The organism is Moraxella oblonga NBRC 102422, from assembly GCF_001598275.1.
GTDB lineage: Bacteria > Pseudomonadota > Gammaproteobacteria > Pseudomonadales > Moraxellaceae > Moraxella > Moraxella oblonga.
The window spans coordinates 1-56837 of record NZ_BCYQ01000014.1; the positions used below are offsets into that span (position 1 = coordinate 1).

63 protein-coding genes and 1 tRNA gene (1 of these 64 running past the window's edge) are annotated in these 56837 nt (G+C 40.9%); 40 read left to right on the forward strand and 24 right to left on the reverse strand.

Annotated elements, in window-relative coordinates; translation table 11 throughout:
• Nucleotides 1-296 precede the first annotated feature (296 nt).
• From MOB01S_RS05240 to MOB01S_RS12305, 17 genes are all read right to left on the reverse strand, one after another.
• Nucleotides 297-1055 (reverse strand): Slam-dependent surface lipoprotein, encoded by a 759-nt coding sequence (locus tag MOB01S_RS05240; protein ID WP_066802381.1) that lies wholly within the window; start codon nucleotides 1053-1055, stop codon nucleotides 297-299.
• Nucleotides 1056-1164: 109 nt separating this feature from the next.
• Entirely contained in the window at nucleotides 1165-2352 is a 1188-nt protein-coding gene (locus MOB01S_RS05245) for an Mrp/NBP35 family ATP-binding protein (protein WP_066802383.1), read from the reverse strand.
• 10 nt (nucleotides 2353-2362) lie between these two features.
• The gene (locus MOB01S_RS05250; protein ID WP_084349623.1) at nucleotides 2363-3262 is read right to left on the reverse strand and encodes a segregation and condensation protein A; all 900 of its coding nucleotides are present in this window, start codon (nucleotides 3260-3262) and stop codon (nucleotides 2363-2365) included.
• A gap of 15 nt (nucleotides 3263-3277) precedes the next feature.
• Nucleotides 3278-3691, reverse strand: a complete 414-nt coding sequence (locus tag MOB01S_RS05255; protein ID WP_066802385.1) for a hypothetical protein — start codon at nucleotides 3689-3691, stop codon at nucleotides 3278-3280.
• 66 nt (nucleotides 3692-3757) lie between these two features.
• Nucleotides 3758-4114, reverse strand: coding sequence for a hypothetical protein (locus tag MOB01S_RS05260; protein WP_066802387.1), 357 nt, complete (start codon nucleotides 4112-4114; stop codon nucleotides 3758-3760).
• Between the two features lie 85 nt (nucleotides 4115-4199).
• Nucleotides 4200-5249, reverse strand: coding sequence for a tryptophan--tRNA ligase (gene trpS, locus MOB01S_RS05265; protein ID WP_066802388.1), 1050 nt, complete (start codon nucleotides 5247-5249; stop codon nucleotides 4200-4202).
• 227 nt (nucleotides 5250-5476) lie between these two features.
• Entirely contained in the window at nucleotides 5477-5872 is a 396-nt protein-coding gene (locus MOB01S_RS05270; RefSeq protein WP_066802389.1) for an ASCH domain-containing protein, read from the reverse strand.
• Nucleotides 5853-6197, reverse strand: a complete 345-nt coding sequence (locus MOB01S_RS05275) for a hypothetical protein (protein WP_157073903.1) — start codon at nucleotides 6195-6197, stop codon at nucleotides 5853-5855. The genes MOB01S_RS05270 and MOB01S_RS05275 overlap by 20 nt, the downstream gene beginning before the upstream one ends.
• A 294-nt stretch (nucleotides 6198-6491) precedes the next feature.
• Nucleotides 6492-7016, reverse strand: a complete 525-nt coding sequence (locus tag MOB01S_RS05280) for a GNAT family N-acetyltransferase (protein ID WP_066802391.1) — start codon at nucleotides 7014-7016, stop codon at nucleotides 6492-6494.
• Between the two features lie 20 nt (nucleotides 7017-7036).
• Nucleotides 7037-7285 carry a hypothetical protein gene (locus MOB01S_RS05285; protein WP_066802393.1) on the reverse strand — a complete coding sequence of 83 codons (249 nt, stop codon included), beginning with the start codon at nucleotides 7283-7285 and terminating at the stop codon, nucleotides 7037-7039.
• Nucleotides 7263-7544: a BrnT family toxin gene (locus MOB01S_RS05290; RefSeq protein ID WP_066802395.1), complete on the reverse strand. Its 282-nt coding sequence runs from the start codon at nucleotides 7542-7544 to the stop codon at nucleotides 7263-7265. Before MOB01S_RS05290 ends, MOB01S_RS05285 begins: the two co-directional genes overlap by 23 nt.
• Before the next feature lie 12 nt (nucleotides 7545-7556).
• Nucleotides 7557-9098 (reverse strand): threonine ammonia-lyase, biosynthetic, encoded by a 1542-nt coding sequence (ilvA, locus tag MOB01S_RS05295; protein WP_066802397.1) that lies wholly within the window; start codon nucleotides 9096-9098, stop codon nucleotides 7557-7559.
• An 8-nt stretch (nucleotides 9099-9106) separates the two neighbouring features.
• Nucleotides 9107-10492 carry a DUF389 domain-containing protein gene (locus MOB01S_RS05300; protein ID WP_066802399.1) on the reverse strand — a complete coding sequence of 462 codons (1386 nt, stop codon included), beginning with the start codon at nucleotides 10490-10492 and terminating at the stop codon, nucleotides 9107-9109.
• A gap of 33 nt (nucleotides 10493-10525) precedes the next feature.
• Nucleotides 10526-10903: a PIN domain-containing protein gene (locus MOB01S_RS05305; protein ID WP_066802402.1), complete on the reverse strand. Its 378-nt coding sequence runs from the start codon at nucleotides 10901-10903 to the stop codon at nucleotides 10526-10528.
• Nucleotides 10890-11126, reverse strand: a complete 237-nt coding sequence (locus tag MOB01S_RS05310) for a hypothetical protein (protein WP_066802404.1) — start codon at nucleotides 11124-11126, stop codon at nucleotides 10890-10892. Before MOB01S_RS05310 ends, MOB01S_RS05305 begins: the two co-directional genes overlap by 14 nt.
• 70 nt (nucleotides 11127-11196) lie before the next feature.
• Nucleotides 11197-11946 carry a YebC/PmpR family DNA-binding transcriptional regulator gene (locus tag MOB01S_RS05315; protein ID WP_066802406.1) on the reverse strand — a complete coding sequence of 250 codons (750 nt, stop codon included), beginning with the start codon at nucleotides 11944-11946 and terminating at the stop codon, nucleotides 11197-11199.
• Nucleotides 11947-12027: 81 nt separating this feature from the next.
• Entirely contained in the window at nucleotides 12028-12252 is a 225-nt protein-coding gene (locus MOB01S_RS12305) for a hypothetical protein (RefSeq protein WP_157073905.1), read from the reverse strand.
• A gap of 115 nt (nucleotides 12253-12367) precedes the next feature.
• Between MOB01S_RS12305 and MOB01S_RS05320 the strand changes: the two genes are divergently transcribed.
• The 4 genes from MOB01S_RS05320 to MOB01S_RS05335 all read left to right on the forward strand — a co-directional run bounded on the left by MOB01S_RS05320 (nucleotide 12368) and on the right by MOB01S_RS05335 (nucleotide 15661).
• Nucleotides 12368-13195: an ion transporter gene (locus MOB01S_RS05320; RefSeq protein ID WP_066802408.1), complete on the forward strand. Its 828-nt coding sequence runs from the start codon at nucleotides 12368-12370 to the stop codon at nucleotides 13193-13195.
• A gap of 119 nt (nucleotides 13196-13314) precedes the next feature.
• Nucleotides 13315-13884 carry a dCTP deaminase gene (gene dcd / locus MOB01S_RS05325; RefSeq protein ID WP_066802409.1) on the forward strand — a complete coding sequence of 190 codons (570 nt, stop codon included), beginning with the start codon at nucleotides 13315-13317 and terminating at the stop codon, nucleotides 13882-13884.
• A gap of 28 nt (nucleotides 13885-13912) precedes the next feature.
• Nucleotides 13913-14200 carry a polyhydroxyalkanoic acid system family protein gene (locus MOB01S_RS05330; protein ID WP_066802410.1) on the forward strand — a complete coding sequence of 96 codons (288 nt, stop codon included), beginning with the start codon at nucleotides 13913-13915 and terminating at the stop codon, nucleotides 14198-14200.
• A 3-nt stretch (nucleotides 14201-14203) separates the two neighbouring features.
• Nucleotides 14204-15661, forward strand: coding sequence for a D-alanyl-D-alanine carboxypeptidase/D-alanyl-D-alanine-endopeptidase (locus MOB01S_RS05335; protein ID WP_066802411.1), 1458 nt, complete (start codon nucleotides 14204-14206; stop codon nucleotides 15659-15661).
• 77 nt (nucleotides 15662-15738) lie between these two features.
• Here the strand turns inward: MOB01S_RS05335 and MOB01S_RS05340 are convergent, their stop codons facing one another.
• Nucleotides 15739-16035: a CopG family transcriptional regulator gene (locus tag MOB01S_RS05340; protein WP_066802413.1), complete on the reverse strand. Its 297-nt coding sequence runs from the start codon at nucleotides 16033-16035 to the stop codon at nucleotides 15739-15741.
• Nucleotides 16036-16191: 156 nt separating this feature from the next.
• On the opposite strand from MOB01S_RS05340, the gene lolA reads away from it, so the two are divergent.
• The 29 genes from lolA to MOB01S_RS05480 all read left to right on the forward strand — a co-directional run bounded on the left by lolA (nucleotide 16192) and on the right by MOB01S_RS05480 (nucleotide 41877).
• Nucleotides 16192-16806 (forward strand): outer membrane lipoprotein periplasmic chaperone LolA, encoded by a 615-nt coding sequence (gene lolA / locus MOB01S_RS05345; protein ID WP_066802415.1) that lies wholly within the window; start codon nucleotides 16192-16194, stop codon nucleotides 16804-16806.
• 160 nt (nucleotides 16807-16966) lie between these two features.
• Nucleotides 16967-17572 (forward strand): NADH-quinone oxidoreductase subunit A, encoded by a 606-nt coding sequence (gene ndhC, locus MOB01S_RS05350; protein WP_066802417.1) that lies wholly within the window; start codon nucleotides 16967-16969, stop codon nucleotides 17570-17572.
• Nucleotides 17573-17597: 25 nt separating this feature from the next.
• Nucleotides 17598-18311, forward strand: a complete 714-nt coding sequence (locus tag MOB01S_RS05355; RefSeq protein WP_066802419.1) for a hypothetical protein — start codon at nucleotides 17598-17600, stop codon at nucleotides 18309-18311.
• Between the two features lie 123 nt (nucleotides 18312-18434).
• Nucleotides 18435-19103, forward strand: a complete 669-nt coding sequence (locus MOB01S_RS05360) for an NADH-quinone oxidoreductase subunit B (protein WP_066802421.1) — start codon at nucleotides 18435-18437, stop codon at nucleotides 19101-19103.
• A 24-nt stretch (nucleotides 19104-19127) separates the two neighbouring features.
• Entirely contained in the window at nucleotides 19128-19922 is a 795-nt protein-coding gene (locus MOB01S_RS05365; RefSeq protein ID WP_218016070.1) for a PhzF family phenazine biosynthesis protein, read from the forward strand.
• Between the two features lie 6 nt (nucleotides 19923-19928).
• Nucleotides 19929-20099 (forward strand): acetyltransferase, encoded by a 171-nt coding sequence (locus tag MOB01S_RS05370; protein WP_066802423.1) that lies wholly within the window; start codon nucleotides 19929-19931, stop codon nucleotides 20097-20099.
• Entirely contained in the window at nucleotides 20099-20491 is a 393-nt protein-coding gene (locus MOB01S_RS05375; RefSeq protein ID WP_066802425.1) for a type II toxin-antitoxin system death-on-curing family toxin, read from the forward strand. The genes MOB01S_RS05370 and MOB01S_RS05375 overlap by 1 nt, the downstream gene beginning before the upstream one ends.
• Before the next feature lie 87 nt (nucleotides 20492-20578).
• The gene (locus MOB01S_RS05380; RefSeq protein WP_066802427.1) at nucleotides 20579-20965 is read left to right on the forward strand and encodes a hypothetical protein; all 387 of its coding nucleotides are present in this window, start codon (nucleotides 20579-20581) and stop codon (nucleotides 20963-20965) included.
• A gap of 196 nt (nucleotides 20966-21161) precedes the next feature.
• The gene (nuoC, locus tag MOB01S_RS05385) at nucleotides 21162-22958 is read left to right on the forward strand and encodes an NADH-quinone oxidoreductase subunit C/D (protein WP_084349624.1); all 1797 of its coding nucleotides are present in this window, start codon (nucleotides 21162-21164) and stop codon (nucleotides 22956-22958) included.
• 41 nt (nucleotides 22959-22999) lie between these two features.
• Entirely contained in the window at nucleotides 23000-23725 is a 726-nt protein-coding gene (locus tag MOB01S_RS05390) for a hypothetical protein (RefSeq protein ID WP_066802431.1), read from the forward strand.
• Entirely contained in the window at nucleotides 23722-24093 is a 372-nt protein-coding gene (locus MOB01S_RS05395) for a hypothetical protein (RefSeq protein ID WP_066802433.1), read from the forward strand. The genes MOB01S_RS05390 and MOB01S_RS05395 overlap by 4 nt, the downstream gene beginning before the upstream one ends.
• A 5-nt stretch (nucleotides 24094-24098) precedes the next feature.
• Nucleotides 24099-24248 carry a hypothetical protein gene (locus MOB01S_RS12310; protein WP_157073906.1) on the forward strand — a complete coding sequence of 50 codons (150 nt, stop codon included), beginning with the start codon at nucleotides 24099-24101 and terminating at the stop codon, nucleotides 24246-24248.
• 157 nt (nucleotides 24249-24405) lie between these two features.
• Nucleotides 24406-24735 (forward strand): hypothetical protein, encoded by a 330-nt coding sequence (locus tag MOB01S_RS05400; RefSeq protein WP_066802435.1) that lies wholly within the window; start codon nucleotides 24406-24408, stop codon nucleotides 24733-24735.
• Nucleotides 24735-25946: a PilT/PilU family type 4a pilus ATPase gene (locus tag MOB01S_RS05405; protein WP_066802437.1), complete on the forward strand. Its 1212-nt coding sequence runs from the start codon at nucleotides 24735-24737 to the stop codon at nucleotides 25944-25946. Before MOB01S_RS05400 ends, MOB01S_RS05405 begins: the two co-directional genes overlap by 1 nt.
• A 3-nt stretch (nucleotides 25947-25949) precedes the next feature.
• On the forward strand, nucleotides 25950-26330 hold the full coding sequence (locus MOB01S_RS05410) for a VOC family protein (protein WP_066802439.1): 381 nt from the start codon (nucleotides 25950-25952) through the stop codon (nucleotides 26328-26330).
• Between the two features lie 26 nt (nucleotides 26331-26356).
• The gene (locus tag MOB01S_RS05415) at nucleotides 26357-26803 is read left to right on the forward strand and encodes a GNAT family N-acetyltransferase (RefSeq protein ID WP_066802441.1); all 447 of its coding nucleotides are present in this window, start codon (nucleotides 26357-26359) and stop codon (nucleotides 26801-26803) included.
• A 5-nt stretch (nucleotides 26804-26808) separates the two neighbouring features.
• Entirely contained in the window at nucleotides 26809-27822 is a 1014-nt protein-coding gene (locus MOB01S_RS05420) for a PDDEXK nuclease domain-containing protein (RefSeq protein ID WP_066802443.1), read from the forward strand.
• 2 nt (nucleotides 27823-27824) lie between these two features.
• Entirely contained in the window at nucleotides 27825-28007 is a 183-nt protein-coding gene (locus MOB01S_RS05425) for a hypothetical protein (RefSeq protein WP_066802445.1), read from the forward strand.
• A 23-nt stretch (nucleotides 28008-28030) separates the two neighbouring features.
• On the forward strand, nucleotides 28031-29041 hold the full coding sequence (locus MOB01S_RS05430; RefSeq protein WP_066802446.1) for a PDDEXK family nuclease: 1011 nt from the start codon (nucleotides 28031-28033) through the stop codon (nucleotides 29039-29041).
• Between the two features lie 277 nt (nucleotides 29042-29318).
• Nucleotides 29319-29828 (forward strand): NADH-quinone oxidoreductase subunit NuoE, encoded by a 510-nt coding sequence (gene nuoE, locus MOB01S_RS05435; protein WP_066802447.1) that lies wholly within the window; start codon nucleotides 29319-29321, stop codon nucleotides 29826-29828.
• On the forward strand, nucleotides 29825-31261 hold the full coding sequence (gene nuoF / locus MOB01S_RS05440) for an NADH-quinone oxidoreductase subunit NuoF (RefSeq protein WP_066802448.1): 1437 nt from the start codon (nucleotides 29825-29827) through the stop codon (nucleotides 31259-31261). Before nuoE ends, nuoF begins: the two co-directional genes overlap by 4 nt.
• Nucleotides 31261-34308: an NADH-quinone oxidoreductase subunit NuoG gene (nuoG, locus tag MOB01S_RS05445; RefSeq protein ID WP_066802449.1), complete on the forward strand. Its 3048-nt coding sequence runs from the start codon at nucleotides 31261-31263 to the stop codon at nucleotides 34306-34308. Before nuoF ends, nuoG begins: the two co-directional genes overlap by 1 nt.
• Nucleotides 34305-35330, forward strand: a complete 1026-nt coding sequence (nuoH, locus tag MOB01S_RS05450) for an NADH-quinone oxidoreductase subunit NuoH (protein ID WP_084349625.1) — start codon at nucleotides 34305-34307, stop codon at nucleotides 35328-35330. Before nuoG ends, nuoH begins: the two co-directional genes overlap by 4 nt.
• A 1-nt stretch (nucleotide 35331) precedes the next feature.
• Nucleotides 35332-35886: an NADH-quinone oxidoreductase subunit NuoI gene (nuoI, locus tag MOB01S_RS05455; RefSeq protein ID WP_066802452.1), complete on the forward strand. Its 555-nt coding sequence runs from the start codon at nucleotides 35332-35334 to the stop codon at nucleotides 35884-35886.
• Nucleotides 35883-36470: an NADH-quinone oxidoreductase subunit J gene (gene nuoJ / locus MOB01S_RS05460; RefSeq protein WP_066802454.1), complete on the forward strand. Its 588-nt coding sequence runs from the start codon at nucleotides 35883-35885 to the stop codon at nucleotides 36468-36470. Before nuoI ends, nuoJ begins: the two co-directional genes overlap by 4 nt.
• Nucleotides 36470-36832, forward strand: coding sequence for an NADH-quinone oxidoreductase subunit NuoK (nuoK, locus tag MOB01S_RS05465; RefSeq protein ID WP_157073907.1), 363 nt, complete (start codon nucleotides 36470-36472; stop codon nucleotides 36830-36832). Before nuoJ ends, nuoK begins: the two co-directional genes overlap by 1 nt.
• The gene (gene nuoL / locus MOB01S_RS05470; protein ID WP_066802456.1) at nucleotides 36829-38682 is read left to right on the forward strand and encodes an NADH-quinone oxidoreductase subunit L; all 1854 of its coding nucleotides are present in this window, start codon (nucleotides 36829-36831) and stop codon (nucleotides 38680-38682) included. The genes nuoK and nuoL overlap by 4 nt, the downstream gene beginning before the upstream one ends.
• A gap of 1 nt (nucleotide 38683) precedes the next feature.
• Nucleotides 38684-40402: an NADH-quinone oxidoreductase subunit M gene (gene nuoM, locus MOB01S_RS05475; RefSeq protein WP_066802459.1), complete on the forward strand. Its 1719-nt coding sequence runs from the start codon at nucleotides 38684-38686 to the stop codon at nucleotides 40400-40402.
• Complete coding sequence (locus MOB01S_RS05480; protein ID WP_066802462.1) at nucleotides 40402-41877, forward strand: NADH-quinone oxidoreductase subunit N; 1476 nt, start codon at nucleotides 40402-40404, stop codon at nucleotides 41875-41877. Before nuoM ends, MOB01S_RS05480 begins: the two co-directional genes overlap by 1 nt.
• A 73-nt stretch (nucleotides 41878-41950) precedes the next feature.
• Here MOB01S_RS05480 and MOB01S_RS05485 read toward each other — a convergent pair whose 3' ends face one another.
• Genes MOB01S_RS05485 through MOB01S_RS05505 form a run of 5 tightly spaced genes read right to left on the reverse strand, consistent with a single transcriptional unit; the run spans nucleotide 41951 to nucleotide 48882 of the window.
• The gene (locus tag MOB01S_RS05485; RefSeq protein WP_066802464.1) at nucleotides 41951-42322 is read right to left on the reverse strand and encodes a DUF6985 domain-containing protein; all 372 of its coding nucleotides are present in this window, start codon (nucleotides 42320-42322) and stop codon (nucleotides 41951-41953) included.
• Between the two features lie 24 nt (nucleotides 42323-42346).
• Nucleotides 42347-42895, reverse strand: coding sequence for an HNH endonuclease signature motif containing protein (locus MOB01S_RS05490; protein WP_066802466.1), 549 nt, complete (start codon nucleotides 42893-42895; stop codon nucleotides 42347-42349).
• Nucleotides 42888-45935, reverse strand: a complete 3048-nt coding sequence (locus MOB01S_RS05495) for an ATP-binding protein (protein ID WP_066802468.1) — start codon at nucleotides 45933-45935, stop codon at nucleotides 42888-42890. Before MOB01S_RS05495 ends, MOB01S_RS05490 begins: the two co-directional genes overlap by 8 nt.
• 10 nt (nucleotides 45936-45945) lie before the next feature.
• Complete coding sequence (locus MOB01S_RS05500) at nucleotides 45946-46530, reverse strand: hypothetical protein (RefSeq protein ID WP_066802470.1); 585 nt, start codon at nucleotides 46528-46530, stop codon at nucleotides 45946-45948.
• A 27-nt stretch (nucleotides 46531-46557) separates the two neighbouring features.
• The gene (locus tag MOB01S_RS05505; RefSeq protein WP_066802472.1) at nucleotides 46558-48882 is read right to left on the reverse strand and encodes a dynamin family protein; all 2325 of its coding nucleotides are present in this window, start codon (nucleotides 48880-48882) and stop codon (nucleotides 46558-46560) included.
• A gap of 241 nt (nucleotides 48883-49123) precedes the next feature.
• On the opposite strand from MOB01S_RS05505, the gene MOB01S_RS05510 reads away from it, so the two are divergent.
• From MOB01S_RS05510 to rimO, 5 genes are all read left to right on the forward strand, one after another.
• Entirely contained in the window at nucleotides 49124-49924 is an 801-nt protein-coding gene (locus MOB01S_RS05510) for a ferredoxin--NADP reductase (protein WP_066802474.1), read from the forward strand.
• Nucleotides 49921-50916, forward strand: a complete 996-nt coding sequence (locus MOB01S_RS05515) for an ADP-ribosylglycohydrolase family protein (protein WP_066802476.1) — start codon at nucleotides 49921-49923, stop codon at nucleotides 50914-50916. The genes MOB01S_RS05510 and MOB01S_RS05515 overlap by 4 nt, the downstream gene beginning before the upstream one ends.
• A gap of 66 nt (nucleotides 50917-50982) precedes the next feature.
• Complete coding sequence (pncA, locus tag MOB01S_RS05520) at nucleotides 50983-51597, forward strand: bifunctional nicotinamidase/pyrazinamidase (RefSeq protein ID WP_066802477.1); 615 nt, start codon at nucleotides 50983-50985, stop codon at nucleotides 51595-51597.
• Nucleotides 51598-51691: 94 nt separating this feature from the next.
• Nucleotides 51692-51776: transfer RNA gene (locus tag MOB01S_RS05525), tRNA-Leu, on the forward strand.
• Nucleotides 51777-52265: 489 nt separating this feature from the next.
• On the forward strand, nucleotides 52266-53669 hold the full coding sequence (rimO, locus tag MOB01S_RS05530) for a 30S ribosomal protein S12 methylthiotransferase RimO (protein ID WP_066802508.1): 1404 nt from the start codon (nucleotides 52266-52268) through the stop codon (nucleotides 53667-53669).
• A 198-nt stretch (nucleotides 53670-53867) separates the two neighbouring features.
• Here rimO and uraH read toward each other — a convergent pair whose 3' ends face one another.
• Nucleotides 53868-54281: a hydroxyisourate hydrolase gene (gene uraH, locus MOB01S_RS05535; protein ID WP_066802479.1), complete on the reverse strand. Its 414-nt coding sequence runs from the start codon at nucleotides 54279-54281 to the stop codon at nucleotides 53868-53870.
• A gap of 169 nt (nucleotides 54282-54450) precedes the next feature.
• Here uraH and pyrG point away from each other — a divergent pair, with 169 nt between their 5' ends.
• Nucleotides 54451-56085, forward strand: coding sequence for a CTP synthase (gene pyrG, locus MOB01S_RS05540; RefSeq protein WP_066802481.1), 1635 nt, complete (start codon nucleotides 54451-54453; stop codon nucleotides 56083-56085).
• 417 nt (nucleotides 56086-56502) lie between these two features.
• Nucleotides 56503-56837, forward strand: partial view of a 3-deoxy-8-phosphooctulonate synthase gene (gene kdsA, locus MOB01S_RS05545; protein WP_066802483.1) — the 5' end (the start) only. It continues 532 nt past the right edge of the window; only the first 335 of its 867 coding nucleotides appear in the window; the start codon lies at nucleotides 56503-56505; its stop codon lies off the right edge, out of view.

Sequence of the window (56837 nt, forward strand, 5' to 3'; positions counted from 1 at the left end):
GGTTCCAGGGTTTGTATTTACATTGGAATTACCCCCTGTATTTGGTGTTATAACAGGTGTGCTTGGTTTTACTACACTACCACCAGAACTGCCACCGCCTCCACACGCTGTCAAAGCAAGGGTTGACGAAATGGCAACGGCAAGTGCCAGTTGATTTTGCTTTTGCATAGAAAACTCCAATTATGTTATATCATTTCAATATTGACATTATACAAAAGCACAACACGCTTGTAAAGAGGCTAGACAAAAACAAAACCCCACCGATGTGGCAGGGCTTTGTTTTTTTTTGGGCAAGATTATTGTTTGGTTGCCCCAAACACACCGCCAAAGGCTTTTTCATTATTGACGTAAGCACCACTAATCTCTTGGGCTTTATCGCCAAAGAATGCCCCACGAGTTTCTGTACCTGCACTATTTTTACCATTAAAACTATTGCCAGAAATGGTGGCATTGAGAGCGATATTGGACACTTTTGCATTGCTGATAGAGCCCGACAAAGTCTTTTTACCAAAATCTACTTTAAATTCAGACGTGCCTTGTACCATTTGACTGTTGCAAGTTTCACAAGCATAAATAGATTGACCTTTATAGTTAGCGGTACCTGTGGTAGGTACGTTAGCAACTGGGGTTTTTTCGCCTTGATAAAAATAGTATTCCATTTGGGCATTTTTATCACGAACGAAACCATATTTGGCATACTTCATGTGTGTGCCACTAATGGTGGTGTGAAGCTGAGCGTTATTGATGTCGCCAAAACTACCAAAAATGATATTTGGTGAGCCGATATTGAACGTTTTACCATCAACATTTAGAGTATTGATATTATCTGTGTTTGTATTGATAAATTTACCATCGGTGTCAGCTTTGGTATTGACGACTAATGACTCACCAGAAATCTGAACTTTGGCTGGATTGGTGGGATTGGTTGGGTTTGGTTTTACAACTGGGGTGCTTGGTTGTGCGGTGCTACCGCCAGAACTGCCACCACCGCCACACGCTGTCAAAGCAAGGGCTGATGAAATGGCGATAGCCAAAGAAAGAGCGGGCGTTTTCATGATAAATCCTTATAAAAATAAATAAAATGTCAGTGCCATACTGACATTTTAAGTATACAAAAATACTGTATTACTGTAAAGGATTTATTTTACCCATGCTAAAAATAAGCTAAAAAATCCGCCCATCATTGCGTACTTTGGCATATTTGACAATGTTATCATCAATTTTTTTGGCAATGTCCATGTAGTAGGGGGCGAAATTGTCGCCTGCGATGACGCTTGGCGTACCTTTATCGGCGTTGGCTCTGATGTCGCTGGCAAGTGGTAGTTGTCCCAGCAGTGGCACGCCATATTCTGTTGTCATTTTATCGGCACCACCCTGCCCAAAAATGGCTTCGGTATGCCCGCAGTTGGTGCAAGTGTGTAGTGCCATATTTTCAATAATACCCATGACAGGGATATGGGTTTTGGCGAACATTTCCACGCCTTTTTTAGCATCAAGCAGGGCGATGTGCTGTGGTGTGGTTACGATTACTGCCCCTGTGATGGCAATGCGTTGAGCGAGTGTGAGCTGTATGTCGCCTGTCCCAGGTGGCATGTCAATGACAAGATAATCCAAGTTTGGCCAGTTGGTTTGGTTGTATAGTTGCATTAATGCTCCTGTTGCCTTGATGCCACGCCATGCCACAGGTGTGCTGTCATTATCCAACAAGCTACCAATAGAGAGCATGGCAAGCCCGTGAGCATTAATGGGGATAAATTGGTCGTTTTCTACATCAGGTTTAAACCCTGCCACACCCAGCATATCAGGGATAGAAGGACCGTAGATGTCAGCGTCTAAAATGCCGACTTTTTTACCCAAATTTTGCAATGCCAGTGCCAAATTGACGGCGGTGGTGGATTTGCCTACTCCGCCTTTGCCAGAGGCGATAACAATGGTATGCTTTATGCGAGGGTGGGGTGCAAGGCTATCTTGGGTAGGGGCTTTTTTGTCGGTGTGTGTCATGGCGATGTTTGTATCTGTGTTTGTGGGTGTGGTTTGTTTGGGGTTAAAAGTTTGGGTGGTGTTGTGGGTGCTTTTGATTTTGTCAGATAAAGTTACTTGAAAATTTAATTCATTAATGCCAATGCTTTGTAATGACTTTTGCAAGCTATCATATACACGCTCTACGACTTTTTCGTTGATGTCTTTGGGTAGTGTCAATGCCACATCAAGTATGTCGTCATGGGCAAATTTGGTAGTAATAAAATCCGTTAAAGGTTTTTCAAGCAGTGTGTGAGTTGCCAGCAATTCATCAATTTGAACGGTGCTGGGTGTGGTTTTGGGGGTGTTATTTTTTTTAAATAAACCAAACATATTATTTCTCTTAATGTAGCCAATAAATCATCTGTCCACCCAATGTGTCATCGCTGTCTTTGTGGGGTAAAATCTGCTCAGATTTGGCATAAGCTTTGGTGCTGTTTTTGGGAGTTTGGGCAAGCTCAAAATCATCAGTTTCATCAACTTTATCATCATTACCAAAACCCACCAAGCCTCGCTTGACCAGTTCCAAAATTGCTACAAAACTTACCACCACGCCCACACGCCCCTGACTTTTGTCCAAGAGTTCATAAAAAGTCGCCATGCCTTTTTCGCTCAAAATACGGCTGATTTTGGCAATGCGGTCGGGCAGTGGTACAAGGTCGGTTTTAACCGTGTGCATTTGTCCAACTGGGCGAATTTGCATATTGATGAGGCTGTTGATGAGGATTTCTGGGTTGAATTTGGGGCGTTCTAACTGTATGGCTTCAATGCTTGGCAAGCTGGCATAAGCCACAAACACATCTCGCTCCAAACGAATGAGTTTATCAAGGCGAATGCTTGCCTCTTTGATTTGGGCGTATTCTTCAAGACGGCGAATGAGGCGAGCTTTGGGGCTTGGTTCATCGCCTGCGATGTCAGGTTGGGGTAATAATAATTCACTTTTGATGGCAATGAGGGTACTTGCCATCAAAAGATAATCCCCTGCCAGCTCAAAATAGGTGTCATCAAGCTCTTTGATATACGCCAAATACTGCTCTGTGATGGGCAAAATGGCGGTTTCGGTCAAATCAAAATTGTTTTTTTTAACCAAATACAATAAAAAATCCAAAGGACCTGCAAACTGCTCCAACCAAATCGCAAAGGCTTGGGGAGGGATATATAAATCATCGGGCAATGATGCAATGGGGGTATCATAAATGCGGATACCAATTTCAATGTTTGGGTTGGTGGGATTACTGGTCATGTGAATTGGGTTTTATTAAGGGGTTTGTCTTGTCAAGATGTCTTGGATAATTGCTTGTGTATTCTCATCAACTTCGTTTAACTTATTCTTTAATAGTTGAATTTGATTGGGAGTAAAAGTTTCAAATTCTAAACACAACAATGCGTGTTGCCAAACCAATTCCTCTTCGCTTTCCAAAAAGACATTAAATACTTTATCACGGGTATTTTCATTATAAAAATTATCAGAATATTTTGTAATAACTTTTATAATTTCAACCACTAAAAATTCATCTAAATTTTTGTGATTATCCAACTCTTTATTTAAAAATTCAAAAATTTCATTATCAACAACCAATCCACTGTGATAATAAAAATAGGACAATACATCGTATTTATCATCTTCATCTGATGATTGATATTCTTTAAAAAATTGAGCCTTACTAACCATAAAAATAACCTTAATTGGATTTGACATTATTTAAAAATGTGTTGATAGAATATATTGCCTATCTAATTAAACATTTTTAAGTTGTTTGGTGTCACTCACCCAATAATATTTTCCGAAGATTGGATGCGGAACAATTTTTAAAAGCCATTTAAAATTGGTATAATGATTGGTTTTATTTAAGATAAGCATACCATTTGCCAATAAATTATCAGGTTGATTATTTTCATCAACATCAAAATCAAATACAGACAGTATTTTTCCTACTTCTAAATAAATTTCTTCACCATTGGAGTTGGTAATAATATCTGCATTTGGCAGTATCAAAATATCCAGAAAAGGGGTATTAAAATCTACCCATATTCTTGGTTTGTCCAAAAGAGAAGTATCGCATTTTGGAAGTTCTTTTTTGATAAATTGCACCATTGTTAATTTTAAATAAGGGTTAATAAATTGATTGTAAGGTACATATTTTTATTTTAAAATATGTACCTTTTTATTAAACCAATATTTATTTCAACTTCGCCAAAGGCTTAATGCCAATCGCTCGTCTGGTTTTATCCAGTTGTTTTTGGGCGACACGGCGAGCTTTGATTGCTCCCATTTGTAAAATTTCTTCAAGCTCTTTGGGGTTGTTCATAAGCTCCAAATACCGCTCACGCATGGGGGCGATTTCATTGTCAATTTTGTTAAACAAAATCTCTTTGGCTTCGCCCCAACCAATGCCTGCTCTATAATGCTGAGCAAGGGTGTTAATCTCATCGGGAGTAGCAAAGGCCTTATAAATTTCAAAAATATTGCACTCGTCAGGATTTTTGGGTTCTTCGGGGGCTTGGGAGTTGGTTACGATTTGGGCAATGGCTTTTTTAAGGGCTTTTTGGGGGTCAATGGTGGGGTTGCCATCGCCAAATAATGGAATGGTGTTGCCGTAGGATTTGCTCATTTTACGACCGTCAAGCCCTGTCAGTAGGGGGGTATTTTCATCAACAAGAGCGGTAGGCTGAATAAACAGTTCTTTGTATTTAAAATTAAATGTCCCTGCAATGTCCCGAGCCATCTCAATGTGCTGAATCTGGTCTTTGCCCACAGGCACATGGGTGGCATTAAACATCAAAATGTCAGCACTCATGAGTACAGGATAGCTAAACAGCCCCATCGTGATGCCATAATCAGGGTCGGTGTCTTCTTTGGATAGGTTCATATCCACAGAGGCTTTGTAGGCATGGGCTCGATTCATGAGTCCCTTGGCACATGAGCAGTTTAAAATCCATGCAAGCTCCAAAATCTCTGGAATGTCCGATTGGCGATAAAAGGTGACTTTTTCGGGGTCAAGACCACAGGCAAGCCAAGTGGCAGCAATGGCACGAGTGGAACGATGAATTTCATCAGGGTCAAAGCATTTGATGATTCCATGATAATCCGCCAAAAAGAAAAAAGCGTCATCGTCTGTATTTTGCACTGACTGTATGGCAGGGCGAATTGCCCCAACATAATTGCCCAAATGTGGAATGCCTGTGGTGGTAATGCCTGTTAAAATGCGTTTTTTGGTGGTGTCGGTCATGAGTTTTCCTAGATATAGATTGATGATATTATAGCGTAAAATCTTGGGATAAAATAGGGGCGGTTATTCAAAAATAAATGCCCCTTATGCCTTGCGTTTGTTAAATTGGGTTAAATGGATTGATTAAGTTTGATTTTAATTTGTTAAGCAGTTATCATAAAATCAATTGATTTAATACCGTTTGCTATAACAACCATATTTATCAATCAGTTGCAACTGATTTAAAATTATAATACCTTAACCACCCTAAACTTGGTAAACAAAAGCCCCATCTTTTCATCAAACACCCCATATTTTTCAAAAAATGCTTGATGAGCGGTTCGCCAATAGCTAAGCGATAAATCGCCTTCGCCTTCTTGTTTTGCTAAATTTTCATCTACTTCATCAAAATTTTTGATAAATTGGGCGACAAGTTGCACCACGCATTTTGGCGTGCTTTGACCGTCTGTGATGACTTCAAATCCGCCCACCAAAGTCTTGTCATTTTCTTCTAAATGCCAAAGTAGAGCAGTACAAGTTAAGGTTTTTTTACCGTCTAATACAAGCTGTACCAGTTCGTCCGCCATTTCGGGACTATCGCCAAACGACCAATGGGGTAAGGTGTCAAGGTTTGGAATGTTCATTGATTTTTTCCTTTAATTTGTTAATCCACGCCTGTGTTTCTGGGGTTTTGGTATAAGGATTTAGGGTAAATTCTTTATTGTAGTTGGAACTGTCCGCCCAACTGATAAACCTTGCTTTATTTCCCAATGTGGTAGGATTTTTAAAGGTTAATTCTACCACATTATTTTTGATGGAAAATAAATAGCGATAAGTAACAGATTGGATATTACCATAATCTATTGTTTCACTCACCTTACCATTTCTAATAAATAACCCATTTTCTACTTCTTTGACTTCATCGGCAAGAATTAAAATATTGCTTTTCATATAATTAAAAGTCATCATATGAAAAGCAATCATTACAATCACAAAAATGAAAAATATGATTGATGAATTGCTTGCCATTGATAGAGCGGTTAAGGTAAAAATACTGATAAAAATTATCCCAATAAAATACATTATTTTATATTGTATTTTATAAAAATAAACCGTATAACTAGCAATGCTTTTTGGGATTAAAGTCATATTTTCTACAATTCCAATTATGGTAATCTTAGGTATGTACGACGCACCAATACACAGTTTATGCCAGAACGATGCGTAATACGCACCTTACCATTATAAATAAATAACCTTTAATCACAATACAATCCAATAGCGTCTAATCATTTTATCATTAAAGGGCAGTATATTTTCCAAAATACCGCCATTAGATTCAATGACTTTTGATGAACCAATATTTTTATCATCACAAGTAATTAAGGCTTTATCAATTTGTTTATCTTTTAGGACGGATAAGCCAAAGGCAAGGGCATTTTTGGCAATGCCTTGTCCTTGAAAGGCTGGGTGGGTGCTATAACCAATATGACCGCCGATTTTTAATAAAAATTCAGTTAATTCATAGCGAATATTGACAATACCCACCACCTGATTGTCTTGATAAATAATAAAAGTATCATCAGCTACTTTATCATAACCAAATAAATTTATGCCAACAGGGGCATTGACATAGTCTAGCCATTTATCAAAATTGCTTTCATCAAAGCAAGCCAATTCTGCTCCGCCGTGAATGCCAGTTTCATCATAATGTGCTAAATAGGCGTTTTTAAAGGCGAGTACCGCCTGTTTGTCGTCAAAGGTGGGTTTTTTAAAAGTTAGGGTCATTTTATTTACCTTATTAAGTGTTAAGCGAAAAATCCTCTTAATACTGCATTCATTCTTGTCATTTCTTTTTGATTATTGGCATTGGCTTTGATAAGTTGCCAAACATCAGGCTCTATCATTGGTGGTTTTTCAACTGTATTTTCTAGATTGCTTTGACGATTTTTTAATGCCAACTGAATATGTAATGGCAATTCGTCAGTTCTAACAGCATTTTCAAAACTGACTTTGCCCATTTTTTCATAAAGTTCAGTGGAAGTTTCGTTTTTCATACATTTTCCTTTGGTGCGGTTCACATAGTCGTGATGAAATCAGGCAAATATTATCGTCTCTAATTGTCCAATTTACAATTAAAAGTCTGGCTTTATTACTCATACCAATAGTAAAATATCGTTCTTCGCCATTATAATCACCAAAATCAGGCTCGTGCAAGGCATAAGGGTCATCTAATATTGAATTGGCTTCATCAAAATCAATATTGTGTTTATTGATATTGATTTGTTGTTTATTGGGGTCAAATTCCAAATCCATTCTATCATATCTCTATTTTAAAAACACTCCATAGCCGACATTATCCGTCAAATCCTCACAAAAATAGCCAATGTCATTTAAAGCGTCCACAATCTGCCGTGATGAGCCAGCACTGGCTTGCAGTCCGACAAGCACACGCCCTTCTGCCGCTCCGTGATTGCGGTAGTGAAACAGGGTGACATTAAAATCTTGCCCCAATTTTTCAAGGAAATTTAATAGAGCGTTGGGGCGTTCTGGGAACATTACTCGGAACAATTTTTCGTCATTTAGCCGACCGTGTCCGCCAATCAAATAGCGAATGTGTGTTTTGGCAACTTCATCATCGGTCAAATCATAAGCATTATAGCCGTTTTGGGCAAACATCGCCATCAAAGTCGTCCGCTCGCCTTGACCATCTTTGAGCCCAATGCCAACAAATACTTGGGCGATGTTTGGGTTTGTGGCGTCCGTACGATAATTAAACTCGGTGATGTTACGCCCTTGTAGCGTGCGACAAAAGTTCAAAAATGCCCCTGTTTGTTCGGGCAGTTGCACGGCAAAAATCGCCTCTTTGTTTTCGCCAATTTCGGTGCGTTCGGCAACATATCGCAGGCGGTCAAAGTTGATGTTTGCTCCTGAAATGATGGCAATGCAGTTTTTGTTTTGTAAGTGGTTGAGTTTGATGTATTTTTTAAGACCAGCCACCGCCAATGCCCCAGCCGTCTCCACAATAGAGCGATTTTCTTCAAAAATATCCTTAATCGCCGCACAAATCTCATCGTTATTGCAGGTAATCACTTCTTTTTCAACCACCGCCCCTGTGCCGTCTGATTTGGGCATTGTGATGACTTCAAAGGGCGTTTGACCGATTTGGGCGACCGCCACACCATCGGCAAAGAGCGACACTTGGGGCAGTTTGACAGGCTTGCCGACCTCTAACGCCGCTTTTAGGCACGCCGCCCCCTCTGGTTCAACGGCAATCACCTTGATGTGTGGTGCAACCGCCCCCAAAAACCCTGCCACGCCCGCAAGCAGTCCACCGCCCCCACACGCCACAAAGACATAGTCCACCTCACGCCAATCTTGGCTGATTTCAAGCCCCACCGTGCCTTGCCCTGCAATGACAAGTTCATCGTCATAAGGGGCAATGTAGGTCATACCCTCACTCTGTGCCTTGTCAATGGCAAAGCGGTTGGCTTCATCAAAGCTATCGCCGTGCAAATGCACCGTTCCGCCTAAGTTTTTGACCGCTTGCACCTTGATGTCTGGGGTGGTTTTGGGCATCACAATCAGGTTTTTGAGCCCCAATTTGTGAGCCGAAAACGCCACGCCCTGTGCGTGGTTGCCAGCAGAGGCACAAATCACCCCTGCTTGTTTTTCGCCATCGTTAAGCTGGCTGATTTTGTTGTACGCCCCACGCAGTTTAAAGCTAAATACAGGCTGTAAGTCCTCTCGTTTTAGGCGAATGTCATTGCCAAAACGAGCCGAGAGCTTGTGGGCTTTTTCAAGTGGCGTGCGATGGGCAACATCATAGACGGTGGACTGTAAAATGGTGTGAAGTAGGGGGGTTGGCATAATAATCCTTAGGGTGTTTGAATTTGTAGAATGAGCTGGCTATCGTTATCATTAAGTCGCACTTTTAACCACTCATACAATTTATCTTTGTCATTATCCGCTATCGGTGTGGATAATTCAAGCCAAATAAAAGTATTGTTGGTTATTTGCCAATTGTCATTGTCTTTTTGGCTGATATTGCCTTTACCAACAAAGATTTTTTGAGCGGTTGGAAAGTGAATTTGCAACTCTTTTAATAACTGTTCATTATTAACTGTTTGTTTGATTTTGTTTTCTAAATTTTTAATATGGTTGGCTTGTTTTTCTAATTGCGTTTGCAATTGTGGTAATGGGTTATTTTGATTGTGTTGTAATTGCCGATACAATTCTCTAAAACTTTCTTGATTACCCCCTGCGTACAAAACACTAACTTTGGTATGTTTAATACCTGATAAAACAAGCTGTTGTTTGATTTGATTGGCTATATCATTATTATCACCTGTACCACTAATAATCAATCTTAGAGCATTGTTTTTATGGTCAATGTCTTTTTGCAATATCCACAAAGTTTCTTGTTGTTGTTCAATCTGTTGAATTACTTGATTGATTTTATTATTAAACAGTTCTTGTTTTACCAATTGAATGGCCAAATAACCACTTGGTAGCATTACAAGTAAGGTAATCACAATTAAAATAATCTTTTGTTTTTTAATATGACTTTGGCTAATTAACCCTCTTCTTGGTAATTTTAATAGACGGCTTATCAATAAAGAGGCAATGGCAATAAACACACCATTGATGGTAAATAAATAAAATGCCCCAAAAAAATAATGCCAATTGCCTTGCGATAATCCATAACCTGCCGTACAAAGTGGTGGCATTAGGGCGGTGGCAATGGCAACCCCAGGAATAACATTACTACCTTCTTTTCTGGTCATTGCAATCATACCTGCCAAGCCACCAAAAAAAGCAATGAGTACATCCCAAAGGGTTGGTTGCGTGCGTGCCAATAATTCGCTTTGGGCGGTGGTTAAAGGCGTAATAGAAAAATACAAAGTGGCAGTTAATAAACTAATACCAATAAAAATAAGCAAATTTCTAAATGCAATTTTAATCAATCGTACATCAAAAACGGCAATACCATAACCAATGCCAACAATTGGACCCATTAAGGGCGAAATTAACATTGCTCCAATAATAACAGCCGTACTGTTCATATTAAGCCCAATGCTGGCAATAAAGATTGCAAACATCAAAATCCAAAGATTTGTACCAGCCACTTTGACATTACTTCTAATTTCATTGTCTATTTTGTCTGGGTGGGCTTGGCCATACGATAGATTAAAGATTTCATTTAATTTGGAAAATGAAATGGGTTCTTTGTCTTGTTGTGGACTGGTATTTTCTGTACTCATTGGTTTTTGTTTGGGTTGGGCCTAAAATAAAAATTAGCGAGCGATTTCTTGTTGATATTTACCTATCAAACCTACATCAAGACTTAACAACTCTAACTTGTGAGTTAATTTAGTTGCTAATATAATAGCATCTGGCAATTTGATTTTATGACGTTTTCTTAGATCAATCACTTTATTTTCTATGCCAAAATCTATTGAAATTTTATGAAATCTTGATAATAAAATCGTCAAATTCTTTTCATCTTCTGGCGTAATATGAGAATAACCCAATGCTTCAAGGCGGTTAATTACGCTAATGGCACATTCAGACGAGCGAATGTTTTTATCAATCAAGATTTGCAAAACTTCTGGACTTTTCTTATGAAATTCCAAAATAAAACAAGTATCCAATAAATAGTTAATCCCATTCATCACGCAATTCCTTTTGAATTTCTAAGCCACTGCGGGTTAATTGGGATTTTGGAAAATTTTGAATAAAGTCAATCAGTAATTCATCATCTTTTGGCTTAGCAAAAGATTGTAAGGCTTTTTCATAAGCACTAATGGTAATAAAATCTTGAATGCTTTGTCCATTTTTTTGAGCCACTTGTTCAATCACTTGTATCGTTTCTTGTGGTAAGTCTAAAACAATCATCATTATCCCCTCAAAAACAAAAAAGACTATGACAAAACCATTTATCATAGTCTTTATTTTCTATGATAAATCAAGCATCCAGTTGTGCCATTACTTCATCACTAAAATTGACATTGGTATAGACTTCTTGAACATCGTCCAAATCTTCTAACATATCAATCATTTTGAGCACTTTTTGAGCATCATCAATATTGTCAATGTCGGCAGTGGTAGAAGGCGACATGGTAACTTCGGCATTATCCGCTTTTAGTCCTGCTCCTGCAAGAGCGTCCATCACCGCCCCAAAGTCGTTTGGTTCGGTAATCACAAGCAAACTTTCGCCATCATTTTCAATATCGCTTGCTCCTGCTTCTAGGGCAATCTCCATCACTTTGTCCTCAAGTGAGGTATCATTAAAGATAATCTCGCCTCGCTTGGTAAATAAATATGCCACCGAACCTGATGTGCCAAGATTGCCACCGTGCTTGGAAAAAGCGTGGCGAACCTCGCCCACCGTGCGATTGACATTGTCGGTCATCGTCTCAACAATCACCGCCACACCACCCACGCCGTAGCCTTCATAGGTAATTTCTTGAACATTGTCGCCCTCACCACCGCCTTGACCTCGTTCAATGGCTCGTTTGATGACATCTTTAGTCATATTGGCAGCATTGGCTTTTTCCAAAACAGCACGCAAACGAGGGTTGTTGTTTGGGTCTGGGTCGCCCCCCTTAGAGGCAGAGACGATTTCACGGATAATTTTGGTAAAAATTTTGCCCTTTGCGGCATCTTGTTTGGCTTTGCGATGTTTGATATTCGCCCACTTACTATGACCTGCCATAATGCACCTGTATCAGTAAAATATAAAATAAAAATTGATGAAATCGCTTATTATACCGTGTTTGATGGTCTTTGCCAATCACTATTGACAGTACTTCTGATTAAACATGTTTTCTTGGTGTTCAGGCGATGTTATCATCGCATGTCCTTGTTCATGACGTGGTACTGGAATGTAGCGTGTGCAGTTGGGGTCATATTTGGTATTGTGGGGTGGGGTGGTGAGTTCATGGTTTATCTGTGATGTTGCACAGCCTGTATTCATCAAAACCAGTAATAACAACCATGAAAAAGTGATGTTTTTTGTCATAAATCAAACTCCATACATTGATGTTTCATTATAACACATCATCAAAATTTTGTAAAAAACTCATGCCTTTAATGTTCTTTATGATAAAATAGCACAAAAAAACTCTCAATACACCATGAAAACCACTCATAAAAAGCACCTACCTTTCAAAGAAAAAATCCACATCATCATCGAGGGTACGGACACGCCATCAGGACGATTTTTTGATGTATTATTACTCATTGCCATTGCGTTGAGTGTGGTTGTGGTCATGCTTGATAGTGTGTTATACCTGCGTTTGCAATATGGACGGCTATTTTTTTATGCTGAATGGTTTTTTACGTTATTATTTACCTTAGAGTATTTGCTTAGATTCTATTCTGCACCCAGTCGCAAACGTTATGCGTTTAGCTTTTTTGGTGTGGTGGATTTGCTGGCATTATTGCCCAGCTATTTAAGTCTATTTTTTGTTGGTACACAGTATTTGCTGGTTGTGCGTATTTTGCGTATTTTGCGTGTCTTTCGGGTATTTCGCCTCAAATCCTATATGCAACAAGCGGGATTTTTAGCAGCAGCCTTCAAAACCTCCCAACATAAAATCACCGTGTTTTTTTTATCACTGTTGTTACTCGTTACTATTTTTGGGTCGGTGTTATATGTGGTTGAAGGTCCAGAAAATGGCTTTACAAGTATTCCACTCTCAATTTATTGGGCGGTCGTTACGCTCACCACCGTAGGTTATGGGGATATGTCGCCAAAAACACCCATCGGTCAAGCCATTGCAAGTATGGTGATGATAACAGGTTATGCCATCATTGCTGTACCAACGGGGATTTTTACGGCGGAACTGACTCGCACCATGCGACCCCAGCTCCACCCTGTATCTTGTCCAAATTGTGGGAAATTTGGTCACGCCTCCAATGCTAAATTTTGCGACAGATGTGGGCATGAGCTACATATCTAAGTGATGTGGCAAAATGCTATAAATTACAAATTTGATTTTTATTAATTTTTTATTAAAAACTTTACCACTATCCAAAATGTGCTATAATAGTTGGCTGATTTTTGTCAATAGGGGGAGATGTGTCTATTAAATCCGATCGCTGGATACGCCAAATGGCAGAGCAATATGGCATGATTTCGCCATTTGAGCCAAACCAAGTCCGTTATAATGAACGTGGTGATAAACTTGTCAGTTATGGTACATCAAGCTATGGTTATGACGTGCGTTGTGCCAATGAATTTAAGGTGTTTACCAACGTACATTCTGCCATTGTTGATCCCAAAAATTTTGATGAACGCAGTTTTATAGACATCGTAGGTGATGAGTGTATCATTCCACCCAACTCATTTGCACTGGCTCGTACGGTGGAATATTTTAAAATCCCTCGTGATGTTTTGACAATCTGTCTTGGCAAATCCACCTACGCACGTTGTGGTATCATCGTTAATGTAACGCCCCTAGAACCTGAATGGGAGGGTCATGTTACCTTAGAATTTAGCAACACCACCAACCTACCAGCTCGTATCTATGCAGGGGAGGGCGTGGCTCAAATGCTGTTTTTCCAAAGTGATGAAGTGTGCCAAACTTCCTACAAAGATAGGGGTGGCAAATATCAAGGACAAACAGGCGTAACCCTACCTAGAACTTAATTTAACTCATTTTAAAAAGAGAAGTATCATGTCAGACATTCGTTTAGAAAAAGCCCACAACTTTGATTTTGCAACTGCTCGCACCAAAGCCAAAGAGTGGCTTGCTGAAGCTAATGAGCGTTTTGGTCTAGATGTTCAGTACCAAGAAGGTGAAACGGCTGATACCGCCACGATTAGTAAAGCAGGCGTGAATGCCAAAGCAGTATTAGATGCACAAAAAGTTGTTTTTGAAGCAGAGTTGGCGTTTTTGGCAAAACCTCTAAAAACTCCAATCACAAATGGCATTCAGCAGGGTTTGGATAAATATTTTGCCTAATTTATGAAATCTTTGACCACACTCATGGCAGGTATGGCAATGGCGATACTGTCGTTGCCTGCTTTTGCCAATTTACCTACACCCATCAGCGATAAAATCGCCCAAACCCAAGTCAATCCCCAAGATGTGAGTATTTGGGTCAAGCCCCTAGACGGCGGTACGCTTGTGATGGATTATCATTCAAGCACACCCAGAATCCCTGCTTCCACCCAAAAACTTGTGCCTACGTTTGTCGCCTTACATACACTTGGTGAGAACCATCATTGGTTCACACGCATTTATACTCGTGGCATACAGATAGGGTCGGTATTACATGGTGATGTGATTGTCAAGGGTAGTGGCGACCCATCTCTTACACATGAGCGATTGAATGCCATGTTGGAGCAACTGGCTCATAAAGGCGTCAAGCACATTAAAGGCGACATCATCGTGGATAATAGTGCGTTTAACAACGTGGCTTATGATGTGTATGCTTTTGATGGGCAAGGACTTCGTGCTTATAATGCACAGCCAAATGCATTGCTGATTAATTACGGCACGATTAGTGTGGACATGACACCGTCAGGACATGGCGAACTGACAGGTGAAACGAACAAACTTGGCAAACCCATCACTCGTTTTGTAGCGAATGGTAATGACGTGGCGGTTAATGTCTTGCCTAAAATGGCGGAGTTTGACTTTCCAAAAATGTTGATGGGTGGGCAGGCGTGCCAAGAGCCAAGATTTTCTTTATCAAAAACAGCATTATCCATTAGCCAACCTAGCGTTGGTTGTGGAACGATGACGTACTGGATTACTATGCCAAATGGCGATGAGTTTGTTCGCCGAGCGATTTTGGGTACTTGGCAAAGTATTGACAAAGACTTTACTGGGCAAGTGCGTGTTGAATCTGCCAAAACTTATGGTTTGCCGATTGTTAGTTATCCATCCAAGCCTCTATCCGCCCAAATTTACGACATTAATCAACATTCCAATAATGTCATGACTGAACAAGTGGCATTGTCATTACCTTTGGTGACAGGGCAGGCGGTGAGTGATTATCCAAGTGCATTTAAATTTATCAATGATTGGTGGCAAACCAACATGACAACCCAAGCTCCTGTGATGACTCGTGCATCTGGACTGTGCCGTAATTGTCAGATTGCCCCAAAATCTATGGGTGAAATGCTAGAATTTGCCTATCATCAGCCAAACTTTGAAGTATTTAAAAATTCACTACCCATCGCAGGGCAAACAGGTACGATGATAAAGTTGGCTCAACGTAATCCCAACCACCCCGCCATTGGGCGAGCTTTTATCAAAACAGGCACGCTTGATAATGTAACAAGCATGGCAGGCTATGCTCTGGACACACAGGGTAAATGGTATGTGGTGGTTGGCATGATTAATTCGCCCAATGTTGCCAAAAGTGGAGCAATAGAGATTTTAGATGAAATGCTAGCACAAGTAACCACACACTAATTCATAGGTCATAGGGTGTTATAAGCAAAAGCGGTATGAACTTACCGCTTTTGTTTTTGGTTTAGTGTGGGCGAAAGTTATTCACATTTTTTATTAAGGTTGGTGAGTGCCTCATCAATGATTTTTTGGCTCACACCTTTGTTTTTTAATTCTTCAATGAACAGTACATCTTGGCTAAAATCATAATTACAATTATCACGATGCAACCCTTCGCGGATATAAAAACGAATTAAGCCTTGAATGGTGTTAAAACCGTGTTCTGCCATCGTATGTTCTAAATGTGCGATAATCTCTTCGGAGAGTTTGAGGTGTACAGGACGCATGATGGTCTGTGGGTGGTCGGAAAATTGGTTTTTGATTTTGGGAGAAAGCATGGTAATGACATTTGAAATGAATTTGTAAGATTATAGCAAAATGACAATTTTTTTTCAAATCAAGTAACATTGCCGTCTGATTGGTTGCAAAAATATGCTAGATTGCAACATGAAAAATTGGCATAATAATCACACTTTCTAATCGGAGCTTATCTTATGTCTTTTTTTACAAAATCTCTTACTGTTGCTGTTTTGACCTTGCCTGTTTTTGCGTTTGCTAATGATGGAGCGGTGAAAAATTTTAACAAACTGATGACCAATACCAAGTCAATGACGGCAAATTTTAGCCAAACCACCAAAGCAAGTGGCAAAACTCAGCAGTTTAGTGGTAGTATGGCGGTACAGCGTGGCAACCAATTTCGTTGGGAGACCAAAGTACCTACCGAACAACTTATCATAGCCAATGGTAGCACGATGTGGATTTATGACAAAGATTTACAACAAGTTACCAAGCAATCAGTCAATGGGCAAATGGGCGATACGCCTGCCATCTTGCTTTCTGGTGACACCACTCAGATTGGCAACAACTTTACCATTACCCAACCTAATAGTGGTAAAAACTATTATGTATTAAAGCCAAAGAGTGCCAATGCCAACTTTAAAGATTTGGCGATTAGTTTCAATGGCGGTAAGCCTGTGATGATGGTGATGAATGACAACATGGGACAAACCACAACTGTGAAATTTAGCAACATTACCATGAATAAAAAAATCAGTGCTAACCAATTTAGCTTTACGCCACCTGCAAATGTTGATGTGATTGAGCAATAATTAATAATTATTATCAATTGATAAAAACTCTGATATGAAAATGTCAGAGTTTATTTATTGGCTTTCTAATAAAGTATGGCTGTTTAGTATTTTGTGGTGGGTTTTTAGAAAAAAAATGTGCTATAATATACCGCTGTCAAGAATATAAACAGGGGTGTGTATGTCAGCCCAATGGTCGTCCATTGTCTATCTATTGTGTGCAATCGGTTTGGTTGCCTTTATGCTCATTGTCCCACGCCTTTTGGGGGGCAAATCATCAGGTTCTCAAAAGCACGAAAATTTTGAAGCAGGGGTATTGCCTGCTGGTTCTGCTCACATTCGTTTGTCCGCCAAATTTTATTTGGTGGCGATTTTTTTTGTGATTTTTGATTTGGAAGCGCTGTTTTTGTACGCTTATTCGGTCAGCGTGCGAGAAGTGGGCTGGGTGGGCTTTTTGACTGCCTTTGTGTTTATTGCCATTTTGTTTGTCGGTCTTGTTTATGAGATGAAAATGGGGGCGATGAATTGGTCGCCTGCCGACAAACGAGGCAAAAAACCCCGTATTTTATCTCGTCCTGCCGATTTTAACTTGGCAAGCATTACCGCTTTTACCAGTATTGATGAGTTGCACACCGACCCCACAGGCAAAGTGCCTGCTCAGTCGTCTGGGCGGATTTTTGCAGGGCGTAAGGACTTACAAGCCGTGCTAGAAAAAGACAAAACTGATATGGCAAACATTGACCATATCAATGATACAGGGCGAGTTACCACGCAGAAGTTTGATTAAGAATTATTAATTATAAGGACATAAAATGATACTTTTCCCAAACTTTGACGAGGTTTTTTATGAAGCCGATGACATTCATAAAATGGTCTTTTTTCCATTATTGACAGTGGATTTGGAAACATTGAACAAGAATGAGGGTAAAGTTCATTTTGTATCGGTTTTTGGTAATGGTAATCCTGAATTGACTTCTCATAATACTGCTTTATTTGATTATGATAATATTCGTTTTGAATGGGACGGTAAACGCTATCATTTCAAAGGGGACTTATCTACAATTAAAAATATTAATGATATTCCAAAATGGTACGATGAAGCGGTGCAGGAATATACTCAATTTAAAAATGAATATTGTCTTTTAAAGTCTTGGCAAGATGCTAAAAACTCTAACTTTGCCATACAATGTCAAAGACGAGAGAAAATTGATTTTAACTATTATCATTATATAAGAATTCTTATCAATTATTGGACAACCAAAGAAATGTATTTAAAAACAGGGTATTTTATTCAAGGCTCTGTTTATTTGGATGGCATTTATGGTGATTTGGATAAATTCAATCCCAAAGAATATGAAAGAAAATCAACCATTGGCAAATTAAGCGATAAATCTGCAACCAATCGCAGTAATGAATTGATTGGTAAGGTTTGTGGTTATAATTATATAACAAGTGGTGAAGATGAAATTAAGCTATATATTGACCGCAAAAACAATCAAGTTTTTGAAAAATTTTATTGGAGTTAGTTTTTAAATTTAAAACATTTAACCTTAACTTTAAAAAGGTGTTTACGATTATTAAAAAAGTTTGCACCTAATATGATACTCAATTTCCCATTAATGCCAGTTTTAAAAAACAAGCAGACAACTATGAAATATACCCTAACACGCCCAAACGAAAACGCCAACACTTATCCACACACCACTCGTCAAGTGGTGGACGACATTACCCAAGCGGAAGTTGAAAAAAATGTCTTTTTGGGCAGTCTTGAAAACCTCGCCCACGCTGCCGCCAACTGGGGTCGTAAGCACTCGCTTTGGCCGTTTAACTTTGGTACAAGCTGTTGTTATGTAGAATATGCCACCACTTTGACGGGCGTACACGATTTGTCTCGCTTTGGGGCGGAGGTCATTCGTGCTTCACCTCGCCAAGCCGATGTGATGATTGTTGCTGGTACTTGCTTTGTCAAGATGGCACCTGTGATACTGCGACTGTATGAGCAAATGCTAGAACCCAAATGGGTCATCTCAATGGGGGCGTGTGCCAACTCTGGCGGTATGTATGATATTTATTCGGTGGTGCAGGGCGTGGATAAGATCATCCCTGTGGATGTGTATATTCCGGGCTGTCCGCCCCGCCCAGAGGCACTCATTCAGGCGATTATGCTCCTTCAAGAGAGTATCACCAAAGAACGCCGTCCACTTGGCATTCATCTTGACCAAAATATCTATCAGCCGATTATGACCCCAGAGCGAGACCGTAAAAATGCCGAGCGGATTGCGGTGAAGAATTTAAGAAGTCCTGATAATGTGGAATAACCAATAATTTAATAAGGAATAATAATGTCAATCGCCATTCGTCAATTTACCGTTGATGCGTTTACTGATAAAGTATTTAAAGGCAATCCTGCCAGCGTTTGTTTGCTGGATAATTGGCTTGATGATGAGATTTTATTAAACATTGCCAAAGAAAATAATTTATCGGAGACGGCTTTTGTCGTTCCACAAGGCGATGAATTTGATTTGCGTTGGTTTACGCCAAAAGTAGAAGTCAGTTTGTGCGGACACGCCACTTTGGCAACGGCATTTGCTTTGCATTTGGCATTAGAAAATTGTCCAGAAATTTTAAAATTTCATACAAAAAGTGGCTTATTAACCGTACAAAAAATGGGCGATAAATTGTTAATGGATTTGCCTGTGTATTCCTTAACCAAAATTGATGACATTAAAGCCATTGGCGATATTTTGGGCGTAATGCCAACCGAAGTGTATTTGGGGCGTGATTTGTTGTGTGTGTTTGATGATGAAAATACCGTCAAAAATTATCAAGCCGATGATAATAAAATCACCCAATTAGATGGGGCATTGTGTCATTTTACCGCCAAAAGCCAAAATCCAGACTTTGATTGTGTGTCTCGCTCATTTGGGGCAAAAGTGGGTATATCAGAAGACCCTGTTTGCGGTTCGGGGCATTGTCATATTTTACCCTATTGGGCAAAAGTGCTAAATAAAAATACTTTAACCGCTTATCAAGCAAGCTCCCGAAGTGGTATTTTGTATGGTGAAATCAAAGGCGAAAGAATGATTTTGGGTGGGCAAGCGGTGTTATTTGCTAGGTCTGAGATTTATATAGGTTAAAAATAAATGAATGATAAACTTTTAAAATATGGCATTACCAAAGCCAACCGCCCCAAAATCCCCGCAACCAAACGCTTGGATTTAACAGGCGAACAAGGACAACAAATCATTAAATCTGAAACGAAACTTGTGTTACGGACACATAAAGAAACCTTTAAACGCTTGGCGGATATGTAATGGAAATTATTTGTTTTCCATTTGAGCGAGTAATTGAAATTAACGCTTACATTCTTTCTACCGAAAAAGGAATGAAAGGACAAGCCGATATTGGTAAATTACAAGGGGCTTTATCTCGGATTGATAATGCGATTTTGTATGAAGGCTTAAATGATGTTTTTGAAATTGCCAGTAAATACGCAAATAGCATTGCAATGGCTCACGCTCTATCCGATGCCAACAAACGCACAGGACTTGCGGTTGCCTTAGAATATTTATCGCTCAATGATTATGAAATCACAATAGACCATATTTTGATGGCGGACGCTATGCGTGATTTGGTGATTGGCGAATTATCTGAAAGTGAATTTGCTGATATTTTGTATTATCAATATTTAAAGAGTTCATTTTAATTTAAAATTTATTAAATGTAAAAATTGTATTAAAACGGTGTGTTATACGCACCTTATAATACCCAACCTATAAATAAGAGGGTTTTAATGAATTATGAAATGGCAAAAAATAAGTTAAAACCTTTATTTTTAACTTATTTGCAAGATGTCAGTCAAGAAAACTTTCCCAACGATATTAAGGTGTGGTGGTTTGGGTTGTATGAACCTTATGGGATTTATTTATTGGGTTCAAAAGAATTTGATGAAAATGATGAATATTATGATTGGGCGTGTCCAAACGATAATGATTTTTGTTCATTAACAAAAGCCCCTGATTTATCTATTTTATCAAAATGGCATTGGCAAGATGTTTTGAAAATTGTCCAAGAAATATTAACAGAATTATTTAATGAAAATCCTAATTTGACTTTATTGCAAATATCAAAAGTTGGATTGGGATTTGATGATGGCGATGGTATGTTGATAAGAGCATAACATATTTATTTTAAGAAGTAAGATGCGTATCACGCACCATTAAAAACCAAAATTAAAACTAAATACAATTTTTAATTTAATCATTTATAAAATGTAAAAAAATGTAAAATTGTATTTAAAACGGTGCGTAATACGCACCTTACACTTCAAACCAATATATTGTAATGGTGTCATAATAACACACCTTTAAAAATTCATTTTAAAATTTGCAAGCAAACCGCAAACACAAACAAAAGTTAAGATTATGAGCATAAACCACATTCACGATTTTGAGATTTTAACCGAACTTAATCAAAAGTTCGCCAATTTAACTGTCCAAGAGACGGCGGACGGCATTCCCACCGTTTGGGTGGATAAAGGGCAGGTGCTTGATGTTTTGCTATATTTACGCAAATTGCCTAAGCCCTTTGTAATGCTGGTGGACTTATCCGCCATTGATGAACGACTGCGTAAACATCGCTATGGACAGCCAGCAAGCGACTTTACGGTGTTTTATCATCTGATGAGCATTGAGCGAAATTCGGACATTCGCATTAAGGTTGCCCTAGCCGAGGGCGAGCATATTCCATCTGCGACCCAAATCTACCCCAATGCCAACTGGTATGAGCGAGAAGTGTGGGATATGTTTGGTGTGGTGTTTGACGGACACCCGCACTTGACACGCATTTTATTACCCAAATACTGGGAAGGACACCCCCTGCGTAAAGAATACCACGCCCGTGCGACCGAGTTTACGCCCTACTTTTTGAACTCTGCCAAACAGCAGTTTGAACAAGAAAACTTACGCTTTGTGCCAGAAGAATGGGGAATGAAACGCTCTGGGCGAGATGAGGACTTTATGTTCCTAAACATCGGACCCAACCACCCGTCTGCTCACGGGGCGTTTCGCTTGGTGTTACAGCTTGATGGCGAGGAGATTGTCGATTGTATTCCTGACATCGGTTATCATCATCGTGGGGCAGAAAAGATGGCAGAACGCCAAACTTGGCATTCATACATTCCCTACACCGACCGCATTGACTATTTGGGTGGGGTGATGAACGAGCTTCCCTATATTATGGCGGTGGAGAAACTCGCTGGTATTAGCGTGCCAGACCGTGCCAATACCATTCGCATTATGATGAGCGAATTGTTTAGAATTACCAATAATCTACTCTACTGGGGAACATTTATCCAAGACGCTGGCGGTATGACCCCTGTGTTTTATATGTTTGCTGACCGTCAAAAGGCGTATGACATCATCGAGGCGGTGACAGGCTATCGTATGCACCCTGCGTGGTTTAGGATTGGTGGAACGGCGATGGATTTGCCAAATGGCTGGGATAGGCTTGTGCGTGAGTTTTTGGACTGGATGCCAAAACGCATTGATGAGTACTTTAAGGCGACAATGACCAACTCGGTGTTAAAGGGGCGTACGCAAGCGGTCGCCCAGTATGACGCCAAACACGCCCTAGCGTGGGGGGTAACAGGGGCGGGACTTCGGGCGACTGGCGTGGAATTTGATTTGCGTAAAGCTCGTCCTTATCTGGGCTATGAAAACTTTGACTTTGAAATCCCTGTCTTTTATAACGGCGATGCCTATGACCGTTGTTTGGTAAAAATTGAAGAAATTCGCCAGTCTCTGCGGATTATTGAGCAGTGTCTAAATAATATGCCATCAGGGGCGTACAAAGCTGAACATCCGCTTGCTGTACCACCACCAAAAGATAGAACTTTAAAAGACATTGAAACCTTGATTAACCACTTTGTCTCCGTGTCGTGGGGACCTGTAATGCCAGCAGGGGAGAGTGCCTGTATGGTAGAGGGTGTCAAAGGGCTAAACAGTTATTATGTGGTGTCGGATAACTCAACGATGAGCTATCGCACGCGTATTCGTACACCGACTTTTGCTCATTTACAGCAAATGCCGTCTGTGATTAATGGAAGTTTGGTATCCGATGCAATTATTTATTTGGCAAGTATTGATATCGTAATGGCGGATTGTGATAGGTAACTATACAGTCAAAAATCATATTTATGCTAAGGAGTTATGTTATGAGTACCAATCAAAAATATACTGTTAGATTGAAAGTTGCTTTTGATGACAAAGTAATAGCTGATAAGGTTACTTATCAGGTGTTTTATCTTAGAAAAAAGAAAACAGCTATTGAAAAATTTGATAGTAACGGTTGTAGCAAAGTTTATGAAACCTATGTTAATGATATTGTTTGGTTTGAAATTTATCTATCTGGAAAACTGATTGATAAAATCTTTGTTACACCAACACTAAATGGAAAATATAATGATAATATTTATAAAATAAAAACAAAGCAACCACTAAAAATTCCAGTTAATAACTCAAAGTTGCGAACCGTTTCTTTTTGTGAGGCATTGGACTTATTTATTAAAAATCCTAGCGTTTGGACTGTCGATAATCCGCCAGATTTATACACAAGAGAAATAGGTCAAGAACAGGATTATATACGTAGCCTTGGTATTAATATTAATACTAATGATGGAGTGGATTTGCAGTATTTTCTTATTCAACATAGATATAGAAGAACGGTAGATGGTTTTACTGGATTTTTGGCTTGGGGAGGTTTAAATGCTTATCTTATATTTTTTAGTGGTGTATCTGCAATAAATGGCAAGACTGGTTTTGCTGGTTACTGGCAAGATGTGCGTAATGATTTTAAGGGTAATACTGCTGGATTTGCGGCTGGCGGCATAACATTAGGCTTGTACACCAAGATGTATTGTGGCACAGTGGGTCGCTTATGAAAGATTTAGATAATAATAGCTCAAAAATAAATTTTAGTGTTGTTTTTGTTGGTGTGATTTTGATTAGTTTTGTGGGGATTGTTGTCTATAATTCAATTTTTAGAACAAATCAAATACTTGACCAAGTGGTTATTGACTTGGCTACCACAAAACAAGCCTTAGGCGAGCCAAGTCCTTATTATTTTGTTAAGAGTGATTGTGATAAATTGCAATTTATCACTTGTCAAGAAATGGATAGTCAAGATGTTGAGGTTATTTATTTTTGGACTAAGGGTTTGGATATGAATATTGTGGTAGGTTTTGATAAAGCGGATAAGTTAAAATTTAAGAAAATTGTTATCAATGAGCAGTTAAGTCTTAAAGAATGAAATGTATGACAAATAACACCAAACAAAAACAAACCGCCCATTCATTGCCTTGTTGCCATAACCCAAAGGCAACAATGAAACAAATTTTTAAAACTATCCAAATTTATTTGCCAAAAGATGATAAATTTGACCGTAAATTCGCCAACAGTCGTTGAATGAAAATTGGTAAAAATTAATTGGTAAAAAGTAAGGTGCGTACCACGCACCCCTAAAAACCCAAAATTAAAAATCAATTTAATTTTGTTTTTAATTTAAATTTATCAAAAAACGGTGCGTCATACGCACCTTGCCATTAAAAGATTGGAGCATAAAATGCAATTAACAACCATTAAGCAAAATGATGGTATTTTTATCCCTTTGCCAAAAGATATGATGGCAAATGTGGAGAATATTGTTTCTAATTTTGATGATAACACCAAGCAAATCCAAATTATATTTTATTCAAAGCAAGAAAATGACATCAATTCACAAATTCAAGACGAAGTAAAATTATTATCAGGTAGTTTAAAGCCTTATATTGGTACAGATAATGAGGTGCTAAGTGATGATGAAAAAGCCTTTTTACAAGCGATATTAGACGATGATAATCGGATTAAAACCGAATATGATTTAACATTCACTCAATTAAAGAGATTTAAATAATGAGTACCCATCACATTTCCGAAGAAACCTTAGTAAACTTTGCCCAAGAAACCCTAAATGAGGCAAAGACCATAATGTACAATATGCTGACCAAAGTCGTTGAGATTGGAGCGTCTGACCTGTTTATTACCGCAGACTTTCCCCCAAGTGTCAAACATCAGGGCTTGATGAAACCTTTGGGTAAGCAGGTTTTGAGTGCCGAACGCACCAAAATTTTTGCATACAGCATTATGAACGAATATCAGCGAGATGAATTTGAAAAAGAGATGGAGTGTAACTTTGCCATCAATGTCCCCAATGTCTCTCGTTTTCGTGTCAATGTTTTTATCCAACAGCAAAATGTGGGTATGGTGATTCGTACCATTGCCGCTGAAATTCCCAATTTTGAAAAGTTAAAACTGCCTATCAAGCTAAAAGATGTCATTATGGAAAAACGAGGGCTTGTTTTGGTGGTGGGCGGTACTGGCTCTGGTAAATCCACAAGTTTGGCTGCGATGATTGACTATCGCAACGAAAACAGTGCAGGGCATATCATCACGGTGGAAGACCCTGTGGAATATGTCCATAAACACAAAAAATCAATGATTACCCACCGTGAAGTGGGGGTGGATACCCACTCTTGGCACCACGCTCTAAAAAACACGCTAAGACAAGCCCCTGATGTGATTTTGATTGGTGAGATTCGTGATACCGAGACGATGGAGCACGCCATTGCCTTTGCCGAGACGGGGCATTTGTGTCTTGGCACACTGCACGCCAACAACGCCAACCAAACGCTTGACCGTATCATCAACTTTTTCCCAGAAGAGAGACGAAATCAGCTACTGATGGACTTATCTAGCAATATGAAAGCCATCATTTCTCAAAGACTTATCCGCACCGAAGATGGTAAGGGTCGTAGGGCGGCGGTGGAAATCATGCTTAATACTCGCTTGGTGGCTGATTTGATTTTAAAGGGTGAAATGCACGAGTTAAAGGCAATCATGACCAAATCTCGTGAAGTGGGTATGCAAACTTTTGACCAGGCCTTGTTTGACTTGTATAACGAGGGGGCGATTAGCTACGATGAGGCGATTAAAAATGCCGACAGTGCCAACGAACTTCGCTTGCAAATCAAACTTAAAGGTACTCGCAAGCCCGGTGATGATGGTCCTGTGGGGGGAGGTTTGTCGTTGGAGCCTGAAAAAGCAGAAGAAGAGAAAAAGGAATGATGAATGAATATCACCGCCCTTGACCATTTGGTTTTGACCGTTGCTGATATTGCCAAAACGATTGATTTTTATGTAAATATTTTGGGAATGCAAGAAATTAGCTTTGGCGAGGGTCGCAAAGCCCTACAATTTGGCTCACAAAAAATCAATCTGCACCAAAAGGGACAAGAGATTAAACCCAATGCCACCAATGCCGACTGCGGTACGGCGGATTTGTGTCTTTTGACCGATACACCGCTTGATGAAGTGATGAAGTTTTTGCAATCAAAAAATATCGCCATCATTGACGGCATTGTGCCACGCACAGGGGCAGTGGGCAAAATCCACTCTATTTATATCAATGACCCTGATGGTAATTTGATTGAGATTAGTTGTTATGTTTAGATGGTTTTAAGAAGTTGGGATAAAAAATGCAAATCCGTTTTATGAGTGAAAATGACATTCCCCAAACTTTTGAATTGATGAAAGCATTGGCGATTTTTGAAGAATATATTGACAGTTTTGCCATTACTCCTGATATTGTCAAACAAAGGGCGATTGATAATCAGGACTTTTATTGTCTGGTGGCAGACGATAATGGGGTCATTGCAGGAATGCTGGTTTATTATTTTTTGCCTTATACCGCTCAAAACCGTCCCAATATTTATATGAAAGAATTATATGTCAAAGAGGATTATAGAAATCAAAAAGTGGGCGAAAAACTAATGCTTGAATTAAAGAAACAAGCCAAAGAAAATGATTGTTCTGCCATTAAATGGACAGTCGCTCCTTGGAATGAAAGGGGAATGAAATTTTATGAACGACTTGGGGCAAAACAAAATAATGATTGGGTGAATTATGAAATGGCGGTGGAATAAGTTGAATGTCTGATTTAAATTTGCCCTTATTAAATCAAATCAGCGATGTGATTGAACAAAGTCGCCTAATGACAAAACAGGCGGTGAATACAGCAATGGTTGCTTGTTATTGGCAAATTGGACAAATTATTGTAGAATTTGAACAAAATGGCAATGCTCGTGCCGAATATGGCAAGGCTCAATTACAAACTTTATCGGTGCAATTAACTAAACGGTTTGGGCGTGGCTTTGAAGCGACAAATTTACGCCGTATGCGGTTGTTTTATATCACTTTTCCAAATCAGGCGACACTGTCGCCTAAATTGAGTTGGTCGCATTATGTTGCCCTAATTCGTGTGGAAAATACAGATGCTCGCCTTTGGTATATGAATGAAGCCATTAGCCAAAATTGGAGCGTGCGAGCCTTAGAGCGACAAATTAGTGTGTTGTATTATGAACGGCTACTGGCAAGTCAAATTAAGGGGCAAAATAACCAAAGTGTGATTGATGAAGCCAATCATAAAATCCTAGAAAATCAAGACAGCATTCATCATTATTTAAGAGATCCTTATATTTTGGATTTTTTAAATCTAAACAGTGAAAGTTATCAAGAAAGTGATATAGAACAGGCGATTATTAGCGACATTCAAAAGTTTTTATTAGAACTTGGCAAAGGTTTTGCTTTTGTAGAACGGCAAAAACGCATTAGTTTTGATGATGAAGAGTTTTATATTGATTTGGTGTTTTATAATTTTAAATTAAAATGCTTTTTGCTCATTGATTTAAAACTGGGTAAATTAAAACATCAAGACATTGGGCAAATGGATACTTATGTTCGTCTATTTGATAGCCAGTATAAAGGCAATGATGATAATCCTACCATTGGCTTGGTATTGTGTAGCGAAAAAAGTGAAGCGGTGGTAAAATATTCCATATTGGCGGAGCAAAAACAGTTATTTTCCGCCAAATATTTACCTTATTTGCCAACGGAAAATGAATTAAAGAAATTATTAACTCAAAGTTACTTAAATAAGGATTAACAATGAACACCATTTTACCTAGTTTTGAAGACATTACTGAATTAAACGAATATTTAACCCCATTTCCAAATATTGATACGATTTTTGTAGAACATCAATCTTGGTTAAAAGACCATTTTTTGCCGTTAATTTCTATTGATTTGGGAATGCTTAATCGTAAGGTGTGTATTACGCACCAGTGTTGACATTTTTAAATTAGGGGTTTCATATGGGTATCTATGCAGTTGATGTTAATCGTCAAAATATTAAGCCTTTAATTAAACGAGAGTTTAAAAAAATTGGCATCAAAGAAAAAGACATTCAAGATGTTGTAAAAAATAACCCAGATATTTTGGGTGAACCTTTATTTGTAATTGGCGAAGAACTTAATTTGTGTCAAGAAACCCAAAAGCACTTAGATGTATTGGCAATAGATAAAGAAGGGAAAATTGTTGTTATTGAATTTAAACGAGATACCGATGGTTTTCATATGGATTTGCAAGCCATTCGTTATGCGTCTATGGCAAGATTATTAACCATTGAAAAACTCATTGAATATCGCAGTGAATTTATTCAGCAAGAAAAAGACCAAGCTGAGCAAGAATTGATTGAATTTTTGGGAAAAGAATATCTTGATAAGATAGAAGTTAATAATGCTAATGTTCGTATTATGCTGGTTAATCAAGATTTTTCGCCAGAAATTACAAATTGCGTCATATGGTTAAATGAACAAGGTTTGGACATTCAATGTGTCAAAATTGAACCTTATGAATTTAATGGACAAACATTATGGGATATTGATACCATTATTCCTGTAAAAGAAGTCCAAGAATACCAAATGACATTAAGAGAAAAACAACAATCAGACCAAGAAACTAAACGCCAAAGTAATAAAGATTTTAGTAAATATCAATTTAATGGCGATGAATTTGGTAAAGGGCGTTTGGTTTTGGAAGTGGTGACTCATTATTGTAAAAATAATAATGTTATTGATATTGCTGATTTGCAAAATAAATTTCCATCAACTTTGCAACCAAGATTTGATGTTGTAACGTTGTTGTCGGAATTAAAAAATAATCCAAGTTTAATGATGAGATATTTTAGAAATGACAATCAAATTATTGCTTTAAATAATGGCGATAAAGTGGTTGTTTGTAACCAATGGGGTGTGGGTAATATTGATAATTTTATTAACCGTGCAAAAGAGTTGGGTTATGTGATTGAAAAAGTTGGAAAGTGAACAAGTTTGGGTTTGGGATAAATAAGGGTGTGTGTTACGCACCTTACGCCCAAATCAAAACAAAAAACAAAACTCAATCTTGATAACATCATAAGCAACCCAACACCCCACAAATCCGCCCAAAAATCGTGTATAATACGCACCGCAAAAGTGGTTTGCCAATTTAAGTAAATTTGAGAATGATTATTAAGAGTAGCGTTTACTTACATTGATAAATCAAAAAATAGCCAGTCCGCCCCACCAAGCAGGGCAATAGACTAGCAAGCAAGGTAACTTTATGAAAATCGTAACCGACAAAACCCCCAAAGTCGCCATTGAGACGATTTTAACGCCTGACGAAATAGACGGCATTCATCATCACATTCATCATTATCCACAGGCTCGGGCGGCGGTGCTTGATGCCTTAAAGCTCGTCCAAAAACGCAACGGCTGGGTCAATGATGAACAAGTCGCCGCCATTGCCTATATGCTCAACATTCCGATTGCTGATGTAGAGGGCGTGGCAACCTTTTTTAACCGCATTTATCGCCAAAAAGTCGGTCGCCATATCATTTTGATTTGTGATAGCATTGCCTGTTATTTAAACGGCTATGAAGAGTTAGCCGATGCCTTCAAAAAAGAGCTTGGCATTGACTATGGGCAAACCACGCCTGATGGACGATTTACGCTTTTGCCGATTTGCTGTTTGGGCAACTGTGATAAGGGGGCAAGCGTGCTGATAGATGAGGACACTTATGGTCCTGTACTGCCAAGTGAAGTTGCTTATTTATTGGAGCAATATCAATGATTTATAATGAAATAACCAACAAAGCGGACTTAAAAAGCCAGATACAGGCTCGCCTTAGTGGACTTGCCCCAAGCCAGCTAAACCGCCAAAAAACACCCATTTGGGGCGTGGGACTGGCAGAAGGACAAGCCCCCACCAGTCTCACCCACCCCTTAACTTGGCGGTTATACCACCACGATGCGGTGTTAAATTTAGCCGATTATGAAAAACTGGACGGCTTTAAGGGCTTAAAAAACGCCCTAGCCAAAACCCCAAAAGAAGTGGGTGAGATGATAAAGACCGCCAATGTGCGTGGGCGAGGCGGTGCTGGCTTTAACGCAGGGTTAAAATGGACCTTTATGACCCCACCTGATGGCGGTGTTCGCTATCTGATTTGTAATGCCGATGAGATGGAGCCGGGTACTTTTAAAGACCGCCTTTTGATGGAGCGTTTGCCGTTTCAGTTGATTGAAGGTATGCTCATCTCTGCTTATGCCATTGGGGCAAGTGTTGGGTATATTTTTATCCGTGGCGAGTATATTTTGGCTGCCGAGCGTTTGCAAAAGGCGGTGGACGAGTGTATCGCAAATAACCTTTTGGGTGAGAACATTCTTGGCACGGATTTTAAATTTGAGCTACACATTCACACAGGGGCAGGGCGATATATTTGTGGCGAAGAGACGGCACTGATTAACTGCTTAGAAGGCAGACGAGCCAATCCACGCACCAAACCACCATTTCCGCAAGTCTCTGGGGCGTGGGGTCGCCCAACGGTGGTTAATAATGTAGAAACACTCAATAATATGTCCGCCATTTTGTTAAATGGGGTAGAGTGGTATCTTGACCTTGCTAAGATTAAGGGTAAGAGCGAGACCCCCGGTACTAAGATTATGGGGTGTAGTGGTCGTGTCAAGGACGCAGGTCTTTGGGAGCTACCTTTTGGTTATACCGCACGAGAGATTATAGAATTGGCAGGCGGTATGCAAGATGGCTTGAAATTAAAAGCGTGGCTACCCGGGGGAGCAAGTACCGACTTTTTGACCGCAAGCGATGAACACCTTGACCTTGTGATGGACTTTGACCCGATTATGAAAGCAGGCTCACGGCTTGGCACTTGTTTGATGATGGTGGTGGACGAAACCCAAGATATGGTAAGTCTGTCGCACAATCTACAAAAATTCTTTCAGCGTGAAAGCTGTGGCTGGTGTACGCCCTGCCGTGATGGTCTGCCGTGGGGGGTTAAAATCTTAGATAGCCTTGATAAGGGGCAGGGGCAGGCAGGCGATATTGAAAAACTAAGCGAGCTTACCAAAGATTTATGGCTTGGCAAAACCTTTTGTGCTCACGCCCCAGGGGCGATGGAGCCGTTGATGTCGGCACTTAGATATTTTCGTCCAGAATTTGAAGCAAAATTGATTGAAGCTAAAATCACTAACGAACAGGAGCGTGCATAATGGCGGTCATTCATATAGACGGCAAAAGCTATGAAGTGGACGGCACGGACAATCTGTTATCGGCGTGTTTGTCTTTGGGCATTGATGTGCCTTATTTTTGTTATCACCCAGCTTTGGGGTCGGTGGGGTCGTGCCGTCAATGTGCGGTCAAGCAGTTTAATAACGAAGAAGATATGAAAGCTGGGCGTGGTCGCCTTGTGATGAGCTGTATGGTCGCCCCTACCAACGATATGTACATTTCGGTGGACGATACGGAGGCTAAGGAATTTCGCAAAAGAATTGTGGAATACTTGATGACCAACCACCCCCACGATTGCCCCACTTGTGAAGAGGGCGGTCATTGTCATTTGCAAGATATGACTTATATGTCAGGACATCGTCAAAGACGCTACCGCTTTACCAAACGCACCCACCACAACCAAGACTTAGGGGCGTTTATCAATCACGAAATGAACCGCTGTATTGCCTGTTATCGCTGTGTACGCTTTTATAAGGATTATGCAGGTGGGACGGATTTTGGCGTGTATGCGTCCAATAACCGTGTCTATTTTGGGCGAGAAGAGAGCGGTCAATTTGAAAGCGAATTTAGCGGTAACTTAACCGAAGTCTGCCCCACAGGGGTCTTTACCGACAAAACCCACTCTGACCGCTACAACCGTAAATGGGATATGCAGTACGCCCCTTCTATCTGTCAAGGGTGTAGTACAGGGTGCAGTATTTCGGCAGGGGAACGCTACGGTGAATTACGCCGTATTGAAAACCGCTATAATCCTGATGTCAATGGTTATTTCCTATGTGATAAAGGGCGGTTTGGTTATGGCTATGTTAATCGTGCCGACCGACCCTTACAACCGTTGGAAAATGTGAATGGCAAGGCGATTAACCTAAATGCTGATGTTGCCCTTGATAAGGCGGTGGCAATTTTAAAGGGTAAAAAAGTGATTGGCATTGGCTCACCAATGGCAAGTTTGGAGAGTAATTTTGCCCTAAAACAACTGGTTGGGAGCGATTATTATAGCACAGGGCAAACGGCTCACAGTGCCAAATTGGTGGGTGAAGCCCTAGCACTCATTCGCCATCAAGCGGTGGATAATCTTTCCATCGGTCAAATTGAAAGTGCCGACTGTGTGTTTGTGCTTGGTGAAGACATTACCCAAACGGCAAGCCGTGTCGCCCTTGCCGTTCGCCAAGCCAGCAAGAACAAAGCCAAATCAATGGCAACGGCTCTACGCACCGAGCATTGGCTGGCTGAACCTGTCAAACGCATTGGGCAGGAGGCGTACAGCCCCATTTATGTCGCTTCGGTGTGCGATACCAAACTGTCCGACATTGCCAAAGTACCTGTGGTGGCGGATATTAACGACCTTGCACGGCTTGGCTTTATGGTGGGGCAAATGATTGCCAAGTCGCCAGAGAATTTGGCACAATTAAACGAACATTATGCTAAGTTTATCAAGAACTTAGAAGATAGTAATGCACAAGATGACGAAACGATGATGAGCCAATTGGCAGGGCAAATTGCCTATGATTTGCTGGTGGCAAATCGTCCGCTTGTGGTGTCTGGTACTTCTTTGTCGTCGGTGTGTTTGGTGCAAGCAACAGGCTATATTTGCCAAAACTTGACCGCCAAACGCCAAGCCATTTATGCTAATGAACTTGCCAAAGTCAATGCCCACAATGCTCGTCTTGATGAACTTGCCAAGACTTTGGGCGAGGGCGAAGAATTAAAAGAAAAACCCTTAACTGCCAATACCAACTACCTTAGCAAAACAGGCGTTTACCTAACTTTGCCAGAGGTCAACAGCGTTGGTGTGGCAATGCTTGGTGGCAAGTCCTTAGAAGAGAGTTTGGCAAGCGATTATGAAGTTGCCATCGTGCTTGAAAATGACCTATCCGCCTTGTCTGATGGGGCATTGGCGACACTTTTAAACAAAGAAGTCATCGTCCTTGACCATCAACACTATGATTGGCACGACAAAGCAAGCCTTGTGTTGTCGGTTGGGGCATTTAGCGAGTCCGATGGCACGGTGGTGTCGGCAGAAGGGCGAGCAGGGCGATTCTTTGCAGCCTATGACAAAAAGTATTATTTGCCTACTTCTGACATTAAGGATTCTTGGCGATGGCTTGGGGCGATGGCAAATGAGCTGGACGGCATTCCCCATTTTGCCCACCTTGATGAAGTGATTGATGAGCTTGTCGCTGCTTATCCAGAGTTGGCACTGATTAAGGAAGTTGCCCCAAATTCTGATTATCGCATCACAGGGCTAAAAATCGCCCGTGAGCCACGCCGTTATTCTGGGCGTACTTCATTGCGTGCCAAACTCTCCATTCACGAACCAATGCAGCCCAAAGATAGGGATAGTGCCTTGACCTTTTCAATGGAGGGCTATGTTGGCGACAAAACACCAAGCTCCGCCACGCCTTTTGCGTGGTCGGCAGGCTGGAACTCACCGCAAGCGTGGAATAAATTCCAAGAGACTTTGGGTGGTAAGTTAAAGGGCGGTGATGTTGGCATTCGTTTGTTTGACCATTTACCACGCCTAAATCATTCTTATGGCTTTGTGGCGATGGGCAAGGCGTTGGGGTCAAGTTTATCCGAAAATCGTGCCAAACTGGTGCCAATCTTTAACCTGTTTTCATCAAATGCCCTAATTTCATCAAGTCCTGTCGTGGCAAGTCAAATCAAACAAGCCAGTTGGACGATTGGCGATGAGGATGCCAAAGCGTGGGGGCTAAAAGAGGGCGATTTGTTGGAAATTAGCCAAAACGATAAGGCGGTGATTTTGCCAGTTTGCCTAACCGACTACTTGGCGGACGGTTGTATTGGCTATCCTGCTGGACAAGTGTTGTTTGTGCCGTATTTGCCAGCCAGCGTTAAAAAGGTAGAATCTGGCGAGATTTTTGAGCCTGTTTATCAAAGAAGGGTCAAGGCGATAGAGGGGCAAGTAATGGACAGCATTAGCCTAACCAATACAGGCGGACTTGTACACACCTTTAACAATCAAAGCCAGCAAACAAGCAAACCAGCGGTGGGGGTATCACGATGATTAGAATTATTCCAGATGTGCCGTCTTTTTTGGCAAATTTGCTTTCTTTTGAGGCGTGGTCTTTCTTGTTTTTGGCGGTGCAGGCGGTGGTGATTTTTTTGGGCTTGGTCATCACAGCAGCCTTGATGATACCGTACGAAAGACGAATGCTTGGTCTATGGCAAGACCGCTACGGCCCAAACCGTGTCGGCTGGCAAGGCTCACTACAACTGGTTGCCGATATGCTCAAAATCTTTTTTAAAGAAGATTGGACGCCCAAATTTGCCGACAAATTTATGTTTACCCTAGCCCCAGCGATTGCGATGTTTACCGCCCTTGCAAGTTTTGCCATCATTCCACTTAGCCCAAGTTTGGGAGCAAGCGATTGGAATGTGGGTTTGCTGTTTTTCTTTGCAATGGCAGGTCTTGCGGTCTATGCGGTGATGTTTGGTGGTTGGGCTTCTGCCAACAAGTTTTCGCTTTTGGGTGGACTGCGTTCATCGGCACAGACCATTAGCTATGAAGTGTTTTTGGGTTTATCCTTAATGGGCGTTGTGGCACAGGCAGGCTCATTTAACCTAAGAGACATTGTAGAAGCCCAAACGACTCTTTGGAATGTCGTGCCACAGTTTTTTGGCTTTTTATGTTTTGTGGTGGCAGGGGTGGCGGTTACGCACAGACACCCCTTTGACCAGCCAGAAGCCGAGCAAGAGCTTGCCGAAGGCTACCACGTGGAATACTCTGGTATGAAATTTGGTATGTTCTTTATTGGCGAGTATGTCAATGTCGTGGTGATTAGTGCCTTGATGACGACCTTGTTTTTTGGGGGCTGGCTTGCTCCGTTTAACCTAACTTCGCCACACTTTTTTTGGTTTGCTATTAAGACCTTGTTTTTTATGACTTTATTTGTCTTGGCAAGGGGGTCTTTGATGCGTCCTAGATACGACCAAGTGATGAATTTTGGTTGGAAAATTTGTTTGCCTGTTACGCTTGTAAATCTTTTGCTAACGGCATTTGTCATTTTATTAACACAAGGAGCGTAAGATGATAACAGCTCTAAAAAATACAGCAGTTGGCTTGGCTAGTATCGTCCGCTCAATGTGGATGGTAAACACCCACGCCACACGAAAAAGAGACACGATACTTTATCCAGAAGTACCTGCAAGTGAGATTGTACCGCCCAGATTTCGTGGGCGGATTGTCCTAACACGAGACCCAGATGGCGATGAACGCTGTGTGGCGTGCAACCTATGTGCGGTAGCTTGTCCTGTGGGCTGTATCAGCTTACAAAAGGCGGAGCGAGAAGATGGGCGTTGGTATCCACAATTTTTCCAAATCAACTTTTCTCGTTGTGTGTTTTGTGGAATGTGCGAAGAGGCGTGTCCAACCACCGCCATTCAACTAACCCCTGATTTTGAGCTTGGCGAATATAACCGCCAAAATCTTTTGTACGAAAAAGAGCATTTGCTCATCAGTGGCACTGGCAAATATCCAGACTATAATTATTACCGTGTAACAGGTATGGCAACAGACGGCAAGCCCAAAGGCTCGCACGAGTCTGAAAGCACGCCTATTGATGTACGGAGTTTGTTGCCGTGATTGATTTATTAAACAAAGTGTTGGGCAATGGCGATGCGGTCGGCTTTTATGTGCTGGGTTTGGTGGCGATTTTTGCCAGCCTTAGAACGGTTACGCACGCAAATCCTGTTCACGCCATTTTGTCCTTGATCGTCTCGCTGTTGGCGGTGGCGGGGATTTTCTTTATCTTAGGAGCTCCTTTTGCAGGAATGCTAGAAATGATTGTCTATGCAGGGGCGATTTTGGTCTTGTTTGTGTTTGTGATTATGATGTTAAACTTAGGTCAAGACACCAGCCAAGAAAAGGCGTGGTTATCAGCCTCTGCGTGGGCAACGCCTGTATGCCTAACCCTCATCATTGGGGCGGTAATGGTCGGTCTGCTTATTCCCACAGGCGAGTTTGGTCAGACGGTGTATTTGCAAGACACCGGTGTATCTGCCAAAGAGGTGGGTATTGCCTTGTTTGGTCAATATGTGCTGATTGTAGAGATGGCGGCATTTTTGCTTTTGGGGGCGTTGGTGGCAGCCTATCACTTGGGTAAAAAAGCCCTTGATGATGAAAATGAAAGCCACACCCAAGAGTTAGCAGAAGAAGGGGGTGTGTGATGAGTGCTGGATTAAATGCTCCTTTTGCTCACGAAGTGGTACAAACGGCAAGCTCTTTGGGCGTGCCAGCTCATCACGGACTTATCCTTGCAGGGATTTTGTTTGTCATTGGTTTGATGGGTGTGATGGCACGAAAAAATGTGCTGTTTATGCTGATGAGCTTAGAAATTATGATGAACTCCGCCGCCCTTGCCTTTGTGGTGGGGGGTAATATTTGGGGGTCGCCTGATGGTCAAGTGATGTTTATTTTGACCTTGACTTTGGCGGCAGCAGAGGCGGCGATTGGGCTTGCCATTTTGCTCCAATTTTATCATCGCTTTAAAAATCTTGATGTTCATAATGCCAATGAGCTAAGGGGATAACAATGCTTTTTATGACAATTTTATTTCCCTTGATTGGCTTTTTGATTTTGGCAATTTTAAGGGACAAACTTTCACAAAAATTGGCAACCGTCGTGGGCGTAGGCTCGCTGGGTTTGTCGTTTTTGTCGGCACTGATAAGCGGTCTAAGTTTTTTGCAAAGCGGACAAAAGTCCTTGACCCAACATCTTTGGACTTGGATTAGCGTGGGCGACTTTAAGTCGGATTTTGCCTTGTATTTGGACGGCTTGTCTTTGACGATGATGCTTATCATTACAGGTGTGGGCTTTTTGATACATCTATTTGCTAGTTGGTATATGGACGGCGAGGCTCATTTTAACCGCTTTTTTAGCTATTTAAATTTGTTTGTTGCCAGTATGCTGATTTTGGTGCTTGCCAACAACCTGCTTTTGATGTATCTTGGCTGGGAAGGCGTGGGCATTTGTTCGTATCTTTTGATTGGCTATTATTATGACAATCGTGCCAACGGGCGGGCAGCGATGAAAGCCTTTACGGTAACTCGTGTGGGCGATGTGTTTTTGGCGATTGGGCTGTTTGTGCTGTTTGTGGTGTTTGGTACGCTGGATATGAGTGCCATTAACACCCGTGTGGGCGACACCTTTGCTGTCAATGACCCTTTGCTAATGCTGGCGGTGTTTATGCTCATTGGTGGGGCGTTTGGTAAATCGGCTCAAATTCCTTTGCATACTTGGCTTGCCGATGCGATGGCAGGTCCTACCCCTGTTTCGGCACTCATTCACGCTGCGACAATGGTAACGGCAGGCGTGTATTTGATTGCCCGTATGCACCCTTTGTTTGTGCTAACGCCTGATGTACTTTTGTACACGGTTGGCGGTGTGGGGGCGTTGTCAATGCTGGTGGCTTCTTTTTGTGCAATGGCACAGACTGACATTAAGCGTATTTTGGCATATTCTACAATGAGCCAGCTTGGAATGATGTTTATGGCGTTGGGCGTTGGAGCGTGGCAGGTGGCGATTTTCCATTTGATGACGCACGCTTTCTTTAAAGCCTTGTTGTTCCTAGCCAGTGGGGCGGTGATTGTCTCAATGCACCACGAACAAAACATCTTTAAGATGGGCGGACTTCGTAAACGCATTCCCTTGGTGTTTTGGTCGTTTGTGGTCGGTGGTGGGGCACTCGTAGCCTTGCCATTTATCACGGTCGGTTTTTATTCCAAAGAGGCCATCATTTGGGAGACTTATGCCACAGGCAATTTTGGGCTCTTTTGGGCAGGCGTGTTTGGGGCGTTTTTGACGGCTGTTTACACCTTTCGTATGATTTGGATTACCTTTTTTGGACAAGAAAATCATCACGCTGGCAAACTTAGCGGTATGAGCTATGCTTTGCCGTTGGCGGTCTTGCTGATTCTTTCAACAGGCATTGGGGCACTCATTCACCCACCGCTTGCCGATGTCTTGCCTGCAAGTGTGGGCAGTAGCCTTCACGAGGGTAAGCACACCGCTGAAATCATTGCGGTGGGGGCGACAGCGTTTGGTTTGCTTGTCGGTTGGTTCTTGTTCGCTTTAAATAAAGGTCAAATGTTGGGCAAATTTAAACAAACAAGCCTAGGCGGTGCGGTGTATTATTGGTGCTATAATGGCTTGGGCTTTGATGCTTTGTATGATTTGGTGTTTGTTAAGCCGTTTTTGGCAATTTGTCAATTTATCAAAAATGACCCTGTGGATAAGATTTGGGGCATTTTGCCAGCCCTTGCCAGCGTAGGCAATCGTCTTTTGACCAAAACACAAACTGGGCTACTATCAAGCCACGCAATCAGTTTTGGGCTAGGGCTTGGTGTGATTTTAGTATTGGCGATGATGATGGTGAAATGACATGACAGAACAAAATTGGCTTTTGCCGACATTGATTGCCATTCCTTTTATGGCGGGATTTTTATGTTGGCTGATTGAAAAAGTAAGTGATAAATTACCACGCTGGATAGCGTTATTTGCCATGCTGATTACATTTGGTATCAGCGTGGTGTTGTGGCAACAAGGCGATTTTACTCAGCTTATTGCCACAGATGGCATGGCAGACAAAGAAAACTTGCCATGGTTGGCACAGTTTGTCGTGCCTTGGATTGGTTCGTTGGGTATTAACTTTCATCTGGCGATGGACGGCTTGTCTTTACTCATGATTGCTTTGACTGCCTTTTTGGGAGTGATGGCGGTCGGCTGTTCGTGGGGTGAGATTCGTCATCGTGTTGGCTTTTTTCATCTCAATCTTCTATGGAGCTTGGGTGGGGTCATCGGCGTCTTTTTGGCGATAGACTTGTTCTTGTTCTTTTTCTTTTGGGAACTCATGCTACTCCCCATTTTCTTTTTGATTGCTTTGTGGGGGCATAACGCCACCAGTGGCAAAACCAAAGAATATGCCGCCAAGAAATTTTTTATTTATACCCAAGCCTCTGGGCTTATCATGCTCATTGGTATTTTGATGCTCGTCATCATTCATTTTAGCCAAACAGGTGTATTAAGTTTTGCTTATCATGACCTTTTGGGGCTTAATTTGGGTAAATACGAATATGCCATCATGCTCCTGTTCTTTATTGGCTTTGCAGTCAAATTGCCTGTCTTTCCTTTGCACGGCTGGCTACCTGATGCCCACGCCCAAGCACCAACGGCAGGTTCGGTGGATTTGGCAGGGATTTTGATTAAGACCGCCGCCTTTGGCTTGTTGCGTTTTGTCATTCCGCTCTTTCCAACAGCGTCAGCAGAGTTTGCACCGATTGCCATTATTTTGGGTTTGATTGGGGTGTTTTATGGGGCGTTTTTGGCATTTGCCCAAACTGACATCAAACGGCTGCTTGCTTATACTTCCATTTCTCATATGGGCTTTGTGCTGCTTGCCATTTATGCAGGCAACATTGTCTCGTTACAGGGGTTGATGGTACAGATGTTGGCACATGGGTTGTCCTCAGCAGGGTTATTTATCATGGCAGGGCAGGTTTATGAACGCCTACATACTCGTGATATGACCCTAATGGGCGGAATGTGGGGGCAGTTTAGATACCTTGCACCGCTTTTGATGTTCTTTTGTTCGGCACTCTTGGGTATTCCGGGGACTGGTAACTTCATCGGTGAGTTTTTGATTTTGATGGGGTCGTTTAAGCAGTATCCTGTGATTGTCGTGCTGATTACGGTAAGTCTTGTGTTTGGGGGATTGTATTCGCTGATTTTGATTCATCGAGTGCTTTTTGGTGAAAACACCGCCCCACAGCTTGCTAAAGCCAATGGCGGTCATCTTAAAGATTTGGGTAAACGTGAAATCAGTCTTTTGGTGGTGTTGGTGGGTGGCTTAGTGTGGCTTGGTTTGTATCCCACGCCTGTACTTCATGCCTCAAATAATGCCATGAGTTGGATTTCGCAAGCCTATGCACATCACGTCAAAGAAGGTCAAACACGTTATGGTATTCGTCTGATTGAGGGTAATATGGCAGATTATCAACATGCCAAACACCATGCACACGATCATCACCACGAACATCATGGACACAATCATCATGACCATGACCAAGCAACCTTTTCTCATACATCAGCAGGGGGACAATAATGCACGGTATTGAAAATTTGTTATCCTTTGCCCCCATGATGGTGGTGGCATTGACGGTATTGGTAGTTATGCTTGCCATTGCCTTTAAGCGTTCACATTTTTGGTCGGCAACTTTGTCAGTGGTTGGTTTAAATACTGCTTTTATCATATTGCTGGTGCAGGCATTTGGCGTTTGGGAAGTTGTACCACTTAAAAACACGCTATTTGCCATTGATGGTTTTGCTCATTTTAATATGGGTGTGATACTCATTTCATCTTTGGCTTGCTGTACATTGGCTTATGGGTACTTTGAAACTTTAAAAGACCATAAAGAAGAGCTATATTTGCTTATGCTTATTAGCACGCTTGGTGCAATGATGATGACATCATCAGTGCATTTAGCATCATTTTTTATGTCGCTTGAACTGTTATCTGTGCCGATGTATGGTATGCTTGCCTATACTTTTTTGCGAGCCCGTTCGCTAGAAGCTGGTCTAAAATACTTAATATTGTCTGCCGCCGCTTCTGCCACATTACTTTTGGGCATGGCATTTATTTATGCAAGTTTGGGCACACTTGACTTTGCAAGTATTGCCAAAGCAATCCTTGAACGCCAAACTGTTTTACCACTCATGATTGTAGGTGGTGTCATGATGTTGATGGCAATCGCTTTTAAACTGTCAGTAGCTCCTTTTCATTCATGGGTTTCTGATGTTTATGAGGGTTCACCTACTCCCATTTCTGCATTTTTGGCCAGTGTGAGTAAGGTGGCGATGATGGCTTTGGCAGTACGTTTTTTTGCAATGAGTGCCATACCAGTCATGCCGTCTGTGGAGAAGACTCTTGTGGTTATGGTGGTATTGTCAATTGTGTTTGGTAATGTGCTGGCTATTCATCAAAACAACTTAAAACGCTTGTTTGCCTACTCATCAGTTGCTCACATGGGTTATGTGCTGGTGGCATTGGTTGGTTTGGGTGAGGGCAGTGCTGGTATTATCAGTATGTATATGGCAATTTATGCGCTAACTTCGGTGGGGGCGTTTGGTGTGATTGCTCTGATGTCAAGCCCTTATCGTGAGCGTGGGCATACTTCTGTGAGTGGTGAGGCAGATGATTTGCGTTTTTATCAGGGGCTATTTTGGCATCGCCCTGTACTGACAGCGGTGCTGACCGTCATGTTGTTGTCAATGGCTGGCATTCCTGCTACTGCTGGATTTATCACCAAGTTTACTGTGATTTTTGGTGCGGTACAGGGTATGAGGTTTTATCTGGCAGGGCTGATGATTGCAGGTTCGGCAATTGGATTATATTATTATCTAAAAGTCTTGGTAGCTCTTTACCAAAAGCCCAAAGCACACCTAGAATTTGATGCTAATCCACATTGGGGTATCAAAGCAGGGGGCGTGATGGTGCTGTTTGTCACCGCCATTGTCATCGTGCTGGGTATTTTGCCAAGTCCGCTGTTGGAGCTGGCTGGGTTTGTGATGTTGAAGTGAGTTAAAACAAGCACTCAATTTGGGTGCTTGTTTTTTTGGATTGCCAAGGAGTTGTTTTAATGGATTTGTATTGTTATAAAAAATCATCTTGTGTGATGACAAGTTGTTTTGGCGATAAGATAATGGCAATCCCATGTTCAATATCCCAAGAACAATCACATAATAGTGCAAACTCACCATCGCGATTAAAATATAAAGTTTTTGCTTTAACATCATAATTATCAATCTGATTTTGGGTTACAAAATCCGATAGTAGCTCATTGGCTTTATTTTCGTACCTATTTTGATGATTAATAAAATCTTCATAGGCATTCATTTGCTCGACACTGACTTGCTCGTCATCATAAGCATTAAAAACCAATTCAATATTAACTTTTTTATTTTCAAAAGTTAGATTGATTGGCTTTCTCCAGCCGTAATCAAAAATCAAATTATCGATATTCATATATTCCTCCAGTTTGGGTGCTACTTAACTTTGTTTTTTGGCTTCTGAAATTCCGCCAGCATGAGGGACATTGTTGTGAATTTCTTTTGGTACTAACTGCATTGTTTTGCAGTCTTTACATTCGTGCCAAGTGCAATTATTTTCTTTTCTCCACTCTGCAATGTCTCGACTTGTCCAAGTTTTGCCATCTTTACCTTCATCTGTCCATTGCTTGGCAAGTTCTTTGTCTGCTTGAGGGAAATTTTTGGTACGGTCTGGGGTAAAATTATCAATCTGGACTTCCGCCACTTTAATATCATCAAAATTGGGTTCGCCATCATTGAATTCAATACCTTCTATTTGATATTCTTTTAAAATATCACCCCATGTTTTGTCATTGGGATTGTCTTTTTTTGGTATTTCATCTTTGTTTGGAAACCAAACCGAATTACCTTTTTCTCCGCTCCATGTGCCACTGCGTGGCAAAAAAGAACTAATGGTATTGTCAAATCTACTTGAATTATCGAAAATATTTTTGCCAATATCATTGACAATTTTGGATAATTCTATGGATTGAGCAAATTTCTCAATCATTAAATACTCCTTTTTTGATTTGGTGTTTTAGATGAGCATGAACCTTTTCAAAAATACTTTGTTCATCAAATATATAGTGAGATAAAATATCTTTACAATCCACATTCTGTTGATTGCTGATATATTGTTCAATGGTATTCTTAATAGTTAATGCCTCTAATAATTTATCAATCACACATTCTGAAAATGGTTTTTGCATTTGATTAAAGGCATTTAATAATGCTAATTTCTCTTTGATAGCAATATTGCTATTTAAAACACCTACTTGAACAATGTTTCTATTATAGTCTGAATGACCCAGTATAAATTTTGCTAACTCAGTATTTTGCCTTTTCTGTATATCATTTACATCTTTAATGTAGTGATATTTATTGCCAATTATATCAAAATGCGACACTTTACACAAAATAGGCTCTAACCAATCATTTTGATAAATGACAGCCACACCTTGCGGTAATTTGGCAATTTCAGGTAATTGCTCATCTGTTAGTCCTGATGCTTTACCAATTAATCTACCATCAGTTTCATCAGGTAAACGCATGATTATTTTGGTATTAGTATTGCGAATGGCGGAAATGTCCACCGCATTTGGCGATTGGTCAGCAATAATAAACCCTTCGCCAAAAGTTCGCATTTCAGCAATCGCATTGCTTAACAATTCTACCGATTTACTTGCGATATTAGAACCATGCTCACTATGAGTAGTATGATTTTTTAATAGATTATGTGCTTCCTCTAAAACTGTGATATGCTTAAGTGGCGTATTCATTTGAACTGCATTCACCATACGGTACTCATTTAAACGCAATACCAAAATGCCCATAATCAAAGATTTGGTTTCTTGCGAACCGACACGACTTAAATCAACAATCACATTTTCATCAAATAAAATGTTATCATCAATTTCATCAGCACTAAATAATTGCTTATTTAAACCTGTTGTTAATGACGCAACACGAGTAATTAATGCACCTTTATAATTACTCTTAATTTCAGAAGAATAATTTGATTTTTCAATTTCACTTTCCAAGCATTGCAATAAATCAATAAAACTTGGAAATAAATTGTTGTCGTAATAATTGATAGAATTATCCAAATCCCAACCGCTTAATTCATAAGCCTTTAATAGTGCTTGTTTGAGCATGGCTGGCATTGCATCATACATCGACCAGCACATACTAAAAATTTCAATCAAACGGTCAATGTGTTCGAGTACATGAATTGGATTGTGACCTGTACTTGGGAATTTAAATGGGTTGATTTTTAATAAATCACTCATATTTGGATTGGTGCTAAATACTTTAACATCGGAACGATTACCAAAGATATGTTTATATTCACCTTTGGCAGGCTCAATAATTAAAAATTTAATCTCTTGCTTATTGAGTTCATTTAATAAATGATAAACCGTGTTACTCTTACCAGAACCTGTTGCTCCTGTGATAAATAAATGCCCTGATAATTTATCAACATCAAGCGTTACTTTTTGTGGTAAATCTGTCCACAGATGACGGATTTGACCGAGTGTGAGTGTGCGACTAGGATTATCATTGTGCAAATTGGTGCTTTGAATCTGCCGACCAAATGGAGTAGCTTCCACCACCGTTACGGTAGAAGTGGAATGGCGTGGCAGAGCCAGTTGTAATGCCATTTCTTTACCAGAAACTAGGGTGGCGGGGGTAATGTCGCCCAAATTCAATTGATTTAATTCATTGGCAGAGAAGTGTGGGTGAGCAAAGTTTTCAAGCCATTCAAAAATAGGTTTTGATGAATGACTATCCCAAGTATTCGTAGCGGTATTTTCTATGTAGGATTCTTGACCACGAGTGTTGCCCGCAAACATACTTGCCAAACTTTGAGTAACATAGCTGTCTTTGGCGATAAAATAACTGGCTGTTCGCCAGCCCCCATAGCTTCTGGCATTATTTAGGCGTGTTAAGTGTACATCGATTTGGGTGAGTAATTCATTGACAGCTCTGTTTTGTATGTCTATGCCAAGTGTGCCTGATTGACTGCTTGATGTGCCTGTGCTATAACCTGTGGTGTCGGTTTTGCCATCTGTCTTGCCTGCTGAGCTAGAACTGCTCATGCCTTCGCTGGTGCTAATAGTCTCACTGGTACCTGTTGATGTGCTTTGGTTTGTACCATAGGAATAACTTACACCTCCACCACCTATTGATGTCATACCGCCAATATAAGCTCCGCCTGTATGTGAACTACCTTTTGTGTCGGTATGGGATACACCTTTACTGTTGGAAGTGGATTTGTTTGTGCCTGTGGTTTCGGTCTGGGTAAAGCTCTCATTGACGCTGTGGCTGATATTAACCCCCACATTTTGTCCCAATGTTTCATTATAGGATAGGGTTTGTTTGGCAAGGGGAGACAATGCTGTCGCCATAGATTCATAGCGACTTTTAAGATAATTAAGCTCATCGGTGGATACAGGCTCTGCCAAAATCAGGGCTTGATATTCGTGTTGCTCAGCTGAGTCAATAAACTTTTCTAGCCCTTGCACAAAATGCTCTCGCTCATCAACTGCCAATGATGATACTGATGATAAACTACTGACACAGCGAGATTGCCAATGTTCTGCTGACAGGGGCGATAAAATTTCTTGTTCATCAAGCTCATCACTTAATATTTGTTGATAATCACTGCCTGCAAAATGTCCATTTAGGCTCGCTTCTAGTAATTTGCCAGCTTCATTGCCGTTTTTGGCTTTAACCCCCAAATAAATATCAGTTAAGCCCCCTTTGCTATCCAAATACAAAAACACACTTGCTCCAAAACTGCCCAGCGTTTGATACAGAGCGGTTAGGCTTTCGGTCATTGATTGTTTGTTGTGCAGAGCCACTCGCCCCAACCGATATAGGCGAATGTCTGTATTTTGATTGATTTTTTGTTCATCATGAATGGGTATGATGTTGTATTGGTTGATATTGGTTAAATAAGACTTATTTAACCAATCACTGCCCACATTGATGTTATAATCTAAAAACTCATTAAAATTATCCAGCGTTATGACGGCATTTTTTGTCATAATATTCCCCTTACCATAAAGCAAACAAGGCAAGTAATGCCATTCCTACAACAATACAAACGGCAGTTTTGGGATTTTCCTTTGCCCACTGACCGGTATTTTTGCCGATGTTTTGTATTTGTTCAAAGGTATGCTCAATAAAGGATTTTTCAAAACCTTTTGATTGATGTTCTCTTTGATTGACCACCACCTGCTCAACTTGGTCTGTATTTTTGGGTTGATTGCCTGTTAATTTGTGTTTGACATGAGCCAAATGAATGATTCTTTCAAGGGAAAAATTCAGTGTCAGATAACTTTTATGAGTTAAAAAATAATCTTCGTCCCATAAACTTTCATCAATCTCAAAATCTTTGTGTAGCTTTGAAATTTCAAATTGTTTAAAAATATCAGCATTGACTTGTTGGGCGTATAAGGATTTAATCACCAATTCCTCAAAGCTGACATTGGGATTTTGCAAATCCAATCTCAATAGTGCTTGTACCATACCAGAGTTGCCGTCATTTAAGGCTTCCACTAGGCGTTCGTCTGGATTGTTGGCGTATTCGGCAATTTTTTGTTCATATGCCTGTTGCAATTCATGGGTGTTGGTGCTCATAAAAATTCTCTCGTTGGTTAAGGGTGATTAAATGCTTAAAGTTGCTTGTAGCATGTGTTCAAATTCATTAAGTTGATTTATTTGTCTCTCTGCCAACTCAAGTTCGTGCTGCAAGCGGTCAGCTTGTGATTTTTGAGCAAGGGTTTCAATCGCCATTGCCATATTGCTTTCAAATTGCTCTTGTAGTTGCTGACAATAATTTTTGGCTATTTGTCTGGCATTCTGTTTGACTTGTTCAGACAGAGCATCTATTTTATTGCGAATGTCTATTCCAATCTGAACGTAGGTGTCTTGCCAAAACTTATCAAGTTGAACCTTTGTTATTGTTCTGGTGCGAGTTTCTTTTTTGGTATGAAATAAATCAAGAATACTGCCCCAAAAACCACCTCTTTTTACAGACGCTTGATAATCTTCATAACTAATATTGACATAGCGACTGTTTAGCTGAAAATAATGGTCAAGACTCATCGATTGTTTGGATAAATTTGAAATGATGTTTGGCGGAATGTCATCAAAATATTCATCAAAGGTTTCTTTGATAAACAGTTGGTAGCGACCACGAATGTCTGCCAAGACTTTTTCTTGGTTTTGTTTGTCTATGGTAATTAAATCCGATAAAAAGTCATCAAGTAAATCTGAAAATTTTTTTCTGACACTCATCAATGCTTGGTGGGCTTTCTCTTTACTGTCCATTTGATAAAAGTGCCGACCAGAAGATTCTAATAATTGTTCAAACTTTTTATTGGTGTTGACAAAAAACTCTGCAGTCTTATCACTTAATCCTACTTCTGCACTCTGTAAATCAGCGATAAATTTATCAAATTTATCAGAGTGCTGAAACTTTTTTTCGGCATCACGAATCTTTTGGATAAGCTCGTCCAATTCGTGTTGTTTTTTGTCTTTTAATTGTAGGATATTGTCCAGCTCTGGCTTGATGTCGTTTAATATCTCTTGTAGGGCTTCCACCATCAGAGAGATGCGATAGGGTTCGTTGTATTTTTCAATATAATCACTTATCATCAGCTCAATCGCTGGTACGCCAGAACGCAATAATGGCGTATCGTCTAGTTTGCTGATTTTTGCTTTGACTCTTGGGTTTAAGGGCATATGCGTTATGAGATTTCTATCATCTTGGCGATTGATTTTTTTGCATAAGCCATCTAATGTATCTTCATCATCTTCATCAATTAAATGACTATTTAATTTATTTATACGCCATAATTTTGTTAATCTTGCAGTAATGGGGTAAACTTTTGGGTTAATAATACCATGCTTTTCTAAATATTGTTTGACACAAATCAAGGTATTACTGATGTTTTCATCTTTCCCAAAAAACTCATCCATACGATTAACCAAAAAGATAAATCTTTCTTTTGCTAAGTTCCCTTGTTCATTAATGACTTTGTTAATGGTGGAGAGTAATTGGTGGTCGCTTTCATCGGCAATTTTAGAACCATCTATGATGTACAAAATCAATGGGTTTTGTTTTGTGTCTTTGATTTTATTGAGCGTAATGATTTTATGATTGGCGTTGGCGGAGTTGGTGGGGCCGGGTGTGTCGCTCATTCTAAATTTGGTTTTGGCAGATAATTTAATGCCAATAAAATTACCTTCTAATTTAATGGTGCTGGTTTTGCTGTTATTATCTGTGTCACTATCGGTGTTTTTATTCCAGTCAGATAATAAGTCTCGGGCAATTTTTGCGGTATCAGGTTTTGTTAAATCTAGCTTTTGTTCGTTTAATAGTTCATTGTTTTTGTTAAAACGATAAGCGTGGAATATACCCTGAGGTAACTCTGGGTTGTGAGTAATCTCCGCCACACAAGCAGTAGTTGCTTCATTTTGAGCTGGCAATAAATCACAGCCCAATAAGGCATTGATAAAAGTGGATTTGCCCGATGACATGGTTGCCACCACAAAAATATCCACAACATTTTCACGAGCGATATTGAGCTTGGCGTGTGTTTTGATGCGTTCTTGGTATTGCTCTAGACTTTCAAGTTGATTGATGAATTGTTGTAAATTTTCTAGTCGCTTGCTGGCATTTGGCTTAATCACCATAGGCGTATAAGTTATCTTGAAGCCTTGTTGCTCTGCTTCACGAACGGCATTTTCCATATCTTCACAATCCACATCAAGTCCTGTAAACTGCAGACTTAAAGAAAATGGTTTTTTGTTATAACCATAATGCTCACTCAGCTCACTAAAAAATGAACCAAGCCAAGATTGTAAGGTCATATCCTTATAGGTACGCCAAATGCTTTTGTCATTTGGCACTTTACCATCAAATAAAAACTGAGCTTTGTTTTTGGTGAGTAGGGGGTTGTAAGTGATGGAAATTTTTGCAGTCATAATAACTCCTTGTTTTTGGCATTATATCTTAAATTTTAGTGCCTTGACAACATTTACTCGATAATCTTGTAAAATTGTGATGGTTAAAGGAAAACCGTTTGTTATGATTAATTTAAATGGTTGATTTTTATATGATTTAGTAAATTAATAACAGGTAAAAACTGGTTTTTGTCAGCCTTTATTTTACTTTTTTCTCCAATTATTCTACAATAGTCATTAACTTTAAGTATAAGAACGAACCATGTCCGACCAAAACGCCACCCCCATCACCGTTTTATCCAAAACACCCATCACCCCCACGCTGTTTAGCTTTACCACCACTCGCCCTGACTCTTTTCGCTTTGATGCAGGGCAATTTGTACGGCTTGGGGTCAATCCTAGTGAATTAAAAAACACTCAAAACGCCCCTGATGAACGTATTTTCCGTGCTTATTCGGTGGTGTCTAGCCCTTATGATGAGTGTTTGGAGTTTTTTAGCGTGGTGGTGCCTGATGGGGCATTTACTAGCCAACTACAACATTTGGCGGTGGGGGATACTTTGTATCTAAACCCAGAACCCTTTGGCTTTTTGACCCTTGCTCGCTATCAAGAACCTACCCCCAAAGATTTGTGGCTACTGGCAACAGGCACGGGACTTGCTCCATTTTTATCCATGCTTGGGGATTTGACGACTTGGCAAAATTATACCGACATCGTGTTGGTATATAGTGCCAGAACGCAGGCGGAGCTTGCCTATTTGGATAAAATTCATGAATTAAATCAGCAGTTTAGCGAACTGACTGACAACCCTGCTCGCCTGCATTTTGTGCCGATTATCACTCGTGAAAAAGTGGACGGTTGCCTAAATGCTCGCATTCCTGCCTTGATAGACAGTGGCGAACTTGAAAACTTTGTCGGTTTAAACTTAAATCCTGCCACTTCCCATGTCATGCTCTGTGGCAATCCGCAGATGGTGGACGATACCAAAGAGTCTTTAAAAAACAAGGGCTTAACGATGAATCGGCGTGGTGTGGGTAATATTGCGGTGGAGAATTATTGGTGAAAAACCTCCTCTACGGCTCGCTCATCGGTACGGCGGTGGGCGACATGTATGGTTTGCCTTATGAGGGTTTGTCTGCACGCCGTATTCACAAAATGTTTGGCAATCGCACGCAGTTTGCTCTCATTCCTTTCATTAAAGGTGGTATGATTTCGGATGACACCGACCATGCGGTGATGACGGTGCAAGCCTTCATTGCCAGTGGGGGCAACCCTATGCGGTTTGGGCGTTCGCTCAAAAGGCAACTCATGCTGTGGCTTGCTCATTTGCCTGCTGGCATTGGCATGGCAACAGGGCGGAGCATTGTCAAGATGTATTTGGGCGTGGATATGTTTGGATGCAAAACAGGCGTATACTCGGCTGGTAACGGCTCTGCCATGCGTGCGTCCGTGCTTGGTGTGCTGTGTGAGGATTTGCAGATGCTCAAAACGCTCAACCACATCAGCACCACGCTTACCCACACCGACCCCAAAGCCGAACACGGTGCGTATTTGGTGGCACTTTTGGCGTGGGTGGAGGCTCGTCATGCTAAGTGGAGCGAGGAGGAGATTTGGGTGTTTTTGTCGTGCCACATTGACCCAGAATTGTGGGAGTTATCAAGCACTTACACCCCAAATGAGCGTGGCATCACAGGCTATATGTATGACACCGTTCCTGCCGTGTTTTGGGCGTGGCGACATTTTCGTCATGCACCGCTTGAAGGCATGGCGTGGCTCATTCGTCAAGGGGGCGATACCGACACCACCTGTGCGATTTTTGGGGGGATTGTGGGCATCAATCACTACGCCCAACTGACCGACATGGGGCGGTGGTGCGAGCCTGTGATTCGTCCGACTTTTTTGTTAAAATTGAGCGAGCAAGCCTGCCACGTCCAACACACCCAAGTTTCACAAAGACCCATTGCCTTCGCTGGCGTGCGTACTTTGTGTAGAAATTTGCTGTTTTTGGGTGTGGTGTTATTGCACGGATTTCGGCGATTGTTACCGCCTTATTAAATCGTGCAAATTGACAAATCATTGAAATGGTTGGTTTTTTTTAAATCAACATAAAAGGAGCAACTCATGAAAGCCCTACTTGTCGTAGATGTACAAAACGGCTTTATCGGTGGTAATTTGGCGGTGGCGGGGGCAAATAATATTATCCCAACGGTCAATCGCTTGATTGATGAGTTTGATACAGTGATTTTGACCCAAGATTACCACCCAAAAGACCACATTTCTTTTTATCAAAATCATGACGGCAAAAAGCCATTTGACACCATAGAGCTACCCTATGGTACGCAGGTGCTTTGGAATGCTCACTGCATACAAGGCACGACCGATGCTGATTTTCATGCCAATTTAAAGGCAGACAAAGCCGAGCTGATTATCCGCAAAGGCTTTCATCAAGACATTGATAGCTATTCGGCATTCATGGAGGCGGACAGGGCGACTAGGACAGGGCTGGCGGGCTATTTGCGTGAGCGTGGCATTGATACGGTCTATGTGGTGGGCATTGCTACCGATTTTTGTGTGGCGTGGACGGCGATGGATGCGGTGGCGTTTGGATTTGATTGTACGGTCATCACGGACGCTACCGCTCCCATTGACATCGATGGCTCACTGGATAAGGCGATGGCGGATATGGCAGAAGTTGGGGTGAAATTTATTACCTCAAAAGATATTTTAAATCAATAATTTACAAACTTTTTTAAAATTTTTATAAAAAACGCTTGCCAAATTTTAAAAATACTCTATAATACGCCACATCAAGACAACTTGATACAAATCTGGGGTCGTGGCGAAATTGGTAGACGCACTGGATTTAGGTTCCAGCGGGGCGACCCGTGAGAGTTCGAGTCTCTCCGACCCCACCATCTATAAACCTGCTTTTATGGCAGGTTTTTTGTTATGTTGATTTTAAAATTTTTTTTTTAAAAATTGTTTAAAATTTGGTAGTTGGTTTACTTATCTATACCAAAACAACCTTAAAATGACCACAAAATTCCTTCTCGGTGGTAGGGGTGAATTGCAATTGACCTCTACAATCGGTGGTATATTTTAAGTTCGTTGGGTGCATTTTAAAATTTTAAAATGTTGGATAATGTCATTGACCAACTATCATCAAAGTTAAAATAGGGCAAATGCAATTTGTCCCTACATAACCAATTTTATCATCAAGGTAAAACCATTTACCCAAACCCATTCTTAATCAGCCAAGTTTTATCTTTAGCCAAAATACCATGAGCGTTCAAACTTTTAATCCCAAAAATCCAAATCCTAGCGAAGTGGGCTACCACCACAAAGCCAACCACAACCAAAACCGCACCATCGACCAAAGTGGTGATTTGTCAAACTCGCCCCTCATGTCCATCACCAAGCCTGATGGTGGTGTATCCAGTGAAATTGTTAAAACACCCAAAGTGGGCTTTGTCTCACTTGGTTGCCCTAAGGCACTGGTGGATAGCGAGCGGATCATTACCGAACTGACAAAAGAGGGCTACCAAGTCGCCAAAGATTATGATGGGGCGGATTTGGTGGTGGTGAACACTTGTGGTTTTATTGAGTCTGCCGTCCAAGAGAGTCTTGATGCCATCGGCGAGGCAATCACCAAAAACGGCAAAGTCATCGTAACAGGCTGTTTGGGTAAAGATGCCGAAAAAATTCGCACCATGCACCCTGCGGTACTGGCGGTAACAGGGGCTCATGCTTATGATGAGGTGGTCAAAGCCGTAACGCACCATGTACCAAAACCAAAAAAATCCAAAACTTATGACCCCAAAATCGACCTCATCAATGATGCAGGCGTGAAACTCACCCCTGCTCATTATGCCTATGTCAAAATCAGCGAGGGTTGTAATCATCGCTGTACTTTTTGTATCATTCCCTCGTTGCGTGGCGATTTGGTCTCTCGTACTATTGACAGCGTGATGAATGAAGCAGTTGCCCTTAAAAAAGCAGGGGTCAAAGAGCTACTCATCATCAGCCAAGATACTTCTGCTTATGGCGTTGATTTAAAATATAAAATGGCGTTTTGGCAGGGTGAGCCCATTCGCAGTAAGTTTTTTGATATGTGTCAGGCATTGGCACGGCTTGGTATTTGGGTGCGACTGCATTATGTCTATCCTTATCCGCATGTGGACGATGTGGTACAAATCATGGCGGACAGCATGAAAGCCAGCGGTGGCACAGGAGGGCTACTGCCTTATCTTGACATACCATTTCAGCACGCCAGCCCCTCTGTATTAAAGGCAATGAAACGCCCTGCCATGAGCGAAAATACCCTAGAACGCATTGCCAAGTGGCGTGAAATTTGCCCTGACATTGTCATTCGTTCGACCTTTGTGGTAGGCTTTCCGGGTGAGACGGAGGAGGATTTTCTCTACCTGCTTGACTGGCTCAAAAAAGCTCGCCTTGACCGTGTGGGTTGTTTTACTTATTCACACATTGATGGGGCGGTGGCAAACGACTTACCAAACCCTGTACCAGAGTCCATCAAACAAGAACGCTATGAGCGGTTTATGGCGGTGGCACAGGCGATTAGCGAGGAGAAACTCCAAGAGAAAGTCGGTCGCACGATGGTGGTTTTGGTTGATGAAATTGACGCCGATGAGAACATCGCCATTTGTCGCAGTCATGGAGACGCCCCTGACATTGACGGTCATGTCTATGTTGATAATATCGATGAGACGGTCAAAGTGGGGCAGTTTTTGACCGTTACCATTGATGAGGCCAGCGAGTATGATTTGTTTGCCAGTTTTGCAGGCTAATTTTGTGGGCTAAAAATACAAAAAGCGTTAAAGGTGAATTTAACGCTGACATTGTTAAATTAAAATATATTTTAAGGTTTCCCATTCGCCCTGAGCTATGCCTGCGGGTGGGAAAACCGTTGCGGTTCGACAAGCTCACCACGAACGGTTTTCAAAGAAAAGTATTCTTAATTAACAATACCTTAACCATCTCATCGCCTAGCTACCACGATAGGTGCTATAACTGTATGGAGAAAGTGTAAGCGGAATGTGGTAATGGCGACCATCGTTTTTAAGTTCAAAAATCACATCAACATAAGGATAGATGGTGTGAATACCTTTTTGTTGGTAATAATCACGTGTGAAAAACACCAACTTGTAGACACCTTCGCCTGATTTGGGGTCGGTTTGTGGTAGAAAGTTGGGGATACGACCGTTGTCGTTGGTGGCCTTTGTGTCCAATTCTTCCCATTTGTTGCCATTTTGTTTGAACAACTGTACCTTAACACCGGTAGCAGGCGTGCCAGCATTGGTGTCTAAGACATGGCTAGTAAGTAGGTATTTGACATCATTGGCATAAGCCATGACTGACAGACAAGCTAGAGTGCTAGCCATGATAAGTTTTTTTAACATATGCACTTCCTAATTTGCTTTTAAAGGGAATTTTTATTGTAGCATAAAAGATTTGGTTGTGTCATGATTTTTTATGGTAGAATTTTTTTTTTTAGATTTTGTGCGATAGCTCTATATTTTTTTACCAATTTTTAGTAAAATTCGCTTTTACCAGTAAGCGATGATTTGTATGACTAAATTTATTTTTGTAACAGGTGGTGTGGTTTCTTCTTTGGGCAAGGGCATTGCGGCGGCGTCTTTGGCGTCCGTGCTAGAAGCTCGTGGTCTTAAGGTTACAATGACCAAGATGGACCCTTATATCAATGTGGACCCCGGCACGATGAGTCCGTTTGAACACGGCGAAGTCTTTGTTACCGAAGATGGGGCAGAAACTGACCTTGATTTGGGCTATTATGAACGCTTTTTAAGACATTCTAAAATGTCCAAAGCCAACAATTTTACCAGTGGGCGGATTTATCAAACGGTGCTTGCCAAAGAACGCCGTGGCGATTATCTTGGCAAAACCGTGCAAGTTGTTCCCCATATCACAGACGAAATCCAAAGCCGTATTTTGGCATCGGGCGAAGGCTATGATGTGGCGATGATTGAGATTGGCGGTACGGTGGGCGATATTGAAAGCCTGCCCTTTATGGAAGCGGTTAGACAATTGATGGTTAAATTGGGGCGTGAAAATACAATGCTTATGCATTTGACGCTTTTGCCCTATATTTCATCTGCCAAAGAACTAAAAACCAAGCCAACCCAGCATTCTGTCAAAGAGCTACTCTCTATTGGCATTCAGCCTGATATTTTGGTTTGCCGTACCGAATACGATGTGGATACCGACACCAAACGCAAAATCGCCCTATTTACCAATGTGCCAGAACAGGCAGTGGCGGTGTGCAAAGACGCACGAAGCATTTATGAGATTCCTTACACCTTTTTTGAACAAGGGCTAGATGAACTGGTTTGTCAAAGATTTGGTTTTGATTGTCCCAAAGCGGATTTATCAGATTGGGATAAGGTCATTGATGGGCTATTTAATGCCGAAGGTGAGGTCGTTGTGGCGATGGTTGGCAAATATGTAGAACTGCCAGATGCCTATAAATCCGTCAATGAAGCCCTACTACACGCAGGCATTCACAACAAAACCCGTGTCAAAATCCACTATATTGATGCCGAAAAGCTAGAAACCGACATAAGCTTAATGAACGAATTAAAGGCGTGCCACGCAGTGCTTGTACCGGGGGGCTTTGGCGAACGAGGAACGGCTGGCAAAATGATGGCGATTCGCTATGCTCGTGAAAATGGCGTGCCGTATTTGGGTATTTGCTTGGGAATGCAACTGGCGGTGATTGAGTTTGCTCGCAATGTCTTGGGGCTTGAAGCCAATTCCACCGAATTTGATCGCAAAACCGCCAATCCAATTATCGGTCTGATTACCGAATGGTTTGACGAAAAAGGCGATTTACAAATTCGCTCGCTAGATAGCGATTTGGGCGGTACAATGCGACTTGGCAAACAAGAAGCCCATCTTGTTGCTGGCTCTCGCCTTGCTCAAATTTATGGTGCAACCACCATTTTTGAACGCCACCGCCACCGCTATGAGATGAACTCTCGCTATATTGAAGCCCTTGAAGAAAAGGGGCTAAAAATCTCTGGCTACTCTGCCAAACAAAACTTGGTAGAAACGGTAGAGCTTGACAACCACCCCTTCTTTGTAGCGGTGCAATATCACCCAGAATTTACAAGCTCACCAAGAGGCGGACATTCATTGTTTAATGCTTTTATTGGTGCGACGGTCAAGTTGCAAACAGCAAAGTAAAAATGATAGAATAAATGGGGCGTTTTTCGCCCTGTTTATCTATGGAAGTGAGATGATTGAAATTACATACAGGAGATGGTTAATTATGATATGGCATAATTCTGCAAGAAGCTGAGCAAGTGATACTATATCATAACGACAAATGATTTGGTATGATGCTAGATAGCAGTATGTTGTCTGAAAATGAGAGAAAATTGGCAATTTTGGATAATATTTTTGATAATGTTTAGGTAAAATCATTATTGGATTTGAAGTTTGATTGTGGGATGTTTGTTATATTAAACCACTACCTTAAAATTAGTTAAAATTTATATTCTTAGGGTATACACCACACTCAAACACTTGACAATCAATTAACCATCATCAACCCATTTATTTAACTGAATGAAATTAATTTAAATTTAAAAGGTATTTATCATGACACTGACCGCCAAATCTACCATTGAATTATCCACCCAATCAGGCGATATTCAAATCGCTAATGATTTGCCTTTTGTGTTATTTGGTGGTATGAATGTTTTAGAAAGCCGAGAACTCGCCTTTGAGATTGCTGAGACTTATATTGAGATTTGCAAAAAACTACAAATTGGTTATGTGTTTAAAGCCAGTTTTGACAAGGCTAATCGTTCAAGCCTACACTCCTTTCGAGGCCCTAGCCTAGATACAGGATTGACATGGTTAAACGACATCAAAGAAAAGTACGGCGTACCCATCATCACCGATGTTCACGAACCCTATCAAGCCTCACCTGT

Coding starts and splice junctions, on each gene's coding strand:
- MOB01S_RS05240 (WP_066802381.1), bottom strand. CDS start 1,055: ATGAAAACGCCCGCTCTTTCTTTGGCTATCGCCATTTCATCAGCCCTT.
- MOB01S_RS05245 (WP_066802383.1), bottom strand. CDS start 2,352: ATGTTTGGTTTATTTAAAAAAAATAACACCCCCAAAACCACACCCAGC.
- MOB01S_RS05250 (WP_084349623.1), bottom strand. CDS start 3,262: ATGACCAGTAATCCCACCAACCCAAACATTGAAATTGGTATCCGCATT.
- MOB01S_RS05255 (WP_066802385.1), bottom strand. CDS start 3,691: ATGGTTAGTAAGGCTCAATTTTTTAAAGAATATCAATCATCAGATGAA.
- MOB01S_RS05260 (WP_066802387.1), bottom strand. CDS start 4,114: ATGGTGCAATTTATCAAAAAAGAACTTCCAAAATGCGATACTTCTCTT.
- trpS (WP_066802388.1), bottom strand. CDS start 5,249: ATGACCGACACCACCAAAAAACGCATTTTAACAGGCATTACCACCACA.
- MOB01S_RS05270 (WP_066802389.1), bottom strand. CDS start 5,872: ATGAACATTCCAAACCTTGACACCTTACCCCATTGGTCGTTTGGCGAT.
- MOB01S_RS05275 (WP_157073903.1), bottom strand. CDS start 6,197: ATGATGACTTTTAATTATATGAAAAGCAATATTTTAATTCTTGCCGAT.
- MOB01S_RS05280 (WP_066802391.1), bottom strand. CDS start 7,016: ATGACCCTAACTTTTAAAAAACCCACCTTTGACGACAAACAGGCGGTA.
- MOB01S_RS05285 (WP_066802393.1), bottom strand. CDS start 7,285: ATGAAAAACGAAACTTCCACTGAACTTTATGAAAAAATGGGCAAAGTC.
- MOB01S_RS05290 (WP_066802395.1), bottom strand. CDS start 7,544: ATGGATTTGGAATTTGACCCCAATAAACAACAAATCAATATCAATAAA.
- ilvA (WP_066802397.1), bottom strand. CDS start 9,098: ATGCCAACCCCCCTACTTCACACCATTTTACAGTCCACCGTCTATGAT.
- MOB01S_RS05300 (WP_066802399.1), bottom strand. CDS start 10,492: ATGAGTACAGAAAATACCAGTCCACAACAAGACAAAGAACCCATTTCA.
- MOB01S_RS05305 (WP_066802402.1), bottom strand. CDS start 10,903: ATGAATGGGATTAACTATTTATTGGATACTTGTTTTATTTTGGAATTT.
- MOB01S_RS05310 (WP_066802404.1), bottom strand. CDS start 11,126: ATGATTGTTTTAGACTTACCACAAGAAACGATACAAGTGATTGAACAA.
- MOB01S_RS05315 (WP_066802406.1), bottom strand. CDS start 11,946: ATGGCAGGTCATAGTAAGTGGGCGAATATCAAACATCGCAAAGCCAAA.
- MOB01S_RS12305 (WP_157073905.1), bottom strand. CDS start 12,252: ATGACAAAAAACATCACTTTTTCATGGTTGTTATTACTGGTTTTGATG.
- MOB01S_RS05320 (WP_066802408.1), top strand. CDS start 12,368: ATGAAAACCACTCATAAAAAGCACCTACCTTTCAAAGAAAAAATCCAC.
- MOB01S_RS05330 (WP_066802410.1), top strand. CDS start 13,913: ATGTCAGACATTCGTTTAGAAAAAGCCCACAACTTTGATTTTGCAACT.
- MOB01S_RS05335 (WP_066802411.1), top strand. CDS start 14,204: ATGAAATCTTTGACCACACTCATGGCAGGTATGGCAATGGCGATACTG.
- MOB01S_RS05340 (WP_066802413.1), bottom strand. CDS start 16,035: ATGCTTTCTCCCAAAATCAAAAACCAATTTTCCGACCACCCACAGACC.
- lolA (WP_066802415.1), top strand. CDS start 16,192: ATGTCTTTTTTTACAAAATCTCTTACTGTTGCTGTTTTGACCTTGCCT.
- ndhC (WP_066802417.1), top strand. CDS start 16,967: ATGTCAGCCCAATGGTCGTCCATTGTCTATCTATTGTGTGCAATCGGT.
- MOB01S_RS05355 (WP_066802419.1), top strand. CDS start 17,598: ATGATACTTTTCCCAAACTTTGACGAGGTTTTTTATGAAGCCGATGAC.
- MOB01S_RS05360 (WP_066802421.1), top strand. CDS start 18,435: ATGAAATATACCCTAACACGCCCAAACGAAAACGCCAACACTTATCCA.
- MOB01S_RS05365 (WP_218016070.1), top strand. CDS start 19,128: ATGTCAATCGCCATTCGTCAATTTACCGTTGATGCGTTTACTGATAAA.
- MOB01S_RS05370 (WP_066802423.1), top strand. CDS start 19,929: ATGAATGATAAACTTTTAAAATATGGCATTACCAAAGCCAACCGCCCC.
- MOB01S_RS05375 (WP_066802425.1), top strand. CDS start 20,099: ATGGAAATTATTTGTTTTCCATTTGAGCGAGTAATTGAAATTAACGCT.
- MOB01S_RS05380 (WP_066802427.1), top strand. CDS start 20,579: ATGAATTATGAAATGGCAAAAAATAAGTTAAAACCTTTATTTTTAACT.
- MOB01S_RS05390 (WP_066802431.1), top strand. CDS start 23,000: ATGAGTACCAATCAAAAATATACTGTTAGATTGAAAGTTGCTTTTGAT.
- MOB01S_RS05395 (WP_066802433.1), top strand. CDS start 23,722: ATGAAAGATTTAGATAATAATAGCTCAAAAATAAATTTTAGTGTTGTT.
- MOB01S_RS12310 (WP_157073906.1), top strand. CDS start 24,099: ATGACAAATAACACCAAACAAAAACAAACCGCCCATTCATTGCCTTGT.
- MOB01S_RS05400 (WP_066802435.1), top strand. CDS start 24,406: ATGCAATTAACAACCATTAAGCAAAATGATGGTATTTTTATCCCTTTG.
- MOB01S_RS05405 (WP_066802437.1), top strand. CDS start 24,735: ATGAGTACCCATCACATTTCCGAAGAAACCTTAGTAAACTTTGCCCAA.
- MOB01S_RS05410 (WP_066802439.1), top strand. CDS start 25,950: ATGAATATCACCGCCCTTGACCATTTGGTTTTGACCGTTGCTGATATT.
- MOB01S_RS05415 (WP_066802441.1), top strand. CDS start 26,357: ATGCAAATCCGTTTTATGAGTGAAAATGACATTCCCCAAACTTTTGAA.
- MOB01S_RS05420 (WP_066802443.1), top strand. CDS start 26,809: ATGTCTGATTTAAATTTGCCCTTATTAAATCAAATCAGCGATGTGATT.
- MOB01S_RS05425 (WP_066802445.1), top strand. CDS start 27,825: ATGAACACCATTTTACCTAGTTTTGAAGACATTACTGAATTAAACGAA.
- MOB01S_RS05430 (WP_066802446.1), top strand. CDS start 28,031: ATGGGTATCTATGCAGTTGATGTTAATCGTCAAAATATTAAGCCTTTA.
- nuoE (WP_066802447.1), top strand. CDS start 29,319: ATGAAAATCGTAACCGACAAAACCCCCAAAGTCGCCATTGAGACGATT.
- nuoF (WP_066802448.1), top strand. CDS start 29,825: ATGATTTATAATGAAATAACCAACAAAGCGGACTTAAAAAGCCAGATA.
- nuoG (WP_066802449.1), top strand. CDS start 31,261: ATGGCGGTCATTCATATAGACGGCAAAAGCTATGAAGTGGACGGCACG.
- nuoH (WP_084349625.1), top strand. CDS start 34,305: ATGATTAGAATTATTCCAGATGTGCCGTCTTTTTTGGCAAATTTGCTT.
- nuoI (WP_066802452.1), top strand. CDS start 35,332: ATGATAACAGCTCTAAAAAATACAGCAGTTGGCTTGGCTAGTATCGTC.
- nuoK (WP_157073907.1), top strand. CDS start 36,470: ATGAGTGCTGGATTAAATGCTCCTTTTGCTCACGAAGTGGTACAAACG.
- nuoM (WP_066802459.1), top strand. CDS start 38,684: ATGACAGAACAAAATTGGCTTTTGCCGACATTGATTGCCATTCCTTTT.
- MOB01S_RS05480 (WP_066802462.1), top strand. CDS start 40,402: ATGCACGGTATTGAAAATTTGTTATCCTTTGCCCCCATGATGGTGGTG.
- MOB01S_RS05485 (WP_066802464.1), bottom strand. CDS start 42,322: ATGAATATCGATAATTTGATTTTTGATTACGGCTGGAGAAAGCCAATC.
- MOB01S_RS05490 (WP_066802466.1), bottom strand. CDS start 42,895: ATGATTGAGAAATTTGCTCAATCCATAGAATTATCCAAAATTGTCAAT.
- MOB01S_RS05495 (WP_066802468.1), bottom strand. CDS start 45,935: ATGACAAAAAATGCCGTCATAACGCTGGATAATTTTAATGAGTTTTTA.
- MOB01S_RS05500 (WP_066802470.1), bottom strand. CDS start 46,530: ATGAGCACCAACACCCATGAATTGCAACAGGCATATGAACAAAAAATT.
- MOB01S_RS05505 (WP_066802472.1), bottom strand. CDS start 48,882: ATGACTGCAAAAATTTCCATCACTTACAACCCCCTACTCACCAAAAAC.
- MOB01S_RS05510 (WP_066802474.1), top strand. CDS start 49,124: ATGTCCGACCAAAACGCCACCCCCATCACCGTTTTATCCAAAACACCC.
- pncA (WP_066802477.1), top strand. CDS start 50,983: ATGAAAGCCCTACTTGTCGTAGATGTACAAAACGGCTTTATCGGTGGT.
- rimO (WP_066802508.1), top strand. CDS start 52,266: ATGTCCATCACCAAGCCTGATGGTGGTGTATCCAGTGAAATTGTTAAA.
- uraH (WP_066802479.1), bottom strand. CDS start 54,281: ATGTTAAAAAAACTTATCATGGCTAGCACTCTAGCTTGTCTGTCAGTC.
- pyrG (WP_066802481.1), top strand. CDS start 54,451: ATGACTAAATTTATTTTTGTAACAGGTGGTGTGGTTTCTTCTTTGGGC.